Origin of the sequence: Frigoribacterium sp. PhB107 (genome assembly GCF_003751515.1) — a bacterium.
GTDB lineage: Bacteria > Actinomycetota > Actinomycetes > Actinomycetales > Microbacteriaceae > Frigoribacterium.
Window position 1 is genome coordinate 847,973 of sequence record NZ_RJKU01000002.1, and the last position, 56,533, is coordinate 904,505.

General features: G+C 71.6%; 52 protein-coding genes, 2 tRNA genes and 1 pseudogene (2 of these 55 cut by a window edge). 36 read left to right on the forward strand and 19 right to left on the reverse strand.

Annotated elements, in window-relative coordinates; genetic code table 11:
• The 4 genes in view from glp to EDF18_RS16815 are tightly spaced (each overlapping or abutting the next) and all read left to right on the forward strand, a layout consistent with a single transcriptional unit that may run on beyond the window.
• Positions 1–22, forward strand: partial view of a gephyrin-like molybdotransferase Glp gene (glp, locus tag EDF18_RS12200; protein ID WP_123548038.1) — the final stretch only. The gene continues 1,229 nt to the left of window position 1, outside the view; the window shows 22 of its 1,251 coding nt (coding positions 1,230–1,251); its start codon lies beyond the left edge, outside the window; its stop codon occupies positions 20–22.
• Entirely contained in the window at positions 15–545 is a 531-nt protein-coding gene (gene moaC / locus EDF18_RS12205) for a cyclic pyranopterin monophosphate synthase MoaC (protein WP_123548039.1), read from the forward strand. Before glp ends, moaC begins: the two co-directional genes overlap by 8 nt.
• Entirely contained in the window at positions 542–1,081 is a 540-nt protein-coding gene (locus tag EDF18_RS12210) for a molybdenum cofactor biosynthesis protein B (RefSeq protein ID WP_123548040.1), read from the forward strand. The genes moaC and EDF18_RS12210 overlap by 4 nt, the downstream gene beginning before the upstream one ends.
• Positions 1,074–1,706, forward strand: coding sequence for a molybdenum cofactor biosynthesis protein MoaE (locus tag EDF18_RS16815; protein ID WP_123548041.1), 633 nt, complete (start codon positions 1,074–1,076; stop codon positions 1,704–1,706). Before EDF18_RS12210 ends, EDF18_RS16815 begins: the two co-directional genes overlap by 8 nt.
• A 91-nt stretch (positions 1,707–1,797) precedes the next feature.
• Here the strand turns inward: EDF18_RS16815 and EDF18_RS16170 are convergent, their stop codons facing one another.
• Positions 1,798–2,499: a hypothetical protein gene (locus EDF18_RS16170; protein ID WP_148050095.1), complete on the reverse strand. Its 702-nt coding sequence runs from the start codon at positions 2,497–2,499 to the stop codon at positions 1,798–1,800.
• Positions 2,500–2,504: 5 nt separating this feature from the next.
• Complete coding sequence (locus tag EDF18_RS12220) at positions 2,505–3,581, reverse strand: DUF262 domain-containing protein (RefSeq protein WP_123548042.1); 1,077 nt, start codon at positions 3,579–3,581, stop codon at positions 2,505–2,507.
• Between the two features lie 209 nt (positions 3,582–3,790).
• Between EDF18_RS12220 and EDF18_RS12225 the strand changes: the two genes are divergently transcribed.
• On the forward strand, positions 3,791–5,605 hold the full coding sequence (locus EDF18_RS12225) for an ABC-F family ATP-binding cassette domain-containing protein (protein WP_123548043.1): 1,815 nt from the start codon (positions 3,791–3,793) through the stop codon (positions 5,603–5,605).
• Between the two features lie 182 nt (positions 5,606–5,787).
• Here the strand turns inward: EDF18_RS12225 and EDF18_RS12230 are convergent, their stop codons facing one another.
• Together EDF18_RS12230 and EDF18_RS12235 are read right to left on the reverse strand one after the other, a co-directional pair.
• Positions 5,788–6,729: a hypothetical protein gene (locus EDF18_RS12230; RefSeq protein WP_148050096.1), complete on the reverse strand. Its 942-nt coding sequence runs from the start codon at positions 6,727–6,729 to the stop codon at positions 5,788–5,790.
• Positions 6,730–6,860: 131 nt separating this feature from the next.
• Positions 6,861–7,436 carry a MarR family winged helix-turn-helix transcriptional regulator gene (locus tag EDF18_RS12235; protein ID WP_123548045.1) on the reverse strand — a complete coding sequence of 192 codons (576 nt, stop codon included), beginning with the start codon at positions 7,434–7,436 and terminating at the stop codon, positions 6,861–6,863.
• 221 nt (positions 7,437–7,657) lie between these two features.
• Between EDF18_RS12235 and EDF18_RS12240 the strand changes: the two genes are divergently transcribed.
• The 5 genes from EDF18_RS12240 to EDF18_RS12265 all read left to right on the forward strand — a co-directional run bounded on the left by EDF18_RS12240 (position 7,658) and on the right by EDF18_RS12265 (position 12,269).
• Positions 7,658–7,729: transfer RNA gene (locus tag EDF18_RS12240), tRNA-Gln, on the forward strand.
• Between the two features lie 306 nt (positions 7,730–8,035).
• Positions 8,036–8,494: a hypothetical protein gene (locus EDF18_RS12245; RefSeq protein ID WP_123548046.1), complete on the forward strand. Its 459-nt coding sequence runs from the start codon at positions 8,036–8,038 to the stop codon at positions 8,492–8,494.
• A gap of 699 nt (positions 8,495–9,193) precedes the next feature.
• On the forward strand, positions 9,194–9,688 hold the full coding sequence (locus EDF18_RS12255) for a DUF4126 family protein (protein WP_123548048.1): 495 nt from the start codon (positions 9,194–9,196) through the stop codon (positions 9,686–9,688).
• Positions 9,689–9,816: 128 nt separating this feature from the next.
• Complete coding sequence (gene glmU / locus EDF18_RS12260; RefSeq protein WP_123548049.1) at positions 9,817–11,250, forward strand: bifunctional UDP-N-acetylglucosamine diphosphorylase/glucosamine-1-phosphate N-acetyltransferase GlmU; 1,434 nt, start codon at positions 9,817–9,819, stop codon at positions 11,248–11,250.
• A gap of 41 nt (positions 11,251–11,291) precedes the next feature.
• Positions 11,292–12,269 carry a ribose-phosphate diphosphokinase gene (locus tag EDF18_RS12265; protein WP_123548050.1) on the forward strand — a complete coding sequence of 326 codons (978 nt, stop codon included), beginning with the start codon at positions 11,292–11,294 and terminating at the stop codon, positions 12,267–12,269.
• Positions 12,270–12,433: 164 nt separating this feature from the next.
• Here EDF18_RS12265 and gndA read toward each other — a convergent pair whose 3' ends face one another.
• A complete protein-coding gene (gndA, locus tag EDF18_RS12270) occupies positions 12,434–13,837 on the reverse strand; it encodes an NADP-dependent phosphogluconate dehydrogenase (RefSeq protein WP_233569167.1) in 1,404 nt (467 codons plus the stop codon).
• Positions 13,838–14,057: 220 nt separating this feature from the next.
• Between gndA and EDF18_RS12275 the strand changes: the two genes are divergently transcribed.
• The 13 genes and pseudogenes from EDF18_RS12275 to EDF18_RS12340 all read left to right on the forward strand — a co-directional run bounded on the left by EDF18_RS12275 (position 14,058) and on the right by EDF18_RS12340 (position 28,817).
• Entirely contained in the window at positions 14,058–14,579 is a 522-nt protein-coding gene (locus EDF18_RS12275; protein ID WP_233569119.1) for a gluconokinase, read from the forward strand.
• Positions 14,580–14,827: 248 nt separating this feature from the next.
• Positions 14,828–15,463, forward strand: a complete 636-nt coding sequence (locus EDF18_RS12280; RefSeq protein WP_123548052.1) for a 50S ribosomal protein L25/general stress protein Ctc — start codon at positions 14,828–14,830, stop codon at positions 15,461–15,463.
• A gap of 103 nt (positions 15,464–15,566) precedes the next feature.
• The gene (gene pth, locus EDF18_RS12285; protein WP_123548053.1) at positions 15,567–16,154 is read left to right on the forward strand and encodes an aminoacyl-tRNA hydrolase; all 588 of its coding nucleotides are present in this window, start codon (positions 15,567–15,569) and stop codon (positions 16,152–16,154) included.
• A gap of 96 nt (positions 16,155–16,250) precedes the next feature.
• Positions 16,251–19,895, forward strand: coding sequence for a transcription-repair coupling factor (mfd, locus tag EDF18_RS12290; RefSeq protein WP_123548054.1), 3,645 nt, complete (start codon positions 16,251–16,253; stop codon positions 19,893–19,895).
• Positions 19,896–19,959: 64 nt separating this feature from the next.
• Positions 19,960–20,676 (forward strand): MazG nucleotide pyrophosphohydrolase domain-containing protein, encoded by a 717-nt coding sequence (locus EDF18_RS12295; RefSeq protein ID WP_123548055.1) that lies wholly within the window; start codon positions 19,960–19,962, stop codon positions 20,674–20,676.
• Positions 20,677–21,081: 405 nt separating this feature from the next.
• On the forward strand, positions 21,082–21,660 hold the full coding sequence (locus tag EDF18_RS12305) for a TetR/AcrR family transcriptional regulator (protein ID WP_123548056.1): 579 nt from the start codon (positions 21,082–21,084) through the stop codon (positions 21,658–21,660).
• Positions 21,661–21,887: 227 nt separating this feature from the next.
• Entirely contained in the window at positions 21,888–23,132 is a 1,245-nt protein-coding gene (hisS, locus tag EDF18_RS12310) for a histidine--tRNA ligase (protein ID WP_123548057.1), read from the forward strand.
• A gap of 87 nt (positions 23,133–23,219) precedes the next feature.
• Positions 23,220–24,500, forward strand: a complete 1,281-nt coding sequence (gene eno / locus EDF18_RS12315; RefSeq protein WP_123548058.1) for a phosphopyruvate hydratase — start codon at positions 23,220–23,222, stop codon at positions 24,498–24,500.
• 132 nt (positions 24,501–24,632) lie between these two features.
• A complete protein-coding gene (locus EDF18_RS12320; protein ID WP_123548059.1) occupies positions 24,633–25,169 on the forward strand; it encodes a septum formation initiator family protein in 537 nt (178 codons plus the stop codon).
• Positions 25,166–25,666, forward strand: a pseudogene (locus EDF18_RS12325) (DUF501 domain-containing protein); the annotation flags it as partial. The gene EDF18_RS12320 and the pseudogene EDF18_RS12325, both read left to right, overlap by 4 nt.
• Before the next feature lie 119 nt (positions 25,667–25,785).
• On the forward strand, positions 25,786–27,060 hold the full coding sequence (locus tag EDF18_RS12330; RefSeq protein ID WP_123548061.1) for a S8 family serine peptidase: 1,275 nt from the start codon (positions 25,786–25,788) through the stop codon (positions 27,058–27,060).
• 40 nt (positions 27,061–27,100) lie between these two features.
• Positions 27,101–28,657, forward strand: coding sequence for an NAD(P)/FAD-dependent oxidoreductase (locus tag EDF18_RS12335; RefSeq protein WP_123548331.1), 1,557 nt, complete (start codon positions 27,101–27,103; stop codon positions 28,655–28,657).
• Positions 28,658–28,743: 86 nt separating this feature from the next.
• Positions 28,744–28,817, forward strand: a tRNA-Leu gene (locus EDF18_RS12340).
• Between the two features lie 205 nt (positions 28,818–29,022).
• On the opposite strand, the gene EDF18_RS12345 is transcribed toward EDF18_RS12340, so the two are convergent.
• Positions 29,023–31,269, reverse strand: a complete 2,247-nt coding sequence (locus EDF18_RS12345; RefSeq protein ID WP_123548062.1) for a hypothetical protein — start codon at positions 31,267–31,269, stop codon at positions 29,023–29,025.
• A 238-nt stretch (positions 31,270–31,507) separates the two neighbouring features.
• On the opposite strand from EDF18_RS12345, the gene EDF18_RS12350 reads away from it, so the two are divergent.
• Together EDF18_RS12350 and EDF18_RS12355 are read left to right on the forward strand one after the other, a co-directional pair.
• Positions 31,508–32,089 (forward strand): LemA family protein, encoded by a 582-nt coding sequence (locus EDF18_RS12350; RefSeq protein ID WP_369878333.1) that lies wholly within the window; start codon positions 31,508–31,510, stop codon positions 32,087–32,089.
• A gap of 27 nt (positions 32,090–32,116) precedes the next feature.
• On the forward strand, positions 32,117–33,025 hold the full coding sequence (locus EDF18_RS12355) for a M48 family metalloprotease (protein WP_123548063.1): 909 nt from the start codon (positions 32,117–32,119) through the stop codon (positions 33,023–33,025).
• Here the strand turns inward: EDF18_RS12355 and EDF18_RS12360 are convergent.
• The gene (locus EDF18_RS12360) at positions 33,022–34,290 is read right to left on the reverse strand and encodes a winged helix-turn-helix domain-containing protein (protein WP_123548064.1); all 1,269 of its coding nucleotides are present in this window, start codon (positions 34,288–34,290) and stop codon (positions 33,022–33,024) included. The genes EDF18_RS12355 and EDF18_RS12360 overlap by 4 nt on opposite strands.
• A gap of 116 nt (positions 34,291–34,406) precedes the next feature.
• Between EDF18_RS12360 and EDF18_RS12365 the strand changes: the two genes are divergently transcribed.
• Both EDF18_RS12365 and ilvA read left to right on the forward strand, forming a co-directional pair.
• Positions 34,407–35,585: an AI-2E family transporter gene (locus EDF18_RS12365; RefSeq protein WP_123548065.1), complete on the forward strand. Its 1,179-nt coding sequence runs from the start codon at positions 34,407–34,409 to the stop codon at positions 35,583–35,585.
• On the forward strand, positions 35,578–36,816 hold the full coding sequence (gene ilvA, locus EDF18_RS12370; RefSeq protein ID WP_123548066.1) for a threonine ammonia-lyase: 1,239 nt from the start codon (positions 35,578–35,580) through the stop codon (positions 36,814–36,816). Before EDF18_RS12365 ends, ilvA begins: the two co-directional genes overlap by 8 nt.
• Positions 36,817–36,927: 111 nt before the next feature.
• On the opposite strand, the gene greA is transcribed toward ilvA, so the two are convergent.
• Together greA and EDF18_RS12380 are read right to left on the reverse strand one after the other, a co-directional pair.
• Complete coding sequence (greA, locus tag EDF18_RS12375) at positions 36,928–37,422, reverse strand: transcription elongation factor GreA (RefSeq protein ID WP_123548067.1); 495 nt, start codon at positions 37,420–37,422, stop codon at positions 36,928–36,930.
• 136 nt (positions 37,423–37,558) lie between these two features.
• A complete protein-coding gene (locus EDF18_RS12380) occupies positions 37,559–38,038 on the reverse strand; it encodes a DUF4307 domain-containing protein (RefSeq protein ID WP_123548068.1) in 480 nt (159 codons plus the stop codon).
• A gap of 69 nt (positions 38,039–38,107) precedes the next feature.
• Between EDF18_RS12380 and mca the strand changes: the two genes are divergently transcribed.
• Together mca and EDF18_RS16500 are read left to right on the forward strand one after the other, a co-directional pair.
• A complete protein-coding gene (mca, locus tag EDF18_RS12385; RefSeq protein ID WP_192169742.1) occupies positions 38,108–39,001 on the forward strand; it encodes a mycothiol conjugate amidase Mca in 894 nt (297 codons plus the stop codon).
• On the forward strand, positions 38,998–39,354 hold the full coding sequence (locus EDF18_RS16500) for a hypothetical protein (protein WP_199732429.1): 357 nt from the start codon (positions 38,998–39,000) through the stop codon (positions 39,352–39,354). The genes mca and EDF18_RS16500 overlap by 4 nt, the downstream gene beginning before the upstream one ends.
• Here the strand turns inward: EDF18_RS16500 and EDF18_RS12395 are convergent.
• Both EDF18_RS12395 and EDF18_RS12400 read right to left on the reverse strand, forming a co-directional pair.
• On the reverse strand, positions 39,351–40,094 hold the full coding sequence (locus EDF18_RS12395) for a DUF1275 family protein (protein ID WP_233569120.1): 744 nt from the start codon (positions 40,092–40,094) through the stop codon (positions 39,351–39,353). The two genes, EDF18_RS16500 and EDF18_RS12395, sit on opposite strands and share 4 nt — an antisense overlap.
• Positions 40,095–40,225: 131 nt before the next feature.
• Positions 40,226–40,963, reverse strand: a complete 738-nt coding sequence (locus tag EDF18_RS12400; protein WP_123548069.1) for a hemolysin III family protein — start codon at positions 40,961–40,963, stop codon at positions 40,226–40,228.
• 75 nt (positions 40,964–41,038) lie between these two features.
• On the opposite strand from EDF18_RS12400, the gene EDF18_RS12405 reads away from it, so the two are divergent.
• From EDF18_RS12405 to EDF18_RS12420, 4 genes are all read left to right on the forward strand, one after another.
• Positions 41,039–41,827 carry an isoprenyl transferase gene (locus tag EDF18_RS12405; protein ID WP_233569121.1) on the forward strand — a complete coding sequence of 263 codons (789 nt, stop codon included), beginning with the start codon at positions 41,039–41,041 and terminating at the stop codon, positions 41,825–41,827.
• An 80-nt stretch (positions 41,828–41,907) separates the two neighbouring features.
• Positions 41,908–43,035, forward strand: a complete 1,128-nt coding sequence (locus EDF18_RS12410; RefSeq protein ID WP_123548071.1) for an aminotransferase class V-fold PLP-dependent enzyme — start codon at positions 41,908–41,910, stop codon at positions 43,033–43,035.
• A gap of 248 nt (positions 43,036–43,283) precedes the next feature.
• Positions 43,284–44,648, forward strand: a complete 1,365-nt coding sequence (locus EDF18_RS12415) for a PhoH family protein (protein ID WP_123548072.1) — start codon at positions 43,284–43,286, stop codon at positions 44,646–44,648.
• A 344-nt stretch (positions 44,649–44,992) separates the two neighbouring features.
• A complete protein-coding gene (locus tag EDF18_RS12420) occupies positions 44,993–45,925 on the forward strand; it encodes a prepilin peptidase (RefSeq protein ID WP_123548073.1) in 933 nt (310 codons plus the stop codon).
• Positions 45,926–46,014: 89 nt separating this feature from the next.
• Here the strand turns inward: EDF18_RS12420 and EDF18_RS12425 are convergent, their stop codons facing one another.
• The 5 genes from EDF18_RS12425 to xseA all read right to left on the reverse strand — a co-directional run bounded on the left by EDF18_RS12425 (position 46,015) and on the right by xseA (position 50,439).
• Positions 46,015–47,409, reverse strand: coding sequence for a class II fumarate hydratase (locus tag EDF18_RS12425; protein ID WP_123548074.1), 1,395 nt, complete (start codon positions 47,407–47,409; stop codon positions 46,015–46,017).
• Positions 47,410–47,474: 65 nt separating this feature from the next.
• The gene (locus EDF18_RS12430; protein ID WP_123548335.1) at positions 47,475–48,065 is read right to left on the reverse strand and encodes a carbonic anhydrase; all 591 of its coding nucleotides are present in this window, start codon (positions 48,063–48,065) and stop codon (positions 47,475–47,477) included.
• A gap of 143 nt (positions 48,066–48,208) precedes the next feature.
• Positions 48,209–48,898, reverse strand: coding sequence for a DUF4245 domain-containing protein (locus EDF18_RS12435; RefSeq protein WP_123548075.1), 690 nt, complete (start codon positions 48,896–48,898; stop codon positions 48,209–48,211).
• Positions 48,895–49,140: an exodeoxyribonuclease VII small subunit gene (locus EDF18_RS12440; protein ID WP_123548076.1), complete on the reverse strand. Its 246-nt coding sequence runs from the start codon at positions 49,138–49,140 to the stop codon at positions 48,895–48,897. Before EDF18_RS12440 ends, EDF18_RS12435 begins: the two co-directional genes overlap by 4 nt.
• A gap of 9 nt (positions 49,141–49,149) precedes the next feature.
• The gene (xseA, locus tag EDF18_RS12445; RefSeq protein WP_123548077.1) at positions 49,150–50,439 is read right to left on the reverse strand and encodes an exodeoxyribonuclease VII large subunit; all 1,290 of its coding nucleotides are present in this window, start codon (positions 50,437–50,439) and stop codon (positions 49,150–49,152) included.
• A gap of 128 nt (positions 50,440–50,567) precedes the next feature.
• On the opposite strand from xseA, the gene EDF18_RS12450 reads away from it, so the two are divergent.
• Entirely contained in the window at positions 50,568–51,644 is a 1,077-nt protein-coding gene (locus tag EDF18_RS12450) for a 4-hydroxy-3-methylbut-2-enyl diphosphate reductase (protein WP_192041097.1), read from the forward strand.
• Positions 51,641–52,306 carry a DUF6264 family protein gene (locus EDF18_RS12455; protein ID WP_123548078.1) on the forward strand — a complete coding sequence of 222 codons (666 nt, stop codon included), beginning with the start codon at positions 51,641–51,643 and terminating at the stop codon, positions 52,304–52,306. Before EDF18_RS12450 ends, EDF18_RS12455 begins: the two co-directional genes overlap by 4 nt.
• 79 nt (positions 52,307–52,385) lie before the next feature.
• On the opposite strand, the gene fbaA is transcribed toward EDF18_RS12455, so the two are convergent.
• Positions 52,386–53,414, reverse strand: a complete 1,029-nt coding sequence (fbaA, locus tag EDF18_RS12460; protein WP_123548079.1) for a class II fructose-bisphosphate aldolase — start codon at positions 53,412–53,414, stop codon at positions 52,386–52,388.
• Positions 53,415–53,571: 157 nt separating this feature from the next.
• On the opposite strand from fbaA, the gene glpX reads away from it, so the two are divergent.
• A complete protein-coding gene (gene glpX / locus EDF18_RS12465; protein ID WP_123548080.1) occupies positions 53,572–54,564 on the forward strand; it encodes a class II fructose-bisphosphatase in 993 nt (330 codons plus the stop codon).
• A gap of 6 nt (positions 54,565–54,570) precedes the next feature.
• On the opposite strand, the gene EDF18_RS12470 is transcribed toward glpX, so the two are convergent.
• Both EDF18_RS12470 and EDF18_RS12475 read right to left on the reverse strand, forming a co-directional pair.
• Entirely contained in the window at positions 54,571–55,908 is a 1,338-nt protein-coding gene (locus tag EDF18_RS12470; protein WP_123548081.1) for a DNA recombination protein RmuC, read from the reverse strand.
• Between the two features lie 63 nt (positions 55,909–55,971).
• Positions 55,972–56,533, reverse strand: partial view of an exonuclease domain-containing protein gene (locus EDF18_RS12475; protein ID WP_123548082.1) — the 3' portion only. It continues 65 nt past the right edge of the window; the window shows 562 of its 627 coding nt (coding positions 66–627); its start codon lies off the right edge, out of view — the gene reads right to left on this strand; its stop codon occupies positions 55,972–55,974.

Genomic DNA, 56,533 nt, shown 5'->3' on the forward strand with positions numbered 1-56,533 from the left:
AGTCTGGACGCTCGATGAGTGACGACGCGCACGGCGCCCCGCCCGCGTCGACCGGGCAGCAGCCGGTCGGCGACCTCACCCACGTCCGCCCTGACGGGTCGGCCCACATGGTCGACGTCACGGGCAAGGCCGAGACCAGCCGCGAGGCCGCCGCGCAGGCCGTGCTCACGACCCGCCCCGACGTGGTCGCGAGGCTCGTCGACGGCACCCTGCCGAAGGGCGAGGCGCTCGGCACCGCGCGCATCGCCGGCATCATGGCCGCCAAGCAGACACCCGCCCTCATCCCGCTCTGCCACCCCCTGCCGCTCGGCGCGATCACGGTGGACTTCGAGACCGACACCGGGGCCGAGGAGGCGTCGGTGACGGTCGTCGCCCGCGTCCGCACCCGAGGCGTCACGGGTGTCGAGATGGAGGCGCTGACCGCGGCGACCGTCGCGGCCCTCACCCTCTTCGACATGATCAAGGCCGTCGACCACCTCGCCGTCATCGGCGACGTCAAGGTGCTCGAGAAGTCGGGCGGCAAGAGCGGGGCCTGGGCGCGATGACGTCGTCGCCGGCCCCCGAGCCGTCCGCCGCGGACGCCCCCGCCGATGCGCCCGCCGACGTCGCGCGTCGCGCCGTCGTGGTCGTCGCCTCGACCCGGGCCGCCGCCGGGACGTCGCCCGACCTCACCGGCCCGGTGATCCGCGACTGGTTCGCCGCGCGCGGCTGGCTCGCCGACGAGCCCGTCGTGGTCGCCGACGGCGCCCCCGTGGGCGAGGCGCTCGCCGCGGCCCTGGCGCAGGGCGTCGACGTCGTGCTCACCACCGGCGGCACCGGCCTCACGCCCACCGACCGCACCCCCGAGCAGACCGCTCCGCTGCTCGACCGCGAGATCCCCGGCATCGCCGAGGAGCTGAGGAGGCGCGGCACGGCCGCCACCCCCACGGCCCTGCTCTCGAGGGGGCTCGCGGGCGTCGCCGGCCGCACCGTCGTCGTCAACCTGCCCGGCTCCCGCGGGGGAGTGCGCGACGGCCTCGCCGTCCTCGACCCCCTGATCGACCACCTGCTCGACCAGCTCTCCGGAGGCGCTCATGACTGACCAGGCCGATCGACCCGACGCCGAGCCAGGCGCCGAGCCCACGACCTCGCTGAGGCCCCGCACGCCGCCCGTGCCCGGCACGCCGCCCTCGCCCGCGCCGGCACCCGCCAGCGAGGCCGCCGGCGAGGAGGCGGCTGCCGACGCCCTCGTCGAGGCCGAGGGAGGCGACCCCGACGCGGTGGCGACCCCGACCGGCCCCAGCGGGCGCGTGCTGCTCGCCGAGGTGGTCGAGACGGTGCTGTCGGCAGCCGAGTGCTCCGTGATCGTCGAGAGCCGCGCCTCCGGGGCGGTCGTGACGTTCGAGGGCGTCGTCCGAGACCACGACGGCGGCCGCGAGGTGGCCGCGCTGCACTACGAGCAGCACCCGTCGGCCGGCGAGGTCATGGGCGCCGTCGCCGAGCAGATCGCGGCGGAGCACCCCGCGGTCACGATCGCGGTGCAGCACCGCGTCGGCGACCTCGAGATCGGCGACGTCGCGCTCGCCTGCGCCGTCGCCTCGCCCCACCGGGCCGAGGCCTTCGCCGCCTGCGCGGCGCTCGTCGACCTGGTCAAGGAGCGCCTGCCGATCTGGAAGCGCCAGGCGTTCACGGACGGCCCCGACGAGTGGACGGCGTCGCTGGGCTGACACGGGGCACCCTCACCGCTTGGAGTCAGCAGTCGCCGAGGCGCCTGTAACGTTGGAGGCTGCGCATCTTGGGGCTACTGCGAGTACCCGATCAAATCTTGTGTTTGTCTAGCCAGAGCACCAGGTGTTCCTGGAGTCGAGTCGCAACGGCAGTAATTCTTTCAGTAAGAATCGCCAATTCTCCGTAGGAAGAGCGAAAAGCCTCGACCCTAGGATCCGTCTCAAAATGCGCGATGGTGTTTCTTTTGCTAGCCAAGGTCTGAATTGCCTGCCGATGCAGAGGGCTTTCCCAAATAGAACCCCCGCTAATGTCCAAACACAACCCATCCCACAACGCCTCGAAGTGCTGTGTATTGACTGTTCGGCCGTCGGTGATGCCAAGATGTTGCATCTGCGAGAAGTCTATTGGCGTCTGGGGCTGATAGAAGTTATTTGCCGTTTCGATTAAAGCAGAACGCTTGGCTAAGCGAATAACGCGATCCGAACTGATGGAATCCCATGCTTGTGGAACCAAGAGGGCCATGGCCTGAGGTCGCAGGTTGTGACGCATAACGGTAACTTGATTGAGATCTTGCGGGAGGTCCGTGTCCAGGCTTCTAAAAAGATCCTCTAGCACGCCAGCTAAGAATACGTACGTGAATGCTCGTTCGGAGCGGGACTGATTGGCCTGGGCGGTCTTCTGGGGCTGTTTCGCTTTTTCCCACTCTCGGTTTCGCGCTTGCAGGTGGCGCAACTGCCAGCCGAGGCGCTCCTGGCAATCTAGGAAAACTTGCTCCACTTGCCATTTAGTCATGGCGACTAGACCAGAGGAGCCGAGCCCGAGAGCAACTCGACAGCCCGATCAATTCTTGTAGCTAGAGCGCGTGTTGTGTTGGTTCCCTTCGTGGAACTGCTCACAAGTGTCTTGTCGGCAAGCCAGCCTGCTTGCGGAGTAAAGACCGTTGTTCCGCTTTCGATAAGACGCCCAGCGCCGACCATGATGGCTTCAAACTGATTTTGCGGCGTCCATCCCACGCCAGGCCGCTTTACAGGGCCACCCACGACTCTCGCGAGTTCACTCGTCACGCTGTCAAAGAGGTCATTCTCTCTGGTTAGATCCGTATCGTTTTTGCGACTCTCCATGTAATCATTAAGAAAGTCAGTCACCGAACCCGAGAACTTGTCTTGCCAGTCCAGGTAGGCAAAGAACTTGAGAGCTAGCTCACCATGGGTTCCGTTGTCTTTATCGGATTTCTTGAGTTTGACCAAGCTTTTGAAATTCTGATTCTCAGAGATGCTTTCGAGCATGGTATTGAAGGCGCCCCGATAGAGAACGCCTCGAACCTCTTGAGGCGTCAGTGCAATAGCTCCGGCGTTCAATCTCCTGAACAGTTCAAAGCGCACTTCGTGTACGGACTGGTCATTCAGAACCTGCACACGCACGTAGCGCTTCTCAAGCAGAAACTTAATCTGTCTCGGCAGGCTTTCGAACCTTCTTCCCTCAAAAACGGACAGCTGAGGCAGGTCTCGAAGCGTCAAAGCATCATCCATGCCGAGCTTTTCTCTGCTGTTAGCGGAGCCCATGAAACGAACTATGGTGCTAACACGCTGCAGCCCATCCACGACGTCCCATGAGCCGTTGGCGTTAGTGGCCACAAAGATGGCGGGAATCGGCAATCCCATAAGAAGTGACTCGATCAACTCGCATTGGGTCTTTTCCGCCCAACGAAACTTCCTCTGATACTCGGGCCGTGCCTGCAGCTCATCCTCGTCGACCATGCGAACGAGTTCTCTGAGACTTAGATCGAAGAAGTCGGTATCGACACGCTGGCGACTCTCCTGAAGTGCAGATTGAAGGTCTGGATCCGAGACAGTTTCTTGAGGCGAGGCGTCCATTCGATCAACGTAGCTGAGTGAACGAGGGGGAGAAAGGCCGAAGCCTGCCTGTCTGCGACAAAAATTTTCTAACGTGTCAAAGAGGGCATCGCGTTCGATGACTCAATGCCGGATGGATGCCAGTTGCGATGTGAGCCTTTAGCGTTGGACGCCAGTCGCCGCCACAGCGCGCGGCCGGAGTCCTAGCCGCCGTCGCCTACGCTCGTCGGGTGGCACACCTACTAGGCGCAGAGAACCTCAAGCTCGAATTCCCGACCAAGGTCGTCCTCGACGGGGTGACGCTCGGCATCGACGAGGGCTCCCGCATCGGCGTCGTCGGCCGCAACGGCGACGGCAAGTCGACCCTGATGTCCGTGCTCGCCGGCCGCCTCGAGCCCGACGACGGCCGGGTCACGACCCGCCGCGGCCTCACGATCGGCATGCTCGACCAGCGCGATGTGCTGCCCGACGACGACACGGTCGGCCGCATGATCGTCGGCGACCGCGACGAGCACGAGTGGGCGGGCGACGCCCGCATCCGCGACGTCATCTCGGGCCTCGCGACCGACATCCCGTGGGAGGCGCGGCTCGGCGACCTCTCGGGCGGCCAGCGTCGTCGGGTGGCCCTCGCGCGCCTCCTCGTCGGCGACTGGGACGTGCTGTTCCTCGACGAGCCCACCAACCACCTCGACGTCGAGGGCGTGGCCTGGCTGGCCGAGCACCTCCGTCGCCGCTGGTCGCCCTCGTCGGGCGCGCTCGTAGTCGTGACCCACGACCGGTGGTTCCTCGACGAGGTCTCGACCGACACGTGGGAGGTGCACGACGGCATCGTCGAGCCCTTCGAGGGCGGGTACGCGGCCTACGTGCTGCAGCGCGTCGAGCGCGACCGCTCGGCCGCGGCGTCTGAGTCGAAGCGCCAGAACCTGATGCGGAAAGAGCTGGCGTGGCTCCGTCGTGGTGCGCCCGCCCGTTCGACCAAGCCCAAGTTCCGCATCGACGCGGCGAACGAGCTGATCGCCGACGAGCCGCCCGCCCGCAACGCCGTCGAGCTGTCGCAGATGGCGACGGCCCGGCTCGGCAAGGACGTGGTCGACCTCGTCGAGGTCGGCGTCTCGTTCGGCGACAAGCGGGTGCTGCACGGCGTCGAGTGGCGCATCGCCCCCGGCGAGCGCACCGGCGTGCTGGGCGTCAACGGGGCCGGCAAGTCGACGCTGCTCAAGGTCGTCACGGGCGAGGTGCAGCCGACGGAGGGGCGGGTCAAGCAGGGCAAGACGGTCAAGTTCGCGATCCTGGACCAGCAGCTCGCCGACCTGCACGAGGTGGCGAACGAGAAGGTGAACGACCTCATCGGCCGGCAGCGCACCTCCTACGTCACGGCCGGCAAGGAGATGACGCCCGGGCAGCTGCTCGAGCGCCTGGGCTTCACCAGCGCGCAGCTGCAGACGCCCATCAAAGACCTGTCGGGCGGGCAGAAGCGCCGCCTGCAGTTCCTGCTGATCCTGCTCAACGAGCCGAACGTCCTCATCCTCGACGAGCCCACGAACGACCTCGACACCGACATGCTCGCCGCCATGGAGGACCTGCTCGACGGCTGGCCCGGCACGCTGCTCGTCGTCTCGCACGACCGGTACCTGCTCGAGCGCGTCACCGACCAGCAGTACGCGGTGCTCGACGGGCAGTTCCGTCACCTGCCCGGCGGCGTCGACCAGTACCTCGCCCTGCGCAAGCAGGCCACCGACACTCAGGGCGGCGCCACCGACCGCCCGACCGCGGTGCAGGGCGCCCAGTCGTCGGTCGCCGCCGCGGCGGCCGCGTCGGGCCTCTCGGGCGCCGAGAAGCGCAACGCCGAGAAGGAGCTGGGGTCGATCGACCGCAAGCTCGCGAAGTCGGCGACCGAGCGCAGCGGCCTGCTCGAGCAGTTCGCGGGCTTCGACCAGTCCGACTTCGACGGCCTCGCGGCGCTGCAGGCGAAGCTCACCGCGCTCGACCACAAGACGGCCGAGCTCGAGGTGCGCTGGCTCGAGCTCAGCGAGCTGCTGGCGTAGGGCGCCGCGGGGTCGCCGGCCTGCGGCCCGCCGCGTTCACTGCATCGGCTTTCGTACACTGCACCGCGTCTAGACCCGGTGCAGTGTTCGAAACCCGGTGCAGTCGCGCAGAGCCCTGCGCCGCGCAGTCATGCAGCTCTGGTCGTGAGGCTCGACTCGTATTTCGCCCTACCGTCGTGATCTCAGTCCTGAGTACTCGGCGGAGAACGTTGAAGCATCTGGTCGCGGACACGGGGCATGGCACGCAGGAGGCGTCCACGGATGTACGCGCAGCCGTCCTCAAACAAGGCCAGAATTTCGGACTCGTCCAAGTCCTCGAGCATTCGCGCGAAGTGGCGTTCCGCACCCGGCGAGACGAAGGTCCTGTCGGTGTCGCTCAGGACATCGTGGAGCGCGAAGAGTGCGTCGCGGAGGAAAACATCCACCGATACGGGATGGAATGAGAAGGCGCTGACGAGCAGGGACGTCTCGACCTCTGCCCACGATCTCGAACCGTCCTCAGTCGGCGCACGCGCCAGCAGCCGCTGTGGGTCCTGCAGCAGATCGGCAAGTTCTGCGCGCTGCCTCCGCGAACGACTGGCCAGGCCGAACGCTGCTGTGAGGCCTGCTAGGCCGAGCGCCACGGGAAGCCCGGCGACGGCGGCTACGGGCGAAGCGCTCGCATAAGAGGTGACGAGGACCAGAATGGCTGAGGCTTGAACGACGCCGGCTGACACAGCGATGAGCCGTGGAAGGCGGCTACCCCGCCAATCCAAGGAGACAGCCGGCGGCATGGCTGTCACGTACCCGGCAGTGAGCGTGACTGACAGAACACTCAGGCTGAGGACCAGAAGGTTGGCTTGTTGCCCGTCGAGATTCCATGAGCTCGCAGCCACGCCGATGACGGTTAGTGCGCTAGTCGAAGCAATGGAGGTGAGGACAAAGGTGATGAACGCTCCTTTCGTAACCGCCGTCATCGCTCTGAACGTCCTCGCGAAAGTCCGCCGTCTCATGTTGGCGGTCAGAACGAGTGCAGCTCCCGCGGCGACGGCGATCAGGGCTCCCGTTATGAACCCGAACCTGTCAGTAGTGATGCTGGAAACGCATGCACCCGCCACTGCAAAGATGACGAGGAGCCCCGACATCCACACCACTGGAGCTCTGAGGGCCTCATTGACCCCAAGCCGTCCCGATGGCAGCGGCTCGAGTCGCCAGGAATCGGCCAGCCTCTCGAACGACGAGGTCGGCCCCTTCGTGGGCAAGCGATCAGCTCCCATCAGTCGCCGAGCGTCAGGCTGAGACGGCGCAGCAGGTCGCCGAGCCGCTGCTCATCGACCGGGCCGAGGTCCGCGAGGAGGCGGCGCTCGGCAGCGAGGAGGCGCTCGATCGCGACGTCGACGGCGTCGCCCCCTGCTTGGGTCAGCCGTGCCCGCACGCCACGACCGTCGTTCGGGTCGGTGCGCCGCTCGACGAGCCCGCGCGCGACGAGCCGATCGATGCGGTTGGTCATGGCGCCGCTCGAGACGAGCGTCTGCTGCAGCAGGGCCTTCGGGCTCAGCTCGTAGGGCCCGCCCGCCCGGCGGAGCGCGGAGAGGACGTCGAACTCCCACTGCTCGAGATCGCTGGCGACGAAGGCATCGCGTCGGGCGCGGTCGAGGTGCTTCGCGAGGCGGCCGACGCGCGAGAGCACGTGCAGAGGGGCGAAGTCGAGGTCGGGACGCTCGTGCGACCAGGCCGCGACGATCCGGTCGACCTCGTCGCGCGGCTCGGTCCCGCCCTGCGGCCCTCGCTCGAGCTTGCGCTCGCCGGAGTCGCGCTGGTCGCGCTCGTCGTCCTGATCGGCCTCGGGCATCTGCTCATCATGGCAGCGCACCTCCTCCCCGTCGGCCGAGGGCGGGTCAGCGTGGTCGAGGGCGGGTCCGCGTCGACCCGCCCTGGACGACGCTGACCCGCCCTCGACCTGAAGAGGCGCGGCCACGGGCGACGGCGACGGCGGCAGGGCCAGCAACGGCGGGAGCGGCAGCCACGGCCGAGGTGGCGTCTGACAGAATCGACCCTGCGCCTCGGGCGCGGTCCGCCATGGTGTAACGGCAGCACGACAGCCTTTGGAGCTGTTAGGTCCAGGTTCGAATCCTGGTGGCGGAGCCGACTTCCTCAACGATGCCGTTGCGCGACAGCTCAGTGGCCGGTTCCTGGCACGATCTGGCTTCGCCTGCGCTCACGTTCGGGCCCGGGTCGATATCGCAGCGCTGGCCCTCGCTCACCGGTTCATCACGCCAGGGTGAGGTGTGCCGGGGGCGGCGCCTTCGCCGCCACCTGACTTGGCCGGCCCGTCCCTGGTGCATCGTCGGCGATCAGGCATCGACCTGAGCCATCTCGGCAGAAATCGTTATAGGTAGCGTTTAGCTATCTATAGTAATGCGAGGACGACGAGCGACGGGACGACAGTTGATGGAAGAAGTGAAAGTGCTGGTTTCACCGGATCGGTTGACGGATTTCTACCGATGGTTCGCAGATTGGAGCGATGGACGCCTGAGCGAGAGGGGCGCTTCGGGTCCTGGGCAAGGCGAGGTCTCTCAGGACAGCGAGAAGGACGTCTTCCTCGCTGCCGTCGAGTTCTGGAAGCTCCTCCGTCCCAAGGAGCGTGAGATCTGGAACATGTGGATTGTCGCCGCCCCTCGGATGGTCGCCGCGGACGAGATCGTGAGCGAGCTGAGTCTCGCCAATGCCCGTGAGATCCCCGGCGCGTTGTCATGGTCATCGCGAAAGGGACGGAAGGTCGGGTTCGTGGCGTCGTGGCGATTCAGATCGGATCCTCAGACGGGTCGTCCCGTGTACGGGATCGAAGATGTGACCTACGCCGAAGTCCTCGGTCGAGCTCGGGACGCTGTCGAGGGCGGCCTCCGATGACGCCCCAGGGGCAGGGTCGGTTCCAGCGGCTCGAGTCGCTGGCAGAAGTCTTCCGTGTCCTGCGCATGCCTGTGGAGAACAGGCGAACGGTGGAGGCGTACACGGCCGCGATCGGCATCGACCATTACGAGCAGACCACGGGATACGTCATCGCGTCCCGACAGGACGGCGGGCCGCAGATCAGGATCGCCTACGGTTGGGCGAACGGCTTTCGAGCCCGCGAGGAGATCGAAGCCATCGTCGGTACTCAGCTCTCGACTTGGGGCAGCGATGACCGCTCTCCGTTGTGGGGTCTCTGGCACCCGAAGAATCGTGCCCGTACGAGCCCCGGATCCAGCAAGACACCCAAGAGGCGGACGAAAGATCGCAGGGCGGCCGGTCGGGATGTCGCCAAGCAGCTGGCTGTCCGCGGTTCACTCGGCTGCTACGGGCCAGGCACCCTAGGGGCACCGTGTGATGAGCCAGCGACGGGTGTCGCGAACAGCCTCGACTTGTGTCAGCGCCATCTGGTCTCCGTCCGGCTTCAGGAACGGACCGCCGCTCTCCTGGAGTGACGAAAGGCGACGATTCCGCGAGCAAAGACACTCCGGGGCGCGTCCGCCCGTCCTGGTGGCGGAGCTGACGAGCTGAGAGCCGACGGAGGCGTCCGTCCGGCGCCCGATCCGGACCGGCGGCCGCGGCTCTCGATAGCCTGCGGCCATGTCGACCACCACGCTCTCCCCGCTCGCCCGTGCCGCCCTGCTCGGCGTCCTCACCGGCTCCCGCTCGGCGACGCCCCTCGCGGCCCTGGCCCTCAGCCGCGACAGTCGCACCCTCACCGGCAGCTGGCAGGAGTGGGCGGTGGTCCGCTCGTCGATCGGCCGTGCCGTGTTCGTCGCCGCCGGCGCGGGCGAGCTCGTCGGGGACAAGCTGCCCTCGACGCCCAGCCGCATCTCGGGCGGCGCGATCTTCGGACGCGTCGCCGCCGGTGCCGTCGTCGGCTTCGCGATGGGCACCACCGACCTCCGCGCCGACCGCGGCGTGCAAGGCGCGCTGATCGGCGCCGCGGGGGCCGTCGTCGGCAGCTTCGCGGGCTACCTGGGCCGCAAGGCGCTCGTCGAGAAGACCGGGCTCCCCGACCTCGTCGTCGCCCTGCTCGAGGACGCCGTCGCGGTCGGCGGCACCGCCGCCGTCGTGCGCGCCGCCCGCAGCTGACGTCTGCCCTCCACAGGGCCCGGCCGACCCGCCCGCCGCACCGGACACGCGTGCTCGACCCGCGCCTCCTCCGGCGCCCGTGGGAGGATCGCCGATGATCGCCGCACGCCCCCACCCCTAGGAGCCCCATGCCCGAACGCAGCCTCGCCGTCGTCGTCCTCGCCGCAGGACAGGGCACGCGCATGAAGTCCTCGACGCCGAAAGTGCTGCACCGGCTGGCCGGCCTGCCGCTGATCCAGCACGTGCTCGAGACCGCCGGGGCGCTGCAGCCCGAGCACCTCGTCGCCGTCGTGCGGCACGAGCGTGACCTCGTCGTCACGAGCATCGTCGAGACGACGCCCGGCGCCGTGATCGTCGACCAGGACGACGTGCCCGGCACCGGCCGCGCCGTCGAGCAGGCCGTCGAGGCGCTGCCCGCCGACTTCGAGGGCGACGTCGTCGTCGTCAGCGCCGACGTGCCGTTCCTCGACCACGCCACCCTGGGCGCGCTCCTCGAGCAGCACCGCGAGGAGGCGGCGGCTGCGACGTTGCTGTCGGCCGTCCTCCCCGACGCCCACGGCTACGGCCGCGTGGTCCGGCGCTCGTCGGGAGACGTCGACCGCATCGTCGAGCACAAGGACGCCAGCGAGGAGGAGCGGCAGCTGCGCGAGATCAACTCCGGCACCTACGCCTTCACCGTCGCGGCCCTGCGCACGCACCTGCCCCGCGTCGGCTCGGCCAACGCGCAGAACGAGAAGTACGTGACCGACGTGGTCGGGCTGCTGACGGCGGCCGGCGAGCGCGTCTCGGCGCGCGCGGTCGACGAGACCTGGCGCCTCGAGGGCATCAACGACCGCGTCCAGCTGGCAGCCGCGGCCCGCCGCCTGAACGACCGCATCGTCGAGCACTGGCAGCGCGAGGGCGTCAGCATCGTCGACCCGCAGACCACCTGGATCGACCGCGACGTCGCGCTCAGCGCCGACGTCGAGCTGCTGCCCGGCACGCAGCTCAAGGGCGCTACCTACATCGCGGCGGGTGCCGTGGTCGGTCCCGACACGACGCTCGTCGACACCGAGGTCGGCGAAGGGGCGGTCGTGAAGCGCACCGACGCGACCCTCGCCGTGATCGGGGCCCGCGCCTCCGTGGGGCCCTTCTCGTACCTGCGTCCCGGCACCGTGCTCGGCGAGGGCGGCAAGATCGGCACGTTCGTCGAGACCAAGAACGCCGAGATCGGCGCGGGCTCGAAGGTGCCGCACCTCAGCTACATCGGCGACACCGAGGTCGGCACCGACAGCAACATCGGCGCCGGCACCATCACGGCCAACTACGACGGCGTGCACAAGCACCGCACCGAGGTCGGGTCGAACGTGCGCACCGGGTCGCACAACGTGTTCGTCGCCCCCGTTAGGATTGGCGACGGAGCGTACTCAGGCGCAGGGACGGTCGTCCGCAAGGACGTGCCGGCCGGCGCGCTGGCGTTGAGCATCGCCCCACAGCGCAATGCGAGCGGATGGGTCGAGGCGAACCGCCCCGGCTCCGCGGCGGCCGAGGCCGCCGCCCGCGCCGAACGAACGACCGACTGACCCCTGTCGGGTTGGCCCCCCGGGGCCGGAGAGCGAGTGACGTGTCCGGAATCAAGATCACCGGCGAGAACCGACTCGTTCTGGTCTCGGGGCGTGCGCACCCCGAGCTGGCGAACCAGATCGCGTCGGAGCTCGGCTCCGAGCTGATCCCGACCGACGCCCGCACCTTCGCCAACGGCGAGCTCTACGCGCGTTACGACGAGAGCGTCCGCGGCGCCGACGCGTTCGTCATCCAGTCGCACTCGGCCCCGATCAACGAGTGGCTCATGGAGCAGCTCATCATGGTCGACGCCCTCAAGCGCGCCTCGGCGAAGCGCATCACGGTCGTCGCGCCGTTCTACCCGTACGCCCGTCAGGACAAGAAGGGGCGCGGCCGCGAGCCGATCTCGGCCCGTCTCGTCGCCGACCTGTTCAAGGCCGCGGGCGCCCACCGCATCATGAGCGTCGACCTGCACGCCCCGCAGATCCAGGGCTTCTTCGACGGCCCGGTCGACCACCTCTTCGCCATGCCGGTGCTGCTCGAGCACTTCCGCACCAAGCTCGACAACAGCACCCTGACCGTGGTCTCGCCCGACATGGGCCGCGTCCGCGTCGCCGACATCTGGAGCGAGAAGCTCGACGCGCCCCTCGCCATCATCCACAAGCGCCGCGACCCGCTGGTGCCGAACCAGGTCACCGTGCACGAGATCGTCGGCGAGGTCGAGGGCCGCGTCTGCCTGCTGGTCGACGACCTGATCGACACGGGCCGCACCATCGTCAAGGCCGCCGAGGCGCTCAAGGCGGCCGGCGCCGTCGGCGTCGTCGTCGCGGCCACCCACGCGGTCTTCAGCGACCCGGCGCCCGAGATCCTCAGCAGCGACTTCATCGACTCGGTCGTCGTCACGGACACCCTGCCGCTGACCGACCACCAGAAATTCGACAAGCTCGAGATCCTGCCGATCGCCCCGCTGATCGCCCGTGCGATCCACGAGGTCTTCGACAACGGGAGCGTCACGTCGATGTTTGACGGCGCAGCGTAGCGGAGCCGTCGAACCGAAAGGCACAGCCGACGGGGCCCACGAGCACCATCGCGCCTGCGCGAACAGAACGGCCGTGACCGGGTTGATCCCGACCACGGCCGTTCTGGCTGTCGACGCCTAGACGCCTAGACGCCTAGACGCCTAGGCGCCTCGACGTCACCGCGTCAGTGCGTCGACGGCTCCGTCTCGATCTCCGAGCGGTCGCCCGACCACAGCGTGTGGAACACGCCGTCCTCGCCGACCCGCTCGTAGGTGTGCGCGCCGAAGAAGTCGCGCTGGCCCTGGATGAGGGCGGCGGGGAGGCGCTCCGACGCGAGCGAGTCGTAGTACGACAGCGCCGACGCGAACCCGGGCACGGGGATGCCCGACAGGGCCGCCTTGGCGACGATGCGGCGCCAGGCCTGCTCGCCGTCGCGGACGGCGGCGGCGAAGTAGTCGTCCTCGAGCAGCGTCGCGATGGTGCTGTCCTTCTCGTACGCCTCGACGATGCGGTTGAGGAACTGCGCGCGGATGATGCAGCCGCCGCGCCAGATCTTCGCCACGGCGCCCTTGTCGATGTCCCAGTCGTACTCGAGCGCGCCCGCGATGATCGCGTCGAAGCCCTGCGCGTAGGCCACGATCTTCGAGGCGTAGAGCGCCTTCTGCACGTCGTCCTCGAAGCCGTCGCCTGCCTCCTGCACCTCGGGCCGGCCCTGCAGGGTCGCCTGCACCGCGGCGCGCTGGTCGGGCTTCGACGAGACGGCCCGGGCGAAGACGGCCTCGGCGATGCCGCCGACGGGCACGCCCAGGCCGACGCTGTTCTGCACGGTCCAGACGCCGGTCCCCTTCGAGCCGGCTGCGTCGACGATCGAGTCGACCAGCGGTCCGCCGGTCTTGGAGTCGACCTGGCGCAGCACCTCGGCGGTGATCTCGATCAGGTACGACTCCAGCTCGCCCTTGTTCCACTCCTCGAACACGGCGGCGATGTCGGCCGGCTCGTGCCCGCCGACGCGGCGGAGCAGGTCGTACGACTCGGCGATGAGCTGCATGTCGGCGTACTCGATGCCGTTGTGGATCATCTTGACGAAGTGGCCCGCGCCGTCGGAGCCGATGTGCGTGACGCACGGCTCGCCCTCGGCGACAGCGGCGATCGACGCGAGGATCGGGCCGAGGGTCTCGTACGCCTCCTTCGAGCCGCCGGGCATGATCGACGGGCCCTTGAGGGCGCCCTCCTCGCCCCCGGAGATGCCGGCGCCGACGAAGTTCAGCCCGCGCTCCTTCAGGGCTGCCTCGCGCCTCCTCGTGTCCTGGAAGTTCGCGTTGCCGCCGTCGACGATGATGTCGCCCTCCTCGAAGAGGTCGGCGAGCTGGTCGATGACGGCGTCGGTGCCCTTGCCGGCCTGGACCATGATGATCGCGGTGCGCGGCTTCTGCAGCGACGCGGCGAAGTCCTCGATCGACTTCGAGGCGACGAAGCCGGCGTCGCCGTGCTCGTCCATCAGGGTGTCCGTGCGCCCGGGGGAGCGGTTGTAGACGGCGACGGTGTTGCCCTCGCGGCTGGCGAGGTTGCGGGCCAGGTTCGATCCCATGACGGCCAGGCCGACGACTCCGATGTTCGCCTGGGCGGTGGGGGTGGACTGTTCTCCGTGGTCGGTCACGGTGCCTCCTTGCGGTCGATGACCCCCGCACACTATTCCTCCGTCCTGCGCCCCCGACAGGCACCGTCGGTGCCCTCCGGGGCGCGGACGACACGAGGAGGCGCGTCTACGCTGGTCCGGACGCCGCCGTCCCCGACACCGAGAGGTCCCCGTGCCTGAGACCCAGCTGCCCGCCCCGATCCCGCCCGTCGTCGTGATGGGGGTGTCCGGCTCCGGCAAGTCCACCGTCGGCGAGCTCCTCGCGCGGACGGCCGGCGTCCCCTTCGTCGACGCCGACGACCTCCACCCGCAGGCCAACCGCGACAAGATGGCCGCCGGCCACGCGCTCGACGACGACGACCGTGCGCCCTGGCTCGAGATCGTCGCGCAGCGCATCCGCGACGCCGGGGAGGACGGCGTGGTCGTCGCCTGCTCGGCACTGAAGCGCCGCTACCGGGACGTGCTCCGCGGCGGCGACCCGCGCCTCCGGTTCGTGCACCTCACCGGCGTGCGCGAGCTCGTCGCCGAGCGGCAGAAGGCACGCAAGGGGCACTTCATGCCGCCCGGGCTGATGGAGTCGCAGTTCGCGACCCTCGAGCCGCTCGGCGACGACGAGCCGGGCTTCGGCGTCGACGTGTCCGCGGGTCCCGACGAGATCGTCGCGGAGGCGCTGGCTCGTCTCGACGGACGCTGACGTCCGTCGGCACGGGACGCTGACGACCCGTGACGGCGCCGGGGTTGGCGACACGCCCGGGTGGCCTGTAGCCTGGGTGTCGACTTCGGCGAGGGGTGCTCCGGCACCCGTTATCGACGCGGTAGGCAGGCACTCGGTCTCGTGACATCGTCCCCACGGCTGCGAGGTCCCTCCTCACGCGATCTGCGTTCGAGTTGACATCGACCCACACATCCCGGGCCGCCAGGCCCGCAGAAACGGAGACATCCATGGCTGACGACAACACCCTGTCCGCTCTCGTCCGCACCAGCTTCGGCAAGGGCGCGGCCCGCAAGATCCGCGCGAACGACCAGATCCCCGCGGTCATCTACGGCCACGGCACCGACCCCCAGCACGTCACGCTGCCCGGCCACGAGACGATGCTCATCACGCGTCGCTCGAACGCGCTCATCACCCTCGACATCGAGGGCGCCCAGCAGCTCGCCCTCGTCAAGGACATCCAGCGCGACCCGGTCAAGCAGGTCATCGAGCACATCGACCTCATCGTCGTCCGCCAGGGCGAGAAGGTCGAGGTCGACGTCCCCGTGCACATCGAGGGCGAGTCCGCTCCCGGCACGATCCACGTCGTCGAGCTCAACGCCATCACGCTCGAGGTCTCGGCCACCGCGATCCCGCAGTCGGTCGTCGTCTCGATCGAGGGCCTCGAGGACGGCGCGCAGGTGCACGCCTCCGACGTCGTCCTCCCCGAGGGCGCCTCGCTCGTCACCGACGCCGAGGTGCTCGTCACGAGCGTCTCCGTCCCGCAGCTCGACCTCACCACCGACGCCGTCGACGACGAGTCGGGCGAGGCCGCCGAGGCCGAGGGCGACGTGCCCTCGATCGAGGACGAAGAGCGCTCCGAGTAACGACCGGTCCGAGCACCCGCACCACCAGCACCACCGCACCACGGCGTCGTCCGCGACGCCGACCGCCTGACAGCCCCGCGTGTCTCCCGAGGAGGACCATCCCGTGGACGACTCGCAGTGGCTCGTGGTCGGGCTCGGCAACCCCGGGCCCGACTACGCCGGCACCCGGCACAACGTCGGACAGATGGTGCTCGCCGAGCTGGCGCACCGCCTGTCGACGAGCTTCAAGAACCACCGCACCAACGCGAGCGTCGCGGAGGGCCGCCCCCAGCCGGGCGGCCCCCGCTTCGTCCTCGCCGCTCCCCGCAGCTTCATGAACCTGTCGGGCGGCCCCGTCGCCGCGCTGCTGAAGTACTACGACCTCGACGTGTCGCGGCTGATCGTCGTGCACGACGAGCTCGACATCGACTTCGACTCCATCAAGCTCAAGCAGGGCGGCGGACACGGCGGCCACAACGGGCTGCGCGACATCATCGCCGCCACCGGCTCGAACGAGTTCCTGCGCGTGCGCGTCGGCATCGGTCGTCCGCCTGGCCGGCAGCCCGCCGCCGACTACGTGCTCAAGGCCTTCTCGTCGACCGAGCGCAAGGAGCTCCCGCTGCTGCTCGGCGACGCCGCCGACGCGGTCGAGATGATCGTCGCCGACGGCCTCACCGCGGCGCAGCTCAAGTTCCACACCGCGAAGGCCTGAGCCGGGCCCTGCTCGCCCGCGACCTGCTGCTCAGCCCCACCCGGGCAGGGCACCGCTGACCGGCGCACTGTCGGCTGTGCCGAGTAGCCTTGTCGGGTGATACTCGCGGGCTTGATCAAGGCGCTGTCGCGCGCCTCCACGTACTCCTCCGCCCTCGACCGGGCTGATCGCAGCACTGACTTCTCGGTGGTCGACGGCCTGCGCGTGCCGCTCCTCGCGGGGCTGCTCGCCAGGCGCGCCGGGCCCCAGGCCATGCTCGTGGTCACCGCCACCGGTCGCGAGTCCGAGGCCGTCCGCCTGTCCCTCGCCAGCTACGTGCCGGGCGCCGAGGTCATCGAGTTCCCCGCGTGGGAGACCCTGCCGCACGAGCGCCTCAGCCCGAGCGCCGAGACCGTGGGCAAGCGCATCCACGCGCTCCGTCGCCTCGCCGCCTGGTCGGCCGAGGCCGCGACTGCGGCCGCCGCCGCGGGCTCGACCGGCGACGCGGCTCCCGGCGTGCGTCCGCTCGTCGTCGTCGCGGGCGTCCGCGCGGCCCTGCAGCCCGTCTCCGACAACCTCGCCGACATCGACCCGGTCGTGCTGACCGTCGGCGACCGCGGCCACGACCTCTCCGCGATCGCCCTGCGGCTCGTCGACCTCGCGTATGCGCGCGTCGACATGGTCACCCGGCGCGGCGAGTTCGCGGTGCGCGGCGGCATCCTCGACGTGTTCCCGCCGACGGCCGAGCACCCGGTGCGCGTCGACTTCTTCGGCGACGAGGTCGATCAGCTCCGCACCTTCTCGGTGGCCGACCAGCGCAGCCTCGAGGGCGTCGTGAGCACGGTCGAGCTGCCGCCGAGCCGCGAGATGCTGCTCACCGCGCCCGTGCGCCAGCGTGCCCGCGAGATGCAGCACGAGTTCCCGGGCCTCGCCCAGATGCTCGCCAAGATCGCCGAGGGCATCCCGGTAGAGGGGATGGAGTCGCTGGCGCCGGCCCTGGTCGACCGTCTCGTCCCGCTCACCCACTACCTGCCGGCGGGCGCCTCCGTCGCCGTGCTCTCGCCCGAGCGCGTGCAGTCGCGGGCCAAGAGCCTCGCCGAGACGAACCGCGAGTTCCTGTCCGCGGCGTGGAACGCCGCGACCGCCGGGGCCGCCGCCCCGATCGACCTCGACGCCGGCGACTTCCTCGCGCTCCGCGACCTGCGCGCGGCGGCCGGCGACCGCGCGTGGTTCACGTTCAGCGGCTTCGACTCGGGCGAGGTGCTCACCGACGACGAGGCGGTCCAGGCGGCAGGCGACTACGTCCGTGTCGAGGCCGCACCCGTGCCGAGCTTCAGCGGGCACGCCGAGGGCGCGCTCGACCACGTCGTCGGCCGCGTGCAGGACGGCTGGAGCGTCGTGGTCACCGCACGGGGCACCGGGCTCGTCGAGCGTGCCCGCGACGTGCTGTCCGAGCAGGGCGTCGCCGCGCGCCTCGTCGACGCGCTGCCCGACGAGCTCGAGCAGGGCGTCGTGCACCTCGTCGCCGGGGGAGTCGAGGCCGGCTTCGAGCTGCCGTCCGCCAAGATCGCCGTCCTCGGCGAGAGCGACTTCTACGGCCGGTCGGCGAACTACGACTCCCGCCAGGTCAAGAAGCTCGCGAGCCGCCGCAAGAACGTCGTCGACCCGCTGCAGCTCAAGCCGGGCGACGTGGTGGTGCACCAGACCCACGGCATCGGCAAGTTCCTCGAGCTGACCAGTCGCGAGGTCTCCTCCGGCGGCCGCAACGCCGTCAAGAACAGCCGCGAGTACCTCGTGCTCGAGTACGCGCCCTCCAAGCGCGGCTACCCCGGCGACAAGCTCTACGTGCCCACCGACCAGCTCGACCTGCTCAGCCGCTACGTCGGCGGCGAGGCGCCCTCGCTCAGCAAGATGGGCGGCAGCGACTGGGCCTCGGCGAAGAGCAAGGCCCGCCGGGCCGTCCGCGACATCGCGGTCGAGCTCGTCAAGCTGTACTCGGCGCGGATGGCGTCGAAGGGGCACGCGTTCCCGCCCGACACCCCGTGGCAGCGCGAGCTCGAGGAGGCCTTCCCGTTCGCCGAGACGCCCGACCAGCTCACGACGATCGACGAGATCAAGGCCGACATGGAACGGCCGATCCCGATGGACCGCCTGCTCTCGGGCGACGTGGGCTACGGCAAGACCGAGGTGGCCGTGCGGGCCGCGTTCAAGGCGATCCAGGACGGCAAGCAGGTCGTGATGCTCGTGCCGACGACGCTGCTCGTCAAGCAGCACTTCGACACGTTCAGCGAGCGCTTCGCCGGGTTCCCCGTGCACCTGCGGAGCCTCAGCCGCTTCCAGTCCGCGAAGGAGAGCAAGGAGACCATCAAGGGGCTCGGCGACGGCACGGTCGACATGGTCATCGGCACCCACCGCCTCCTGAGCGAGGGCATCGCCTACAAAGACGTGGGGCTGGTGATCATCGACGAGGAACAGCGGTTCGGCGTCGAGCACAAGGACGCCCTGAAGAAGCTCAAGACCAACGTCGACATCCTCGCCATGTCCGCGACGCCCATCCCCCGGTCGCTCGAGATGGCCGTGACCGGCATCCGCGAGATGTCGACCCTCGCGACGCCTCCGGAGGACCGGCACCCGATCCTCACCTTCGTGGGGCCCGAGGGCGAACGGCAGAAGGCCGCGGCGATCCGACGAGAGCTGCTGCGCGAGGGCCAGGTCTTCTACGTGCACAACCGCGTCTCGAGCATCAACCGGGTCGCTGCCGAGATCGCCGAGCTCGTGCCGGAGGCGCGGGTCGCGGTGGCGCACGGCCAGATGGCCGAGTCCACCCTCGAGCAGGTCATGGTCGACTTCTGGGAGCGCAAGTTCGACGTGCTCGTCTCGACGACGATCATCGAGACGGGCCTCGACATCGCCAACGCGAACACCCTGATCATCGACCGTGCCGACAAGTACGGCCTCAGCCAGCTGCACCAGCTCCGCGGCCGGGTCGGTCGCGGCCGCGAGCGCGGCTACGCCTACTTCCTCTACGACCCGGACAAGCCGCTGAGCGAGACCGCGCAGGACAGGCTGGAGACGATCGCCGCCAACAACGAGCTCGGCGCCGGCATGCAGGTGGCCCTGAAGGACCTGGAGATCCGCGGGGCGGGCAATCTGCTCGGCGGTGAGCAGTCCGGCCACATCGCGGGCGTCGGCTTCGACCTCTACCTCCGGATGATCGGCGAGGCGGTCGGCGCGTTCCGCGGCGACGTGGCCGAGGGGCAGACCGAGCTGCGGCTCGAGCTGCCCGTCGACGCCCACATCCCCGACGAGTACGTCGAGAGCGAGCGCCTCCGGCTCGAGGCGTACCAGAAGCTCTCGACGGCCAGCGCTCCGACCTCGAGCGACGACCAGATCGACTCGGTGCTCGACGAGCTCACCGACCGCTACGGGACGCCGCCGGCCTCGGTGCTCGCGCTGATCGAGGTCTCCCGCCTCCGGCGAGCGGCGCAGAAGGCCGGGCTCAGCGAGGTCGTCGTCATGGGCAGCAACCTGCGCGTCGCCGGCGCCGACCTGGCGGACAGCATGCAGGTGCGCCTGCAGCGCCTCTACCCGGGGGCTCGGTGGTTCGGCCAGACGAACTCGGTCAGCGTCCCCCTGCCGGTGCGGCACGGGGAGGGGCTGGTCGACGCCGAGCTCATCCTCTGGGTCGAGCAGCTGATGACCTCGATCTACGGCGCGGACGTGCCGCGGCCCGCCGTCGACGGCGTCGCCCCCACGGCCTGACCCGACGGGCGGCCCTCTCGGCCGCCCGTCCACGACGACCCCGGCGGTCAGACGAGGAGGAGCGGTGCACGGCGACACAGGACTCGAGGCCGAGGTCAGAGAGCTCTCCGACGTGGTCGAGGCCCTGCTCGCCGACCAGGGCGGCTGCGAGTGGAACCGCGCGCAGACGCACGAGTCGCTCGTCACCTACCTGGTGGAGGAGTGCGCGGAGCTGGTCGAGGCGATCGAGGACGGCACGGTCGACGATCGTCGCGAGGAGCTCGGCGACGTGCTCTACCAAGTGGTCCTGCACGCGGCGATCGCGGCCCGCGCCTCCGACGGTGCCTTCGACCTGGCCGACGTCGTGCGCGACGTCCGGCTCAAGACCGTGCGTCGGCACCCGCACGTGTTCGGCGGAGAGGACGCGGCCGACGTGGACGACATCGTCCGCCTCTGGAGCGCCGCGAAGGCCGTCGAGAAGGCGAGCCGGTCGAGCGTCTACGACGGCGTGCCACGTGGGCTGCCGGCGCTCTCCCGCGCTCAGAAGCTGGAGGGCAGACGCGTAGCCGCCGGGGCCCCTCCGGCGGTCAGGCGAGCTGCGGGTGCCGACGCCGGGGCCGACGACGAAGCCGGTGCTGACGCGGACGCCGCCGATGCCGAGCTCGCCTGGGGGCGTGACCTGCTCGACGTCGTGGACAGGGCTGGCCGGGACGGCCTCGACGCCGAGCGGGCACTGCGCCGAGCCGTGCGGGAGCGCGAGACCCTGTTGCGGGCCGCGGAACCACGCCGCGACGACGACTGACCGGTCGGACCCGTCGCAGCGGTCGGACCCGTCGCAGCGGTCGGACCGATCGGACCCGTCGGACCCGTCGGGGAGGGGCGCCTCCCTGACCCGAACAGGGAGGCGCCCGCGCGTGGTCCGGTCGGGACGGGAGACCCACGCGCCTGGGAAGACACGGGCGTCTCGCGACGAATCGACGACAGAGCACACCATCGTCATGACGCTCGTTCCTCCTGGGGATCAGTCCAGGGCGAGCACCGTGACGATTCCCCGAATGTAGCCCCTGTCGGGTGACATGTCAATCGGGGGGGCGAGGCATCCCCGTGGTCGGGCCACCTAGGCGGGCAGATCGGGTCTGTTACTGTCCGGTACGCCTGGTCGGGCCGCGCAGGGCGGAGTCGACCGGCTCCTGGAGGAGCGCCGTCGATGCCCCGCAAGCCGGATCCCACGCGCAAGCCCGAGCTCCTCGGCCAGATCGTCGAGCACCTCCGGGGGCGGTCGCTCGCGACGGTGTCGTTCCGCACCCTCGCCGAGTCCCTCGGGGTCAGCACGTACGTCTTCGTCTACCACTTCGGCAACCGGGCAGAGCTCGTCGCCGAGATCGTCCGCGCGATCGTGGCGCGGGAGGACGACGTCCTGGCCGTCGAGGTGGAGCCGCTCGACGAGGCCGCGTTCGAGGCGCACCTGGCGCGCGCCTGGGCGGCGGCCGTCGACGATCGGGGTCGTGACCTCCGACGCCTCGAGACGGAGGCGGCCCTCCTCGAGGTCGTCGCCGGCGACGAGCAGGGTGCTGCTCGCCGGGCCCCCGAGCGCTGGCCCGCGCACCTCGCCCCGTGGCTCACCGCCCGCGGCGTCCCCGTCGCGGACGCCGAGCGGGCTGCGCAGCGGCTGGCGGCCGTGCTCTGGGCGGCGCAGCTCGACTCCGTCCTCTCGGGCGACGTCGAGCGCGCGTCCGCCGTCGCGGCGACGGCCCGTGCCGATTTCGTCGCCCTCGCACGGCGCTGACGACGGCCCTCGCGGGGCTGACGACAGCCCTCGGGGGCTGGGGATGGGATGACGGACCGGGCGGCACGCCCGGTCCGTCGCGACGCCCCACCGCAGGGAAGGCGGGCGCCAGGTCGGCGGTGCGCAACCCGATTCGCTCCGCCGACGCCTCGACAGTACATGCAATGTCACATACGGGCAAGGGGTGCCCGCCATCGTCCTCCCGTCGGCTCTGGGATGATGGTCGGATGCCGTCAAACGTGACCCCGCCGCGCGGGATGAGAGACTTCCTGCCCGCCGACAAGCGCCGCCGCGAGCGGGTCCTCTCCGTGGTCCGCGACGTCTACCGGGCGCACGGCTTCGACGAGATCGAGACTCCCGTCGTCGAGTCGAGCGAGTACCTCTTCTCGGGCCTCGGGGGCGACAACGAGAAGCAGGTCTTCGCGGTGCTCCGACGTGGTCTCGACGACGAGGCGCTGCGGGCGGCCTCGTCCGCCCTCGAGCTCGCCGACCTCGGCCTGCGCTTCGACCTCACGGTGCCGCTGGCCCGCTTCTACGCCTCGCACCGAGCCGAGCTGCCCACCGTCTTCCGCAGCGTGCAGATCGCGCCGGTCTGGCGGGCCGAGAAGCCGCAGAAGGGGCGCTACCGCCAGTTCGTCCAGTGCGACATCGACATCCTGGGCGAGGCCGGCCAGCTCGCCGAGATCGAGCTGATCTCGGCCACCACCGCCGTCCTGGCCGCCCTCGGCCTCGACGGCACCACGATCAGGGTCAACGACCGTCGCGTGCTCCTCGGGGTGCTGTCGCACTGGGGCGTTCCCGCCGAGCTGCACGACCGTGCGCTCCTCGAGATCGACAAGCTCGACAAGATCGGCGTCGAGGGCGTCGCGGCCCAGCTCGTGTCGATCGGCGTCGAGGCGCCGGGCATCGCCGACCAGCTGGCCCAGCTCGGCGACGCGACCTGGGACTCGGCGACCGCCTCCCCGCCTCCTGCGTGGCTCGACCAGGGGGCGTTCGGCGACCTGCTGGCGCTCCGGGCGGCACTGCCCGAGGCGAGGCTCGTCTTCGACCCGACACTGGTGCGGGGCATGGGCTACTACACGGGCACGATCTTCGAGGTGGCGCACCCCGACTTCTCGTACTCCCTCGGCGGGGGCGGTCGCTACGACGGCATGATCGGGCGGTTCCTCGGCACGGACGTGCCGGCCGCGGGCTTCTCGCTCGGCTTCGAGCGGATCGTCGACCTCGTCGAGCTCGACGACGCCGACGACGACGGCCTCGTCGTCCTCTACGACAAGGCGGTCGCCCCGGTCGAGCTGCTCGCCCTGCAGAAGGCGCTGGTGTCCCGCGGGGAGGCGCGGGTCCGGTTGCAGAAGCGCGCCAAGAACGTCGGGGGCCAGCTCGACGCCCTCGCGGCGGCCGGGTTCCGGCGCTTCGTCGCGGTGCGCGGGGGAGAAGCCCCGGACGACCTCGAGGTGCGGTCCCTGGGCTGACCCCGCCCTGCTCGGCGCCGGTCCGCGCGGCTAGGATCGACACGACCGCGTGCCCCGCACGCACACCGACGACTAAGGAGTTCATCCGTGGCAGAAATCGACGCAGTAGGCGCACGCGAGATCCTCGACTCGCGGGGCAACCCGACGGTCGAGGTCGAGGTCCTGCTCGACGACGGGACCGTGTCGCGCGCGGCCGTCCCCTCGGGCGCATCGACCGGGGCCTTCGAGGCCTACGAGCTGCGCGACGGCGACGAGAGCCGCTACCTCGGCAAGGGCGTCCTCAAGGCCGTCGCCGCCGTGATCGACGAGATCGGCCCCGAGGTCGAGGGCATGGACGCGACCGACCAGCGCCTCGTCGACGCCGCCATGATCGAGCTCGACGGCACCGAGAACAAGTCGCGCCTCGGCGCGAACGCCATCCTCGGCGTCTCGCTCGCCGTCGCCCGCGCCGCGGCCGACTCGGCCGACCTGCCGCTGTTCCGCTACCTCGGCGGCCCGAACGCGCACACCCTGCCCGTGCCGATGCTCAACGTCATCAACGGCGGCTCGCACGCTGACAGCAACGTCGACATCCAGGAGTTCATGATCCTGCCGATCGGCGCGACGTCGTTCGCGGACGCCCTCCGCTGGGGTGCCGAGACCTACCACGCGCTCAAGAGCGAGCTGAAGTCGAAGGGCCTGTCGACGGGCCTCGGCGACGAGGGCGGCTTCGCGCCGAACCTCGAGAGCAACCGTGCCGCGCTCGACCTGCTGGTCGAGGCGATCACCAAGGCCGGCTTCACCCCCGGCAAGGACATCGCGCTCGGCCTCGACGTCGCCTCCAGCGAGTTCTACGCCGACGGCTCGTACACGTTCGAGGGCGAGAAGCGCGACTCCGCGTTCCTCGCCGGCTACTACGCCGACCTCGTGTCGGCCTACCCGCTCGTCACCATCGAGGACCCCCTCGACGAGGACGACTGGGAGGGCTGGGCCCACCTGACGAGCGAGATCGGCTCGAAGACGCAGATCGTGGGCGACGACCTGTTCGTGACGAACCCCGAGCGCCTCGCCCGCGGCATCGCCGCCGGCGCCGCGAACTCGATCCTCGTCAAGGTCAACCAGATCGGCACGCTGACCGAGTCGCTCGACGCCGTCTCGCTCGCGCAGCGCAGCGGCTACACGACCGTGCTGTCGCACCGCTCCGGCGAGACCGAGGACACGACGATCGCCGACCTCGCCGTCGCGACCGACGCGGGCCAGATCAAGACGGGCGCCCCCGCCCGCAGCGAGCGCGTCGCGAAGTACAACCAGCTGCTCCGCATCGAGGAGGAGTTGGGCGACGCAGCAAGCTACGCCGGCTACTCGGCGTTCCCGCGCTTCTCGGCGTAGCGCCACAGAGCCGTGCCCGACGGGGCCCACGTCCTCGACGTGGTCCCCGCACCGAGGCCCGTTCCCCCTGGGGAGCGGGCCTCTCGGCGTTCCGTGACCCTGCCCCCTCGCGGGTCGTCTACCCTCGGGAGCATGCCCCGTGAGTCCCCGACCCGACGCGTGCCCGTCGCCTTCGCGTCGCGCGAGACCGCCGCGGGCGGCTGGCTCCGCAGCATCCGCTTCTCCGGCTTCAGCCTGCTGATGCTCGTCATCCTCGTGCTGTTCGTGGTCGTGCTCGCGCCGTCGCTCCGCACCCTGGTCCAGCAGCAGCAGCAGATCGCGTCCCTCCAGCAGGACGTGCGCGACCAGCGCGACGACGTCGACGACCTCCAGGGCGACGTCGCGCGGTGGAGCGACCCCGCGTACATCGAGGCCCAGGCCCGGGACCGGCTGCTCTACGTGTACCCCGGCGAGTACAGCTACCTCGTGATGGGTGCGGACGCCGACGCGTCGTCGCCGTCGCAGGCGCCCATCAGCGACACGCTCCAGACCCCGCAGGTCGACTGGGTCGCCGCGATGATGTCGTCCGTGATCGACGCCGGCCTCAGCGACGAACCCGCGACCGAGCTGGTCGCGCCCGACATCGGCGGCGCGCCCCTGCCGTCCTCCACGACAGGCGGCACGCCGTGACGACCCCTCCCTTCGAGCCCGTCAGCGAGCGCGACGTCCAGCTCGTCACCGCGATGCTCGGTCGCCCCGCCCGCGACGTGATCGGCATCCCCGCACGCTGCGTCTGCGGCAACCCGACCGTCGTCGCGACGAAGCCGCGCCTCGGCGACGGCACTCCGTTCCCGACGCTCTACTACCTGTGCCACCCGGGGGCCACCGCCGCGATCTCGACCCTCGAGGCGAACGGCGTCATGGCCGAGCTGACCGAGCTGCTCGCCGCGGACGACGACCTCAGGAGGCGCTACCACGACGCCCACGACGCCTACCTCGCCGACCGCGAGGGCATCGAGCACGTGGCCGAGATCGCGCACGTGACCGCCGGGGGCATGCCCGAGCGCGTCAAGTGCCTGCACGCCCTCGCCGGGCACGCCCTCTCGGCGGGGCCGGGCGTCAACCCGCTCGGCGACCTCGCCGTCGAGCGCTCGAGCTGGAGCCCCGACGTGTGCCGCTGTGGCGACTACCTGGGCGAGGCGGGCGACGAGGCGGCGGCGGCCGACGGGACCGCTCCGAGCGCGGCGACCGGTGCGGGCGGCGTGACCGCCGCCTCCTCCGCTCCGCCCGAGGCAGGCTGACGCAGGTGCGCCGCACCGGGGGGCGCGCGGCGACCAGGGCGCTGGCGACGAGCGTGCTCGTGGTGGCGACGGCCGCGGGTCTCACGCTCGCGCCCGCCGCGGCGGCGTCCGCCGACAGCATCCGCGACGCGCAGTACTGGCTGTCCGACTACGGGGTGCAGCAGGCGTGGCAGACGACGCGCGGCGCGGGCGTCACGGTCGCCGTGATCGACACGGGCGTCGACGGCTCCGTCCGCGAGCTGCAGGGTGCCGTCGTCGGGGGCACGGACATGTCCGGGCAGGGCTCCGCCGACGGTCAGCGCCCGGTCGGCTCCGACGACCCAGCCCACGGGACCCTCGTCGGCTCCCTGCTCGCGGGACGAGGCACGGCGACCGGCGACGGCGTGATCGGCGTCGCGCCCGAGGCCGACCTCCTGTCGATCTCGGTGGGCTTCGGCGCCGGCGCGGTCGACTCCGACCAGCAGATCGCCGACGCCGTCACCTGGGCCGTCGACCACGGCGCCGACGTGATCAACATGTCCCTGACCCGCAACACCCTCGACTGGCCCACGAGCTGGGACGAGGCGTTCCTGCACGCGCAGGAGGAGGACGTCGTCGTGGTCGCGGCGGCGGGCAACCGCGGCAGCGGCACGACCGAGGTCGGCGCGCCCGCCACGATGCCGGGCGTCCTCACCGTCGCCGGCGTCGACCGGTCGGGCGCGGCGAGCTTCGACGCCTCCAGCCAGGGCATCACCATCGGCGTCTCGGCCCCCAGCGAGAAGCTCGTCGGCGTCGGCCCGGGCGACGTGCACTACAGCTGGAGCGGCACCAGCGGCGCGACGCCCCTCGTCGCCGGCATGGTCGCCCTCGTGCGGAGCGCGCACCCCGAGCTCGGCGCGGCCGACGTGATCAACAGGGTCGTCTCGACGGCCGACCCGAGGGGCGCCTCGCAGCCCGACCCGCTCTACGGGTACGGCCTCGTCGACGCGGCCGCCGCCGTCCAGCGCACCGTCGCGCCCGTCACGGCGAACCCGATGGGCGACCTCGCCGAGTGGATCCGGGTGCACCGACGGGCCGACGCCCCCGCGCCGAGCGCCGGTGCGGTGGCCCCGGTCGAGCCCGCGCCGGTGCCGACGCCGCAGAGCGACGGCGACCATCCCCTCCGTGCGCTGCTCCCGACGGTCGAGTCGATGCGCTCGACCGGCCTGCCGCTGATCGTCTTCGCGGTCTTCGGCGCGGCGCTCGTCGCCGTCGGGGCGGGCGCGGTCCGCCAGTTCAGGCGACGACACGAGCAGGAGTAAAGTCGTCGTGCCACCCCACCACCTCGAGGAGTTCACCCCTGTGCCCAAGATCCTGATCGTCGGCGGCGGCTACGCCGGTTTCTACACAGCCTGGAAGCTCGAGAAGTGGCTGCGCGCCGGGGAGGCGGAGGTCACGATCGTCGACCCGCTGCCGTACATGACGTACCAGCCGTTCCTCCCGGAGGTGGCAGCCGGCTCCATCGAGCCGCGTCACGCGGTCGTCTCGCTGCGTCGTCACCTGAAGAACACGAACGTCGTCACGGCCAAGGTCACCAAGGTCGACCACGCCACGAAGACGGCGACGATCACGCCCGAGGTCGGCGACCCGTGGACGGTCGACTACGACCAGGTCGTCATGACCGCCGGCGCCGTGTCGCGCACGTTCCCGATCCCGGGCGTCGCCGACGAGGCGATCGGCCTCAAGACCATCGAGGAGGCGGCGGCGATCCGCGACAAGCTCCTCACCAACTTCGCGGCGGCCGCGAACCTGCCCGCCGGTGCCGCACGCGACCGTCTGCTGACCGTCACGGTCGTCGGTGGCGGCTTCGCCGGCATCGAGGTGTTCGCCGAGCTGCGCAGCTTCGCCAGCGACCTGCTCAAGAAGTACCCGCAGCTCACCATCGACGACACGCACTTCCACCTCGTCGAGGCCATGGGCCGGATCATGCCCGAGGTGTCGCTCGAGACCAGCCACTGGGTGCTCAAGAACCTCGCCGAGCGCGCCGCCACGGTGCACCTCGACACGCAGCTGAAGTCCGCCGTGGGCGGCGTCATCGAGCTCTCGACGGGCGAGTCGTTCGAGTCCGACCTGATCGTCTGGACGGCCGGCGTCATGGCCAACCCGATGGTGCGCAGCACCGACCTGCCCCTCGAGGAGAGGGGGCGGATCACCGTCAAGGCCGACCTCCGTGTCGTCGACGGCGAGACGATCGTCCCCGACGCCTGGGCCTGCGGCGACGTCGCGGCCACGCCCGACCTGACGGGCAAGGGCGTCGGCGGCTTCTGCGTGCCCAACGCGCAGCACGCCGTCCGCATGGGCAAGCACCTCGCCAAGAACATCACCGCGTCGCTGCGCGGCGAGGGCGTCGCCGACTACCGTCACGACAACCTCGGCGCGGTCGCCGGCCTCGGCGTCGGCGTGGGCGTGTTCCAGAGCGGCAAGTTCGTGCTCAAGGGCCTGCCGGCCTGGGCTGCGCACCGTGGCTACCACGGCCTCGCGATGCCCTCGTTCGAGCGCAAGTTCCGCGTCGCCACCGGCTGGTGGAACAACTTCTGGCTCGGTCGCGACATCGTCTCGCTCGACAACCGCGAGCGTCCCCGCGCCGCCTTCGAGGAGTTCGCGTCGCGCCCGAAGACCGAGGTCGCCGCCCCGGCCGCCCCTGCGACGCCCGAGCTCGGCAAGGTCGCCGGCGAGCCCGGCCCGGCCTACGCCAACCCGGCCGACGAGAAGGGCGCGCCCGCCGAGGGCGAAGCCGAGAAGCCGGTCCGCAAGGCTCCCGCCCGCAAGCCGGCGGCCAAGAAGCCGGCCGCGAAGGCCGACGCCGACGCTGCGGTGCCTGCCGACGCCGGGCGCGGCTCGCTGTCGACCAGCGACTGACTCGACCAGCACTCACGACGCCCGCCCGCTGATCCCAGCGCGGCGGGCGTCGTCGTGTCGTCACCTGGATCGTAGGCTGGGGGCACGCCCTCGTAGCCCAACGGTCAGAGGCAGGCGACTTAAAATCGCTTCAGTCAGGGTTCGAATCCCTGCGGGGGCACTCCGCTCCGCTCCGGCCCCCGCCGGGATCCGAACCCTGACGCGGCCCGACGACGCTGCCGCGTCGTCCCCGTGCGGGGGCACTCCAGCTCCTCCTCCCCTTCCCCTCGGCGTGAGCCGTCACGAATGCCTGCGACGCGCCACTGAGGCAGCACGTCCTGACGGTTCGCGTCCGCGCCTCGGGCGGGGGAGGGAAGGAAGAGCGGCTAGAGCGCGCGGCGGGCCGGCTCCACGTAGGTCGCCCACAGCCAGGCCGCGACCGCGAGCAGGGCCGCGACGAGGCTCGCCAGCAGCAGCGCCGGCAGCGGGAACGACGAGGAGGGGGCGCCCACGAACACGGCGGCCGCGACGGACACCCCCACCACGGCCAGGACCGTGTAGACGCCCGGCGACCACGCCCACACGTGCCGTCCCGGCATCGAGCCGAGCGGCAGCAGCTGGACGACCAGGGAGCCGAGGCCGGCGAGGCAGACCGTGGCGAGGGCCTCCCGGCCGAGCTGCGGCCAGGCGCCCGGTGCGTCGACGAGGCCGTGCAGCACCCAGGCCGCAGCGGGGACGACGACGGTCGCAGCGAGCTGGACCGCCGCGGCGATGCCGCGGTCGCGCCGACCCGGGCTCCGTCCCGCGCCGACGGCGTGGCCGCCGCTGTGACGCACGGCGCCCAGGGTCCCGACGAGCAGCACGCCGAGCACGAGCGCGGGATCGAGGGAGAAGACCCGGGTGGCTCCGCAGGCGACCACCGCGGCCAGCAGCAGGCCGGGCGACATCCGGACACGGACGGCGAGGCCGAGGCGTCGGGCGACGAGCACCGCGGGGAGGACGACCACGAGGCCGTTCAGCACGACGAGCCCCAGCACGATCCCCGCGAGGAGACGCGCGTACTGCACCTGTCCGTCGACGCCCGCGGCCACGGCGATGGCGGCGGCGCCTCCTGCCAGGGCGAGGCCGGCGGCGACGCGGGGGTCGATGGTGCCCCGGTTGAACGAGGTGGGCAGCTCGGACGACCGGTTGCGACCGGTCAGACGGGCTGCGCGGGGGCGGAGCCGGCCGCGGGCTGCGGCCGCCGCGAGCCGGGAAGGCCCCGCGACGAGGACGAGGAACAGCAGCGCCACCGCTGCGCCCAGCGGCCAGACCGGGCCGCCGAGCGTCTGGGCGAGCGTGGGCAAGCCGGCGCCGAACGTCGTCGCGGTCGCCCAGGTGCCGGTCTGCGTTCCCTGGCCGACGCCGGGGGGCGTGCCGGCGCCTCCTTCACCGCCGGGTCCGGTCGGAGGAGGCGTGGTCGTCGATCCTCCGTCGGACGGTCCGGGGGGAGCGGTCGAGGGCGGCACCGCACCGGGGGAGGGCGTCGCCGTCGCACCGGGTCGCGGCGTCGCCGTGGCTCCCGGCGCGGCCGGGGCGGCGGCCGCAGCGCCCACCGTGACCCGCACGGCCGCGCTCGGCGGCCCGAAGTTCCCGGCCGGGTCGACGAGGGCGGCCTGGACCAGCCGGTCGCCGTCGGCGAGCTCGCTGCCCCCGGCGGTGCACGACCAGGTCCCTCCGCCCGAGACGGTGGCCTGACAGACCGGCGTGCTGTCGACGTAGACGGTCGCGAGGGCCCCGGCCTCGCCCGTGCCGGAGACGGCGAGGGGCAGGGCGGCGACGCGCTGGCCGGACGTCGGGCTCGTCACGACCGGCACCGCGGGGGCGTCGCGGTCGACGGTGACGCTCGACGGCCGCGAGGAGGCGGAGACGGGGACGGCGGGCACGGCGGAGGACGACTGCACGGCACGCACGTCGTGGCGGCCGGAGGGGAAGCTCGCCGCGGGCAGCACGGCGAGCCAGCCGCCGTCGGCCGAGGCGGTCGCCGTGGCGGTGGCCCCCGAGCCCGAGGTCACGGTGACCACGGCGCCGGGGAAGGCGGTGCCGCCGAGCTTGGCGCCGACGAGCAGACCCGAGCCGACCGTCGGTGCGGCGAGGACCGAGAAGGAGGCGGAGGTCGCGGGATCGACGTCGGTGTGGTCCAGGTCGGTGACGACGACGGTCCAGCCCGCGCCGCTCGGGACGGTCGCCGTGCAGGTCCAGGAGCCATCCGAGGTCGTCGCCACGGACGCACACAGGTCGCGGTAGGTGCCGTTGCTCGTGAGCGCGACCTTGACCCGGGCCCCGGGGGTCGCGTCGCCGGAGGCCGTGACGGAGCCCGTCGGGCTGTCGGCCACCGGCCCGACCGTCGGGGCGACGGGCGTCGGGCCGGGCGTCGGGGTCGGCGACCCGAGCTGGGGCGACGGCGTCTGCGTGGGGGCCCCCGCCGCCTCCACGGGACCGGCCGGCCCGCCCGTCACGGCGAGCCCGGCCAGCACGGTCCCCAGGACGAGCAGCCACGCGAGCCGAGCCCGACGGGTGCGTCGGCGCACGCCGACAGCGCGTCCGGCGACGGAGGCGGGACGCGGCGAGGGAGAGGTCGTGGTGTCGAGCACTGCTCCCCATTCAGCACGGTGCGTGAGCACCTGTCAATCGGTCGCGCGGACCAGTTCGCGACGACGGTCCGGCATCCGACAGGTGATGTCGAGAGTTACCCCCGAAGACGCCCTGTCCACGGGGAGCCCCCATCCGGCGCATTTATAGTGGCCCACGCATCGACGTGACCCTCGACCGGCATCCCGAGGACGACCGCGACGCGTCCACCCGAGCCGTATCCCCAAGGAGTCACCACCCATGCAACCGGCCCTCATCGCCACCCTGGTCGCCATCGGGATCATCGTCCTGCTCGTCGTGATCGCCGGCATCTACCTCTGGTCGACCTACAACAGCCTGGTCACGCTCAAGGTCCGCGTCGATGAGGCGTGGAGCGACATCACCATCCAGCTGAAGCGCAGGGCCGACCTGATCCCGAACATCATCGAGTCGGTCAAGGGCTACGCGTCGCACGAGGCCAAGGTGTTCCAGAACGTCACGGAGGCGCGGGCCGAGACCCTGGGGGCGCAGACGCCCGCAGAGGCGTCCGCCGCCGAGGGGCACATGCAGACGGCGCTGAAGAGCATCTTCGCCGTGTCGGAGGCCTACCCGCAGCTCCAGGCGAGCCAGAACTTCCTGCAGCTGCAGTCCGAGCTCGTCGACACCGAGGACAAGATCCAGGCCGCACGTCGCTTCTACAACGGCGGCGTCCGCGAGTTCAACACCAAGACGCGCACGTTCCCGAACACGCTCTTCGTGAAGCGCCTCGGCTTCACCGAGCGCGACTTCTTCGAGGTGGCCGAGCCCTCTGCCATCGCCGAGCCGCCGCGCGTCCAGTTCTAGCGACGCGCCTCCGCCAGGGCTCCTGCCATGTACTCGGCCATCGCGCGGAACAAGCGCAACACGGTCTTCATCGTCCTGATCTTCCTGCTCATCGTGGGCGCGCTGGGCTTCGCCGCCTCTGCCCTCTGGAACAGCCCCTCCATCGGGTTCGTCGTCCTCGTCGGCGCCGCGGTCTACGCGCTGATCCAGTACTTCGCGGCCGGTCGCCAGGCGCTCTCGATGAGCGGCGCGCAGGAGGTCGACGCGACGACGGCACCGCGCCTCTGGCGCACGGTCGAGAACCTGTCGATCACCATGGGCATGCCGATGCCGAAGGTGTACGTCGTCGTCGACCCTGCCCCCAACGCCTTCGCGACCGGGCGTGACCCCGAGCACGCGGTCGTCGCGGCGACGACGGGCCTGCTCGCCCTGATGGACGACGCCGAGCTGCAGGGCGTCATGGCGCACGAGATGGGCCACGTGAAGAACTACGACATCCGCGTCTCGACCATGGTCTTCGGCCTGGTCGTGGCCGTCGGGTTCCTGGCCGACGTCCTGATGCGCATGTCGTTCCTCAGCGCGCTCACCGGGGGCCGGAACAACAACAACGGGAACGGGGGCGGCGGCGGCTCGAACCCCGTGTTCCTCGTGCTCGGGCTCGTCGCGATGATCATCGCTCCCCTCGCCGCCGCGGGCGTCCAGGCGGCGGTGTCCCGTCAGCGCGAGTACCTCGCCGACGCGACCGGGGCGCTCACGACCCGCCACCCCGAGGGGCTGGCCAGCGCGCTCGAGAAGCTCGGCGCCTACGGTCGCCCCATGCAGCAGCAGAGCACCTCGATGTCGCACCTGTGGATCAGCGACCCGATGAAGCCGGGCGTCATGGACCGCCTGTTCAGCACGCACCCTCCGCTCGCCGACCGGGTGGCGCGACTGCGCGAGAACGCGACGCGCTTCTAGTCGGGGACGGGACCCGCGCCGGAGCCCGAGGTCACGCCGGAGCCCGAGGCCTGGACGGCGGGCCCGAGCTCGTCGGCGAGGTCGCCTCGAGGGACGACCTCGACCCCGTCGAGCCCTTGCCAGGCGGCGGCCCGGCCGAGCAGCGCCGCGAGGCGCTCGACGTCGACGGGCAGGTCACGCTCGTGCCACGACGCCTGCACGCGCAGGACGCCCGCCTGCCGGTCGCTCTTGAGGTCGACGCGGGCGACGAGCTGGTCGTCCTGCAGCACGGGCAGCACGTAGTAGCCGTGCACCCGCTTCGCCTGGGGCGTGTAGATCTCGATGCGGTAGCGGAACCCGAAGAGGCGCTCGGCCCGGGGGCGGTGCCACACGACGGGGTCGAACGGCGACAGCAGGGCGTCGGCGTCGAGCCGGCGGGGCAGCCGTGCTTCGGCGTGCAGCCACGCCGGGGACGTCCACCCGTCGACCGTCACCGGCCGGACGACGTCGGCGTCGTGCAGCTCGCGGAGGGCCGGCACCACGTCGACCGCCTTCAGCCGCCAGTAGTCGGCGAGGTCGGAGGCGGTCGCGACGCCGGAGGCGCGGGCTGCGCGGGCGACCAGCTGACGGTGCGCGTCGGCCCGGTCGACCTCGACGCCGAGGACCGCGTCGGGCAGGACCTGGTCGGGCAGCGCGTAGACGCGCTCGAAGCGGCGACGGCCGGCGCTCACGAGCGAGCCCACGCGGAAGAGCGCCTCGAGTCCGCGCTTGACGTCGCCCCAGCCCCACCACGGGCCGGTGCGGGTCGGCGACGGGAACAGGTCGGCGTCGTGCTCGACCAGGCTCGCGGGCAGCGGGCCCTTCTCGCGGATCTCGTCGAGCAGCCAGCGGGCCATCTCCGGCTTCGTCGAGAGCCAGGAGCCCTCGTCGGCCCGCCAGCGGCCGTCGTAGTGGCGCATCCGCCACCGCATGAGCGGCCAGGTCGCGACCGGCAGGATCGCCGCCTCGTGCGCCCAGTACTCGACGAACCGGCCGCGAGGCGCGAACACCAGCCGGTCGAGCGCGTCGCGGTCGTACTGGCCCAGCCGGGCGAAGACGGGGAGGTGGTGGCTGCGCTCGAAGACGTTCACCGAGTCGATCTGCAGCAGACCGAGCCGGTCGACGAGACCGGTGAGCTGGCGGGTGCCCACGGTCGTCGAACCCGGGGCCGCCGTCGGCCGGCCGAGGCCCTGCGCCGCCAGGGCGACACGGCGGGCGAGGGCAGGGGAGAGGCGGTCACGGGGCACGGTGCGAGGCTAGCCGTGACCTCCGACGTCGGGCCGGTCCGCGCCTCCTCGATGCATGCCGAGCGGGGCATGGACGACGGGGCGGATCACCACCGGGCCCGCCCTACACTGAGCGCATGATGCGCCGCAGCAGGCTCCCGCGGGGAGCGGCCGAGAAGGTGACCCACCCGAGCGCCCCTCCAGGGGGGGCGCCCGACCCGTCGGTGCCGCGCGGCATGGTGATCGCCGGCGCGTGGTCCTGGCGTGTCCTGCTCGTGGTGGCGGTCGTCGCCGTCTTCGTCTGGCTGGTGATCCAGCTCCGCATCATCGTCATCCCGTTCCTGGTCGCCCTGCTCGTCTCGGCCCTGCTCGTCCCTTTCTCGGGGTGGCTGCAGCGGCACCGTTGGCCGAAGTGGGTCGCGGTCGTCGTGAGCCTCGTCGGCTTCCTGGTCGTCGTCGCGGGGCTCTTCACCCTCGTCGTGCTCCAGATCGTGGACGGCTGGCCGATGCTGCGCGACCGGTCCGTCGCCTCCTACGGCGAGCTCAAGGACTTCCTGCTCGCGTCGCCCCTCCACCTCACCGAGGGGCAGCTGAACGGCTACGTGAGCGACGCGGTCGCCGCGCTGCAGCAGGACAGCCAGCCCCTGCTGCGGGGCGCGCTGTCGATCGGCTCGACGGCGGGCCACGTCGGCGCGGGGCTCGTGCTGATGCTCTTCACGACGATCTTCCTGCTCGTCGGCGGCGGCGAGATCTGGCGCTGGGTGGTCAGGCTGTTCCCGCGTGCCGCGCGCGAGGCCGTCGACGGCGCGGGCCGGGCCGGCTGGCTGACGCTGACGAACTTCGTCAAGGTGCAGATCTTCGTGGCCTTCGTCGACGCCGTCGGCATCGGGCTCGGCGCCCTGCTGCTCGGCTTGCCTCTCGTCGCGCCCATCGCGATCGCCGTGTTCCTCGGGTCGTTCGTGCCCGTCGTCGGCGCCGTCGCCACCGGGGCGATCGCGGTCGTGATCGCGCTCGTCTACAACGGCTGGGTCGTCGCGCTGCTGATGCTCGCGGTCGTGATCCTCGTCCAGCAGATCGAGGGGCACCTCCTGCAGCCCTTCGTCATGGGCAGCGCCGTCAAGGTGCACCCCCTCGCCGTCGTCTTCGCCGTGGCGGCCGGCGCCCTCCTCGCCGGCATCCCCGGAGCGCTCTTCGCGGTGCCCGTCATCGCCGTCCTCAACGTCATGATCGGCTACGTCGCGAGGGGCTCGTGGCGCACGACCCCCCGGCCGACGTCCGCCGACGTCACCTCGCCCGGAAAGGCCACGGATGTCTGACCTCACGATCGCCGGTCCCACCCTGCTCGAGATCGAGGAGGCGCGCGAGCGCGTGTCGCGCGTCGCCCGCGTCACGCCGATGGAGAGCTCGCGGTTCCTCGCCGAGCTGCTCGGGTCGCCGGTGCACCTCAAGTGCGAGAACCTGCAGCGCACCGGCTCGTACAAGATCCGGGGCGCCTACAACCGCCTGACGCAGCTGACCGACGAGGAGAAGTCGCGGGGCGTCGTCGCGGCGTCGGCCGGCAACCACGCCCAGGGCGTCGCCTTCGCCGCCCGCGAGCTGGGCATCGCCGCGACGATCTTCATGCCCGTCGGGGTCGCCCTGCCCAAGCTGCAGGCGACGAGAGAGTACGGCGCCGACGTCGTGCTCAGCGGCCACGACGTCGAGCAGGCGCTGCGCGCGGCCGCCGAGTTCGCCGCGAGCACCGGCGCGGCCCTCATCCCGCCGTTCGACCACCCCGACGTCGTCGCGGGCCAGGGCACCCTCGGCCTCGAGATCCTCGAGCAGGTGCCGGACGTGGACACGATCATCGTGCCCATCGGCGGCGGCGGCCTGATCGCCGGCGTGGCGAGCGCGGTGGCGCAGCAGACCGCGCGGACCGGGCGCTCGGTCCGCGTCATCGGCGTGCAGGCGGCCAACGCCGCCCCCTACGCCGTGTCGATGGCGAGCGGCGTCCGCACCGACATCACGGCCCTGCCGACCATCGCCGACGGCATCGCGGTCGCCCGTCCCGGCGTGCTCAACTTCGAGATCGTGCGCCAGACCGTCGACCAGGTCGTCACGGTCGGCGACGACGACACGGCCCGGGCGATGCTGGTGCTGCTCGAGCGGGCCAAGCTCGTCGTCGAGGCGGCCGGCGCCGTGGGCGTCGCCGCGGTGATGACCGAGCAGGTGCGCGACCTCGGCACGACCGTCATCGTCCTCAGCGGGGGCAACATCGACCCGCTCATGATGGAGAGGGTCATCAGCCGCGGGCTCGCCGCCGCCGAGCGCTACCTCAAGCTGCGCGTCGGGCTGCCCGACCGGCCCGGGCAGCTGACCCGGGTCTCGCAGATCCTGTCCGACGCCAACGCGAACGTCGTCGAGGTGCTGCACACGCGCCACCAGCGAGGCCTGCAGATCAGCGAGGTCGAGCTCGAGCTCAGCGTCGAGACGCGGGGACCGGACCACGTCGAGGACGTCCTGCGCCGCCTCCGCGAGGCCGGCTTCACGCCGAACGTCGACTTCTAGGCGGCCGCACGCCGCCCCGGGGCACGACGGAGGCCCCTGCTCGGCCGAGCAGGGGCCTCCGTCGTGGTCGGCCCCGAGGTCAGGGACCGTGTCGCTCGGGGACGGCGTCGATCAGGGGACGTACGTCTCGACCGCGGTGACCGCGACCATGATCTCCTTGCCGTTCGGAGCGGTGTAGCTGGTCGTCGTGCCGACCTTGACCCCGTTGATGGCCTGGCCGAGCGGGCTCGTCTCGCTGTAGACCGAGAGGTCGCTGCCGGGCGCGATGATCTCGCGGTTGCCGAGCAGGAACGTGCTGGGGTCGCCGGCGATCGTCGCGGTCACGACGGTGCCGGGGCCGACGATGCCGTCGGCGGCGGTGGACTCGCCGACCGTCGCGTGCTTGAGCAGGTTGATGAGGGTGCGGATGCGTGCCTCGATCTTGCCCTGCTCGTCCTTCGCGGCGTGGTAGCCGCCGTTCTCCTTGAGGTCGCCCTCCTCGCGGGCTGCCTCGATGCGGCCCACGATCTCGGCTCGGCCCTCGCCGCTCAGCGTCTCGAGCTCGGCCTGGAGGCGGTCGCGGGCGTCGGGCGTCAGCCAGGTGGTGGCGTCGTTGTCTTGGCTCATGGTGTCTCCGTCCGTGCGGCGGCCTGCTCGTGCGGCGGCCCTGTCCGCGGGAGCGGGAGCCGCGCGCCCGGTCAGGGCACGCCCACCGAAAAAAGGAGACCGGCCGAGTGGCCGGTCTCGTGGGTGTCCGCGCAGTCTACGGAAGCCAGCACTCGTAGATCAAGCCTGTCACGGCGCGTTCGCTGGTCGCGAGGGAGGTCGTGTAGGTCGTGGAGTACGTGCTCGAGGCCGGCAGGTGCACGACCTTCCAGCCCACGATGCTGAACTTCTGGTTCTGTGCCTGGACGGCGCAGCTGACCTCGGCGCCCGGCGGCGTGCTGATCGTGTACTGCACGTCGACCGCTCGGTCGTCGAGCACGGTGTAGCCCACGTCGGTGCTCTCGAGCTTCGCGCCGTCGCCGTCGAAGGCGGCGAAGACGACCCACGCGGCGAAGACCACGACGAAGGAGGCGGCGACCGCGACCGCGATCCAGCGCCCGCGACGACGGGTGCCGCTGCTGCGCCCGTAGCGGGCGTCGAGCCTGGCCGTCTCGCCGTCGGGTCGGCCGTCGGAGGCGCCGCCGACGGGCTGCTCGGGCGCAGCGGCCGGCGATGGTGCGGGGGGCTTGGACGCCACGGGAACTCCGTCCGATTATCCTTGTCCCGAGGGTAGCAACGTCTGCCCTGCACGAATTGTGAGGAACCCGTGACCCTGCGCCTCTTGGCCGTCCACGCCCATCCCGACGACGAGTCCAGCAAGGGCTCGGCGACCTACGCCTACTACCGCAGCCTCGGCGCCGAGGTGCTCGTGGTCAGCTGCACCGGGGGCGAGCAGGGCTCGATCCTCAACGAGCAGCTCGAGGCGCGGGCGCACGCCGAACGCGACATCGCGGGCCTGCGGGTGCACGAGATGCGAGCTGCCCAGGAGGCGATGGGCATCGACCACGTCTGGCTCGGCTACGCCGACTCCGGGCTGCCCGCCGAGGGCGAGCCCGTCGCGGTCAACTCGTTCGCGACCATCCCGCTCGAGATCAGCGCCGAGCCCCTCGTCGCGGTGATCCGCCGGTTCCGGCCCCAGGTGCTCGTGACGTACGACGAGATCGGCGGCTACCCGCACCCGGACCACATCCGCACCCACGAGATCTCGATGGAGGCGTTCCGGGCCGCCTCCGACGCCTCGCGCTACCCGGCCGCGGGCGAGCCCTGGCAGATCGACAAGGTCTACTACGACCGCATGTTCAGCGCCGGCCGCGTCGGTGCGATGATCACGCACCTGAAGGCCGAGGACCCCGAGTCGCCGCTGATCGAGCGCCTCACCGAGATGCTCGAGCGCTTCAGCGACCGGCCCGACCTCGCCACGACGCACGTGCCGGTGTCGGAGTTCTTCCCCGTCCGCGACGCGGCCCTGCGCGCGCACGCCAGCCAGGTGCCGCTCGACAGCGCCTTCTTCTTCTGGCCGCACGACCTCCAGGTCGCCGCCTGGCCCACCGAGGACTTCCAGCTGGTCGAGTCCCGCGTCGACTCGCCCGTGCCCGAGACCGACCTCTTCGCCGGCGTCGCCGACCCGGACACCGGCCTCGTGGGGGTGCAGGCCCGATGAGCGCCGCAGGTGACCTCGTGCTGACGGCGGCCGTGCGCCTCCTCGCGCAGCCGTCGACCCCCGACGCGACGCTGCCGCCGTCGACGGTGCCCGACGTCGACGTCACGCCCGGCGTGTGGGGCTTCGTCGCCATCGCGTTCGTCGCGATCGCGACGGTGCTGATCATCGTCGACATGACCAGGCGCGTGCGCCGCACCCGGTACCGCGGCGAGGTCCGCGAGCAGATCGAGGCCGAGCGCGCCGAGGCGGACGCCGCGGCGGCGGGGCTCGACGACGAGCCGCGTCCGCAGCTCGGCGACGGACCGCGTGGCGGTCTCGACGACGACGGCCGCGATCGTCCCGGGCGTCCCTAGGCGGCTGCGCCTGCCGTGGTGCCGGACGCGGCAGTCGCGGCGGCCTCGCGGGCCTCGAGCTCGTGACGGCGCTCGCGCAGCAGGTGGCCGGCCAGCGCGACGAGCAGCGTCAGCCCGCCCGCGACGCCCATGCCGACGCCGATGTGCACCTGCAGCAGCAGAGCCCCGATGCCCGCACCGGCCAGGATCAGCAGGACGGCGAGCACGCGGCGCGGGAAGTTCTTGCCCGTGCCGCCCGCGAGCTTCGACTCGGACGCCAGCCCGACGATCGTCGAGGTGACGACCACGGTCGTGACGTCGGCCACGGCGATCTTGCGGGCGGCCGCGGCCTGGAGGCCCATCGCGGCGCCGAGCAGGCCGGTGATCGTGAACGCCCACGGGGTGTTCTCCTCGGGCACGACGGCGAAGGTCGAGATGCCGAGCCCGAGCAGCACGCCGCCCGTCACGCCGAACGAGACGGTGCTGCGGCCCGACCAGCCGGCCCGGCCGCCGCGCAGCACCCGGCCGCCGATCGCGGCACCGAGCAGGAAGGCGGCGAGGGCGACGATCGGCCCGACGATCGGCAGGCCGTCGGCCTGCGCGATCGCCATCCCGAGGATCACGACGTTGCCGGTCATGTTGGCCGTGAAGACGCGGTCGAGGCCGAGGTAGCCGACGGCGTCGATGATGCCCGTCGTGAACGTGAGGGTCAGCATCATCACGAGGTGCATGCGGGCCTGGTTGCGGCGGAATCGCTTCACGGGTGTCCTCCGGGGCGTCGCGCCGGAGGTGACCGGGCGGGGCGGGGCGGGCGATCGCGGCGTCGTCGGCGCGGTGGTCTGCCGTCGATCGTATCGACGCGACGGGACCGGCGGGAGCGACGCGGCGGCGCCTAGCGGAACGTCGGGGCGTTCAGCGCCAGGACCAGGATGCCCGTCCAGTGGCAGAGGTAGGCGAGCACGGTGCAGGCGTGGAACAGCTCGTGGAAGCCGAACCGGCCGGGTGCCGGGTTCGGGCGCTTCAGCGCGTAGAAGACGGCGCCGACGATGTAGAGCAGCCCGCCGACGAGCACGAGGACCGTCATCGGCATGGACGCGGCGAACAGGTCGGGCAGGAACCCGAGCGCGCCGACCCCCATGAGGATGTAGAGCGGCACGTAGAGCCAGCGAGGCGCGTGGATGAAGAACACGCGGAACGCGATGCCGAAGGCCGCCGCCGTCCAGACGAGCGTCAGCAGCAGGGCCGACTTGCCGGGCGGCAGGGCGATCGCCGCGATGGGCGTGTACGTGCCGGCGATCAGCAGGAAGATGTTCGAGTGGTCCAGCCGCTTGAGGAACATCTTCGCCCGCGGGCTCCACGGGAACCGGTGGTACGTCGCCGAGATGCCGAAGAGCAGCAGCGAGGTCGTCATGAACACCGCGCAGGCCCAGGTCGCGGCGGCGCCGTCGGCGAGAGCGACCAGCACGATGCCCGTCGCGATCGCGACCGGGAACGTCCCCGCGTGGATCCAGCCGCGCCAGGTGGGCTTGCGCTCGATCGACGAGTAGGCGAGGGCGTCGTCGAGCAGCGGGATGTTCGGCAGCTCCGCACCGCCGTCGTCGGCGACCGGAGAGGGCGAGGAGGTGCTCATGGGGGCGAGCGTAGGGGAGGCGGCCCGGCGACCGCTGGGACCGCTGTGACCGCGCGGGTGGGTTAACCTGGGCACGTGAAGAGTCCCGGACGGCCTCCCGTGGCCGGCGGCCTGCTGTACGGCCTGTACCAGCGCCGTCTGCGCCGCGAGCTCGACGGGGCCGAGCTGCCCCACCACGTCGCCATGATCGTCGACGGCAACCGCCGCTGGGCCAAGGCCCGCATGCTCGAGACCGCCGCGCACGGGCACCGCGCCGGCGCCGCGAAGATCAGCGAGTTCCTCACCTGGTGCGACGACCTCGGCATCCGCGTCGTCACCCTCTACCTGCTGTCGGCCGACAACCTCGGCAACCGGGCCTCCGACGAGCTGACCGAGCTGTTCGGCATCATCGGCGACGTCGCCGACGAGCTCTCGCACCAGCGCGACTGGAAGGTGCAGCACGTCGGCGCGACCGACGACCTGCCCGCCGGGCTCTGCGCCTCGCTCACCGCCGCCGAGGAGCGCACGCGCGACCACGCCGGCCTGCACGTCAACCTCGCCGTCGGGTACGGCGGCCGGCGCGAGATCGCGGACGCCATGCGCAGCATCGTCCGGGCCCACGACGCGGCGGGCGGCACGCTCGACGCGCTCGCCGAGGTCCTCACGCCCGAGCTGATCGCCGAGCACCTCTACACCGGCGGCCAGCCCGACCCCGACCTCGTCATCCGCACGTCGGGCGAGCAGCGGCTCAGCGACTTCATGCTGTGGCAGAGCGCCCACAGCGAGTTCTACTTCGTCGAGGCGCTCTACCCCGACCTCCGCGAGGTCGACTTCCTCCGTGCCGTCCGCGACTTCGCGCTGCGGCACCGCCGCTTCGGCAGCTGACCCCGGCGGCCGTCGGCCGCTCGGTCCCTCGACGCCCGGGGCCGGGTACGGTGGAGGACCCTGATCCGAGGAGCACCACCGTGACCACCATCGACGACTTCGCCGCCGGCTTCGCCGACGAGGCGGGCTGGTTCGACTTCGCCTCCTTCGGCCCGATGGGCACGGGCGTCGTGCAGGAGGCGCGGGCCCTGACCGAGCTCCAGTCGCGCTCCCGGCACGGCTCGGTCGTCGCCCTCGACGAGCAGGCAGGGCGCGCCCGGCGGGCCGTGGCCGCGCTCACCGGGTTCCCGACCGACCACGTCGTGTTCCAGCCGAGCACGAGCCAGGGCATGCTGCACACGCTGTTCGGACTGACGGGGGCCCTCGCGCTGTCGCCGCGGGAGTACCCGACCACCCCGCTCACCGCGACCCGCGCCTCCTCGGCCCTGCGCGTGCTCGACACCGTCTGGCTCGACGTGCCGGACGACGCGGTGACGCCCGCGGTGCTCCGCGAGCACCTGACGCCGTCGGTGACCGCCGTCGCCGTCAGCGTCGTCGACTACCGCACGGGCTACCTCGCCGACCTCGAGGGCATCCGCCAGGTGATCGGCGACCGGCTGCTGATCGTCGACGGCATCCAGGGCTTCGGCGTCGTCGACGCGCCCTGGGCCGTCGCGGACGTGCTCGTCACCGGCGGGCAGAAGTGGCTGCGCGCAGGTTGGGGAACCGGCTTCATGGCGCTCAGCGACCGCGCGCTGACCGATCTCACGCCCGTGTTCAGCGGCGTGCACGGCTCGGAGATCACGCTCGGCGGCTCGTACGAGCGCGGCGCCGAGCCGGCCCCGGGCGCCGCCGCGTTCCAGCTCTCCCGCCCCGACCCCATCGCGGAGGCGCGGCTCGCGACCTCGCTGGAGGAGATCGCGGCCGTCGGCATCCGTCCCGTCGCCGGGGCCGTCGCCGAGCGGGCGACCCGGCTCATCGACCTCGCCGACGAGTTCGCCGTGCCGGTGGCCTCGTCGCGCGTCGAGTCGGAGCGGGCCGGCATCGTCGTGCTCGAGCCGGAGCCGCAGCACCTGACGGCGCTGACCGCCTCGCTGCTGAACCACGGGGTCAGCGCGACCGTGCGGAGCACGAGCGTGCGCCTCAGCACGCACGTGTCGAACGGCGACGACTCGTTCGGGCTGCTGCGCGAGGCGCTGATGTCGTACGGGAGCGCGATCTCGTACTGAGGATCGGACTCGGCCTGACCCGGGCCATGACCCTCGACCCTCGACCCTCGACCAGCACCTGAGGGTCGTTCACCTGATCGTCACACGACACGGCGTGCCGTGCTGGACCCGTGTCGGCGGCACGACGTAGGTTCGGCTCATCGGGCAAGTAGCCCGGTCGAGACGGCCACGAAAGTTCGCCTCGCGACTGCTCCGCGGCCGTCCTGCCGAAGGTACCGAGTGCCTCGTCGCTCGGAGATGGAGTCGTCGTGACCGTCAACACCCGGGCCGACCAGCAGAGCACCTCAGCAGACCGTCGTGCCGGCACGCCGCGCACCGCGGTCGACCAGCGCACCTACGTCCTCGACACGTCCGTCCTGCTGAGCGATCCGCAGGCGATCTTCCGGTTCGCCGAGCACGACGTGGTCCTGCCCGTCGTCGTCGTCAGCGAGCTCGAGGGCAAGCGCCACGATCCTGAGCTGGGCTACTTCGCACGACAGGCACTGCGCCTCCTCGACGGTCTGCGCGTGGCGCACGACCGCCTCGACTTCCCGGTCGAGGTCGGTTCGGGCGGCTCGTTCCGGGTCGAGCTCAACCACTCGAACATGTCGGTGCTGCCGTCGGGCCTCCAGCTCGGCGACAACGACTCGCGCATCCTCGCGGTGGCGTCGAACCTCGCGAACGACGGGCTGGCGGTGACGGTCGTCTCGAAAGACCTGCCGCTGCGCGTCAAGGCTGCCTCCATCGGACTCGCAGCGGAGGAGTACCGCGCCGAGCAGGTCGTCGACAGCGGCTACACCGGCCTGAGCGAGCTCGACGTCTCGAGCGACCAGATGGCGTCGTTCTGGGAGAAGGAGACGATCAGCTCCCGAGCCCTCGCCGACGTCCCCGTGAACACCGGGCTCGTCGTGCACTCCGACCGTGGATCGGCCCTCGGCCGCGTCACCGCACGGGGCGAGGCCCGGCTGGTGCGCGGCGACCGCGACGTGTTCGGACTGCACGGCCGCTCGGCGGAGCAGCGGCTCGCCATCGACCTGCTGCTCGACCCCGAGGTCGGCATCGTCTCGCTCGGCGGCAGCGCAGGCACGGGCAAGTCGGCGCTCGCCCTCTGCGCGGGTCTCGAGGCGGTGCTCGAGAAGCAGCAGCACAAGAAGATCATGGTGTTCCGGCCGCTCTACGCGGTCGGCGGGCAAGATCTGGGCTTCCTGCCCGGCGACGCCGCCGAGAAGATGAACCCCTGGGGGCAGGCGGTCTTCGACACCCTGGGCGCCATCGTGTCGCAGAACGTGCTCGACGAGGTGGTCGAGCGCGGTCTGCTCGAGGTCCTGCCGCTGACGCACATCCGCGGCCGGTCGCTGCACGACGCGTTCGTGATCGTCGACGAGGCGCAGTCCCTCGAGCGCAACGTGCTGCTCACGGTGCTCAGCCGCATCGGGCAGAACAGCCGGGTCGTCCTCACCCACGACGTGGCCCAGCGCGACAACCTGCGGGTCGGGCGCCACGACGGCGTCGCGTCGGTGATCGAGACGCTCAAGGGGCACCCGCTGTTCGGGCACGTGACCCTGACACGCTCGGAGCGCTCGGCCATCGCGGCGCTCGTGACCGAGCTGCTCGAGTCGAACGAGCTCGCCTAGGGCTCGCCGCGTCCGGCCGCGTCCGGGCTGGCCGCGCTCGGCCGCGTCCGGGCGCGGGCGCCCGCGCCCGGACGCGCCCGGCGGACGAGTTACCCCGGAAGGTCCCCTCGGCATCGCTGAGGCGACATCCCGGGCAACCCATCGCCGGTCCGACGCCTGCTCTGACGATGTGACGCTCGCGGGGCATGCGACGACGGGTCACCCCTCGTGCGCGTCACAGCGATCGCGATCGCGACGGCGACCGACGTCGGGTCCCTCCTGCACGGGTGCGGACCGGGCGAGATCGCTCACAGGGGCGGCCCACCCCGACGAGGCGGTGCCGACGGGGGCGTCATGGTCGGTGCATGACGACGACGGAACACGGGCGCGACCGAGCCGAGCGCAGCGGGGACGAGCGCAGCGGGGATGAGCCCGGCCCGGACGAGCCCGGCCTGGACGAGCGCGGCCGGGACGGACTCGGCGCGGACGGACTCGGCGCGGATGCGCACCGCTGCGACGAACGTGGCCGAGACGGCGACGACCGAGCCCGGGACGGCGACGACCGGGCCCGGGACGGCGACGACCGGGCCCGGGACGGCGACGACAGCGCCTGGGACGGCGACGACCGGGCCCGGGACGGCGACGACCGAGTCCGGGACGGCGACGATCGCGGCCCGGACGGAGACGTCCGCGCCCGGGAGGGTGACGACCGCGGGGGAGGACAGCCCGTGTCGCGCTCGTCCTGGAGCCGCAGGCCGACATGGATCGACGTGGTCGCGGGTCTCGCGCTGGTGGGCCTCGTGGCCGTGCTGGACCTGTCCTCGCCCGCGACGGTCGCGGCGTCGGCGCTCGCCGTCGTGACCGGTGCCCTCGTCCGGGTCGACATCGCGCAGCGGCGGCTCCCGAACGTGCTGGTCCTCGTGGTGCTGGTCGGCACAGCTGCGGGCGTGGCGGTCGCCGTGGGGACCGGTGACGGGGTCCCGGCGGCGTGGGCGTGCTCCCTCGGCCTGGTCGTGCTCGTCGCGTGCGTCCCGCTCGTGCACGGCGGGGGGCTCGGTGCCGGCGACGCCAAGCTCGCGAGCGTCGGCGTCGTAGCGGCGTCGTTGGCATCGCCGTCGGCGCCGCTCGCCTGGCTCCTGGCGGTGGCGCTGCTCGGGGGAGTGCACGGGATCACGGCTGTCGTCGTCCGACGACGTGGCACGTCACCGGCCGGGGTCACCATCCCGCTCGGGCCGGTGCTGCTCGCCGGCTGGTGGCTCGCGGTCGTCGCAGCGTCGACGGTCCTCGACGCGTCGTAGCCCGCACGACGCCGCGACGCCCCGTCCGCGGTGGATGCGGACGGGGCGTCGTCGGGGTCGGCGGCGGCCGACGGTGCGGGAAGCGCCGCTCAGCCGGGGCGGGTCATGCTCAGGACGTCGAGTGCCGAGTCGAGCTGCTCCTCGGTGACCTCTCCGCGCTCGACGAAGCCGAGATCGACGACGGCCTCGCGCACGGTGATCTTCTGTGCGACGGCGTGCTTCGCGACCTTCGCCGCCGCCTCGTAGCCGATCACGCGGTTCAGCGGCGTGACGATGGACGGCGACGACTCGGCCATGGCGCGGGCGCGCTCGACATCGGCCTCGAGGCCGTCGACGGTCTTGTCGGCGAGCACCCGGGTCGCGTTCGAGAGGAGGCGGATCGACTCGAGCAGCGCGGTGCCCATCACCGGGATGGCGACGTTGAGCTCGAACGAGCCGGAGGCTCCCGCCCAGGCGATCGTGGCGTCGTTGCCGATCACCCGTGCCGAGACCATCAGCACGGCCTCGGGCACGACGGGGTTGACCTTGCCGGGCATGATGGACGACCCGGGCTGCAGGTCGGGGACGTGCAGCTCGCCGAGGCCGGCGTTCGGGCCCGAGCCCATCCAGCGGATGTCGTTGTTGATCTTCGTCAGGCTGACCGCGAGCACGCGGAGCGCGCCCGACGCCTCGACGAGACCGTCGCGGGCTCCCTGCGCCTCGAAGTGGTCGAGCGCCTCGGTCACGGGCAGGCCGCTGTCGTCGGCGAGCACGGAGATGACCTCCTGCGGGAAGCCGACGGGCGTGTTGATGCCCGTTCCCGTCGCGGTGCCTCCGAGCGGCACCTCGGCCACGCGGGGGAGGGTCGCCTGGACCCGCTCGACACCGAGACGGATCTGTCGGGCGTAGCCGCCGAACTCCTGGCCGAGGGTCACCGGGGTCGCGTCCATGAGGTGGGTGCGGCCCGCCTTGACGACGCCGGCCCACTCGGCGGCCTTGCGCTCGAGCGACTCGGCGAGGTGCTCGAGGGCCGGCACGAGGTCGTGGAGCAGGGCTCCGGTCACGGCGACGTGCACGGAGGTCGGGAACACGTCGTTCGAGGACTGCGACGCATTGACGTGGTCGTTGGGGTGCACGTCGACGCCGTCGACGGTGCCGGCCAGGCTGGCCAGCACCTCGTTCATGTTCATGTTCGACGAGGTCCCGCTGCCGGTCTGGTAGACGTCAACGGGGAACTGGTCGTGGTGCTGGCCGCCGATGATCGTGTCGGCCGCGGCGACGATCGCGTCGGCCACGCCCGCGGGGACGATGCCCCGTCGGCCGTTCACGACGGCGGCCGCCCGCTTGATGCGCGCCAGGGCCACGATCTGGGCGGCCTCGAGGCCGGCTCCCGAGATGGGGAAGTTCTCGACGGCCCGCTGGGTCTGTGCCCGCCACAGGGCCGACGCGGGGACCCGCACCTCGCCCATCGTGTCGTGCTCGATGCGGTACTCGGTAGTGGTCACGACGTCATCGTCCTTCCTTCGGCCCTCGTGGGGCGGTGTCACGGGGGCCGGTCGCCCCCGCGGCGTCAGAGTCGACCGATGATGATCGACGGGTCGACGCGGCCGTCGGCGAGCGCGTAGTTCGCCCCGACCACGGTCAACCTACCCTCGGCCACGGCGGCCGAGATGAGCGCGCTCCGGCCCACCAGGGCCTCGACGGAGGCCTGGATGTGCAGCGCCCCGACCGCGCGCGGGTCGAGCACGGCACCCGGTTCGAGGGCGATCGTCGCCCGTCGGACGCTGGGCACGATCATGTCGACGAGGTCGCCGAGGAACCGCGACCCGGGAGGCGCGTCGCTCGTGAGCGAGTCGATCGCGGTGGCGACCGCGCCGCAGCTGTCGTGGCCGAGCACGACGATGAGCGGCACGCCGAGCACCGAGACCGCGTACTCGAGCGAGGCGATGACGGTGTCGCCGACGACCTGGCCGGCGTTCCGGACGACGAAGAGGTCGCCGAGGCCGACGTCGAAGATGATCTCGGCGGCGAGCCGGGAGTCGGCGCAGCCGAACAGGGCCGCCACGGGCTCCTGCCCGCCGGCCAGCAGGGCGCGCCGGCCGCTGTCCTGGTGGGGGTGCTGAGGCGCCCCGGTCACGAAGCGCTCGTTGCCGGCCTTCATGCGCTCCCACGCGCGGCCCGGGGTCAGCGGGTCGGCAGGAGGCGACGGCACCGCCAGGTCGGCGACGGGCACAGCGGTCGTGCCGGGGACGCCGCCCTCGGACGCGGTGCCGGTTCCGGTGTCGGTGTCGGTATGAGGGTCGGTCACGACGGGTCTCCTGTCTGGTCGGCCAGCTGCTCGGCCAGCGCGGTCGCGAGCTGCTCGAACTGCACGTCGTCGGCCGTGCCGTGCAGCACGTACGAGCTGCGGTCGACCGTGGTCGTCATCGAGTAGGCGTAGTTGCCCGGGCTCTCGCCGTCCCGGCGGTCGTAGACCTGCCAGTCGAGGCCGGCGATCGTCGTCGCGCCCGTGGCCGGTCGCGCCTGCACCGCGTTGGCGACCCAGGTCGCGTTGGCGTCGACGCCCTGCTCGAGCGCGATGAACTGCTCGGTCGGCGTGATGAGCCCGACGTACCAGGTGGCGACGCCGTCGGCGGTGCCCGTCGAGATGTCGGCGCGGTTCGAGGTCCAGCCGTCGGGCAGGACGGGGGCGGCGAGCGCCACGTCGACGTTGCTCTCGGCGCTCTGCGCCACCGACCGGTAGTCGATCTCCTGGCGGTTGACCGTCCCGCCCGGGCGGACGACGACCAGCACCAGGAACAGCACGACAGCGAGCGACGCCACGATCGACAGAGTCAGGTTGACGGCCGTCTGGTTGGCGTAGTGCTTGCGGGTGTTCTCCGCCTTGCGGCGCGCTGTCTCGTCCGGCGTCTCGGGCCGGCCGAGCTCGGCGACGATGCGCGGCTGCTTCTGGCGGGGGCCGCGGCCGTTCTCGCGGGGGCCGGGGTCGGTCATTCGGCGGGAACCTGTCGACGAGCGGCCTCGAGGCGCTCGCGCGCGCCGAGCAGCCACTCTTCGCAACGGCGGGCGAGGGCCTCGCCCCGCTCCCACAGGGCGAGGGACCGCTCGAGAGTCGACGCCCCCTGCTCGAGCTCGGACACGACCGTCACGAGCTCGTCTCGTGCCTCTTCGTAGCTGAGCGACGCCACGTCGGCCGGGGCGGACGCGGAGGGTGCGGGGGAGGAGGACTGTGCCACGGGCCGATCCTAACGAGAGGTGCTGGCAGGGGAGGCGGCGTCGCTCGACGACGAGGAGGACGCGGAGGAGGCGGGACCTGGGGAGGAGGCGCCGGTGCTGACGGCCTGCAGCGCGCCTCCTTCGACGGTGAGGACGAGCGGCGTGGACTCGGGGGCGTCGGCCGGGTCGCGGAGCACCCCGCCGCCCGGCAGCTGCACGATCGAGTAGCCGCGCCGCAGGGTGCCCTGGGGCGACAGCGCGCGCAGCTGGGCGGTCAGCTCGGAGACCCGGGTGTGCGCCCGCTCGACGGCTCGGGCCACGAGTTCTTCGCCGCGGGCGACGGCGCGCACGACCTCGTCGGCGCGCACGTCGACGAGCGTCTGCGGCGAGGCCAGGACGGGGCGGCTGCGCACCTGCTCGAGCCGGTCGATCTCGGTCGAGACGATCTGGTTCAGCCGCACCCCGATGCGCGACCGGGCCTGCTGCACCCGCGAGAGCTCTTCGTTGACGTCGGGCACCACGCGCTTCGCGGCGTCGGTCGGGGTCGAGGCCCGCAGATCGGCGACGTCGTCGAGCAGGGGGCGGTCGGCCTCGTGCCCGATGGCGCTGACGACGGGCGTGGTGCACGCGGCCACCGCACGAACGAGAGACTCGTCGCTGAAGCCGAGCAGGTTCTGGAAGTCGCCCCCGCCCCGGGCCACGATGATGACGTCGACCTCGGGGTCGGCGTCGAGCTGCTGCACGGCGGCGGTGACCTCGCCCACCGAGCGGTCGCCCTGCACCGCCGCGTGCACGACGCGGAACGTGACCGACGGCCACCGCAGCTGTGCATTGCGCAGCACGTCTTTCTCGGCGTCGCTGTCGCGGCCCGTCACGAGGCCGATGCACTGCGGCAGGAACGGCGGGCGCTTCTTGCGGTCGGGGGAGAAGAGGCCCTCGGCGGCGAGCTGGGCCCGCAGGCGCTCGAGGCGCTCGAGCAGGTCGCCCAGCCCGACGTGCCGCATCTCGAAGACCTGCATGGTGAGCGAGCCGCCCTTGACCCAGTAGTTCGGCTTGACCGCCGCGATCACGCGGTCGCCCTGCTTCAGGTCGGCGGGGACCCTCGACCGGACGCTCGACCAGATCGAGAACGAGACCGTGACGTCCTGCTCGAGGTCGCGCAGCTTGCCGTAGACGTTGCCGCCCGAGACGTTCCACTGGGTGATCTGCCCCTCGACCCAGGCCGTGCCGAGCCGGTCGATCCAGTCGCGCACCTTGCCCGCGAGCAGGCCGACCGGCCAGGGCGCATCGGCGGTGGGCGGCGGGGTGACGATCGTCATGCAGGCGTGTCCTCTGGTCGGAGCGGACGGGGGAGCGGTCAGGGCGGGAGGCGTGGCAGGGACGAGGGCGGGGCACGGAGGGCAGGGCCTCCCAGAACGCGACCAGTCGTCACGCCTATCATCGACGGGTGGCACACATCACGAACGGCGCCATCGCCGTCGACCTCCCGACCCCGCGCGTCCCTGCGCTGCGCAACAGGCTACGGGACACCCCCGTCAACGGGACGAAGCGGGTGCTGCTCGCTGCTCCCCGCGGCTACTGCGCCGGCGTCGACCGGGCGGTCATAGCCGTCGAGAAGGCCCTCGAGCACTACGGCTCGCCCGTCTACGTCCGCAAGCAGATCGTCCACAACGTCCACGTCGTCTCGACGCTCGAGCGTCAGGGCGCGATCTTCGTCGACGAGGTCGAGGAGGTCCCCGAGGGCTCGCACGTCGTCTTCAGCGCCCACGGTGTCTCGCCGGCCGTCGTGCAGGGCGCCGCCGACCGCGGCCTCCAGGCGATCGACGCGACGTGCCCCCTCGTCACGAAGGTGCACCGCGAGGCCGTCCGCTTCGGGTCGCAGGGCCGCCACATCATCCTCATCGGCCACGCCGGCCACGAAGAGGTCGAGGGGACGATGGGCCACGCCGCCGACCGCACCACCCTCGTGCAGAACCCGGCCGAGGTCGACGACCTCGTCATCGACGACCCCGACAACCTCGTCTGGCTGTCGCAGACGACGCTGAGCGTCGACGAGACGATGGAGACGGTCCGCCGGCTCCGCGAGCGCTTCCCCACGATCCAGAACCCCCCGAGCGACGACATCTGCTACGCCACGCAGAACCGTCAGGTCGCCATCAAGAAGGTCGCGGTCGACTCCGACCTCGTCATCGTCGTGGGCTCGGCGAACAGCTCGAACAGCGTGCGCCTCGTCGAGGTCGCCCTCGAGCACGGCGCCAAGGCCGCCTACCGCGTCGACTACTCGAGCGAGATCAAGCAGGAGTGGCTCGACGGCGTCGAGACCGTCGGCGTCACGTCCGGCGCCTCCGTGCCCGAGGTCCTCGTGAAGGAGGTCCTCGACGACCTGGCCGACGCCGGCTACGGCGACGTGTCCGAGGTCGTCACGGCCGAGGAGGATCTGATGTTCTCCCTCCCCAAGGAGCTCCGCAAGGACGCCCAGGGCCAGACGGACACCCGCGCGCTCGGCGGACGCACCGCCCGATGAGCGACGACCGCGACCAGCACGACGGCCGCGACGGCGACGCGTCGGCAGGACGCGATCCGCGCCCTCGTCCCCGGTACGGCGAGTACGCGCCCGAGGGCTGGGTCAGTCCCGTCCCGCCCGCCGAGGCCGCGCCTCCTGCGGGCCAGGGCGAGGCGCCGCCGGTCGGGCAGCAGCCCGGGCAGCAGCCCACGTCGTGGTCGCAGCGGGGCCAGGGGGAGGGCGAAGGAGGTGCGCAGCCGTACCCGGGACCACCTGCGACGCCAGCCGCGCTGAGCACCGGACGCCGTGTCGACCGTGTCGCCACGTTCGTCCTGCTCGGCCTCGCGGGCTACAACGTCATCTCGAACCTCGTCCTCGTGTCGAGCTTCTCGCGGTCCGCGCTCGCGACGCTCGCCGCCGCGGGGTACCCGGTCGACGACTTCTCGCGTCGGGCCGAGCTGCAGCAGGCGGGCGGGGCGATCGCCATCGTGTCGCTCGTCGTCTTCGTGCCGATGCTCGTGTGGACCGTCCGGCGCCTCCGGGCGGGCACGATCACCTTCTGGGTGCCCCTCACGGCCGGGATCGTCGTGACGATCGTGCAGATGCTGATCGTGCTGCCCGTGTTCCTGGGCGACCCGGCGTTCGTCCAGTCCGTCCTCGACATGTCGGGCACCGCCTCCTAGGCCCTCTGCCCGTCGTCGTGGCGAGAGGCCCCGCAGCTCGTCGCTGCGGGGCCTCTCGCGTCGGACCAGGAGGTTCGGACTAGCTGCCCGACTGGCCGAACGAGCCGAGCTGCTTGGTCGCCTCGACCACGCGGGCGGCCATCGCCGACTCGGCGACCTTGCCCCAGGCGCGGGGGTCGTACTGCTTCTTGTTGCCGACCTCGCCGTCGGCCTTGATGAAGCCGTCGTAGTTCTTCAGCACCGTGTCGGCGATCGAGCGGCTGAAGGCGTACTGCGTGTCGGTGTCGAGGTTCATCTTCACGACGCCGTTCGAGACGGCCTCGCGGATCTCGGCGTCGGACGAGCCCGACCCGCCGTGGAACACGAGCTCGAGGGGCTTCTCGGCCGTGCCGAAGCGCTCCTGGATGCCCTGCTGGATCTCGCCGAGCAGCTCCGGGCGGAGCTTGACGTTGCCGGGCTTGTAGACGCCGTGGACGTTGCCGAAGGTGAGGGCGGCGATGTAGCGGCCGTTGTCGCCGAGGCCGAGCGTCTCGACGGCGCGGGTCACGTCGCCGACGGTCGTGTAGAGCGCCTCGTTGGAGCCCTCGTGCTGGATGCCGTCCTCTTCGCCGCCGACGACGCCGATCTCGACCTCGAGGATGGCGTTGATCGCGGCGGTGCGCTTGAGCATCTGTTGCGCGATCTCGAGGTTCTCGTCCAGGGGGATGGCCGAGCCGTCCCACATGTGCGACTGGAAGAGCGGGTTGCGACCGGCCTTGACCTCGTCCTCGCTGGCGGCGATGAGGGGCAGGACGAAGCCGTCGAGGGCGTCCTTGGGGCAGTGGTCGGTGTGCAGCGCGACGGTGATCGGGTAGTTCTTGGCGACCTCGGTCGCGAACTTCGCGAAGGCGATCGCGCCCGCGGCACGGTTCTTGACCGTCTGGCCGGCGAAGTAGTCGGCGCCGCCCGTCGTGACCTGGATGATGCCGTCGCTGCCGGCCTCGGTGAGGCCCTGGAGCACGGCGTTGATCGTCTGCGAGGACGACACGTTGACCGCGGGGTAGGCGAACCCCTTGTTCTTCGCCTTGTCCAGCATCTCGGCGTACTGCTCGGGGGTTGCGACGGGCATCGGATCTCCTTCGATGATGGCGTGTGGGGTGCTCCTCCACCCTAGTCAGGGGCCCCCGGAGCGGACCGGGCAGCGACGGGCGTGGAGGGGCTGTGGACGGGCGTGCACGTCTGTGCAACGACCGTCGGGGAGGCGCCTCCCGGGTAGGCTCCGGAGCATGGCTGACTCCGGAACCCTCTACTCGCACCCCGACCGCAACCTGGGCATGGAGCTGGTGAGGGCGACCGAGGCCGCCGCGATCCGCAGCGCCCCGTTCATCGGCAAGGGCGACAAGAACGCCGCCGACGGCGCGGCGGTCGACGCGATGCGCAAGTTCCTCGGCACGGTCGCCTTCGACGGCGTCGTCGTGATCGGCGAGGGCGAGAAGGACGAGGCGCCGATGCTCTTCAACGGCGAGCACGTGGGCAACGGCTTCGGTCCCGCCTGCGACATCGCCGTCGACCCGATCGACGGCACGAGCCTCACCGCCGCGGGCCGCATGAACGCCCTCTCGGTGATCGCGGTCAGCGACCGCGGCAGCATGTTCGACCCCAGCGCCGTCTTCTACATGGACAAGATCGTCACCGGCCCCGAGGGCATCGGCGTGATCGACCTCGACAAGCCGGTCGGCGACAACATCCGCGCCCTCGCCGACGCCAAGGGGCTCGCCGTCGAGGACATCCAGGTGGCCGTGCTCGACCGTCCGCGCCACGCCGACCTGATCCAGCAGATCCACGCCGCCGGCGCGGGCACCCGCCTGCTGCTCGACGGCGACGTCGCCGGCGGCATCAACGCGGCCCGCCCCGACTCGCGCATCGACATGTGCGTCGGCATCGGCGGCACTCCCGAGGGCATCATCACGGCCTGCGCCGTCAAGGCGCTCGGCGGCCTCATCCTCACCCGGCTCGCCCCGAAGGACGACGCGGAGCGCCAGAAGGCGATCGATGCCGGCCACGACCTCGACCGCGTTCTCGACCAGGACGACCTCGTCAAGGGCGACAACGCCTACTTCGTCGCCACCGGCGTCACCGACGGCGCGCTCGTCGCGGGCGTCAAGCGCAAGCAGGGCATGATCCGCACCTCGAGCATCGTGCTGCGCTCGCACTCCGGCACGATCCGTCGCGTCGAGGCCGACCACCTCGTCTCGAAGTGGTACGGCGAGACCGCGTAGCTCGCGCTAGCTAGCCCGGTCGGTCCAGCTCGCCTGGCTCGCCTGGCTCGCCTCACGCTCGTCGGGCGCCGACCTCGACGCCTCGACCTCGCGGTCGGCGTCGAGGGCGGTCGTCAGCTCTGCTGCGGTGAGGCCTCGGGGCAGCTCTTCCACGACCGTCGGCGAGGTGAGCGTCTTCGTCTCGTCGAGCATGCTCAGGCGACGTGCCGACGGCAGCACCGTGCGCTCGAGCGAGCCGACGAAGCGGTTGTAGTCGTTCACCGAGCCGCGCAGCGACCGGCCCAGCTTGTCGACGTGGCCGGCCATGGTCGCGAGCCGGCCGTAGAGCTCGCGGCTGAGGTCGAAGAGGACCTTCGCCTCGTTCGTGACCACGTCTTGCTGCCAGCTGAAGGCGACGGTCTTGAGCACCGACCAGAGCGTGACCGGGGAGGCGAGGGCGACGCGCTTCTGGAACGCGTAGTCCATCAGCGAGGGGTCGGCCTCGAGAGCGCTCGACACGAGCGACTCGCTGGGGATGAACGCGATGACGAGCTCGGGCGACGACTCGAGCCCGGCCCAGTAGGTCTTGGCCGAGAGGGCGTCGACGTGGGCCCGCAGCGCCTTGACGTGCTGCCGCACGAGCACGTCGCGACGGGCTGCCTCTTCTCCGACGGCCGTGGCCGGGATGGCGCTCGCCTCGAGGAAGGCCGCGAACGGCACCTTGGCGTCGACGGCGATGTTCTTGCCGCCGGGCAGGTGGACCACCATGTCGGGGCGGCCGGCGCCCGCGTCGCTCGAGATGCTGCTCTGCAGGTCGAAGTCGACCCGCTCGACGAGCCCCGCGGCCTGGACGACGTTGCGCAGCTGCGTCTCGCCCCAGACCCCGCGGGTGCTGTTCGAGCGGAGGGCCGACGCCAGTGACTCGGCCGTGCTGCGCAGCCGTTCTTCTGAGGCGACGGCGCTGCGCAGCTGCTCGCTGAGCGTCCCGTACTGGTGCGCGCGCTGTTCCTCCAGCTCGGCGACCTTGGCCTGGACCGCCGCTAGGCTCTGCGCCACCGGGCTGAGGGCCGTCATGACCTGGCCCTCGGAGCGGACCCGCTCGGCCTCGGCGATGCGGGAGTCGCGCAGCCTGTCCTGGAACTCGCGCAGCCGCTCCTCCTGGCCGGCGGCCTCGCGCCGGTGCTGCTCGTCGAGGTCGATCAGCCGCTCGCGGTAGCCCTCGACGGTCGCGCGGGCCGCGGCGGCGTCGGCGGAGAGCCGGGCCGTGGCCTCGGCTGCCCGGGACCGGGACAGCAGCATGCCGAGGGCCGTGCCGACCCCGAGCGCGATGACGACGAGGGCCACGAGGAGGAGCGGTGAGGTCATGCAGGGAGTGTCGCAGCCGCCGCCGACACCGGCCGAGAGCGTGCGCCGCGCGTGCCGCGCCCGCTAGCGGAAGACGACGCGGCGGCGCGGGGCCGGGGCTCCCGCGTCGGCGGGGGGCGCGGCGGGCGTGAGCCGCTTCATGCCGACGCGTGCCGTCTCGGCGAGCTGCCGCAGGTCGTCCGCCCCGTGGAACTGAGCCGCGTGGACGACGATCGCCGCGCAGGCCTCGGCGTCGGCGAGGGCGTCGTGGTGCGAGAAGCCGGTGAACCCCGCGGCGGCCGCGGCGAGCGGCAGACGATACGAGTCGAGGGCATAGGTCTTGCGGGCGACCTGGAGGCTGCATAGGTACGCCCACGACGGGGGAGTGACCCCGGTCGCGGCGCACGCGCCCTTGATGACGCCCATGTCGAAACCTGCGTTGTGGGCGACGAAGACGTCGATGCCGGCGAAGTCGGCGATGAGGTCGAACTGCTCGTGCCACTCGAAGGCGTCGACGACGTCGTCGGCCCGGATGCCGTGGATGCGGGTGTTCCACTCGAGGAACGTGTCGTGCCCCGCCGGGGGCTTGATCAGCCAGCCGACCTTGTCGACGACGACGCCGTCACGGACCTTGACGAGGCCGACG

What these genes read in the sequence shown, in the direction of transcription:
- EDF18_RS12420 (WP_123548073.1), top strand. Translation starts at nt 44,993, where the DNA reads ATGACGACGACGGAACACGGGCGCGACCGAGCCGAGCGCAGCGGGGAC.
- EDF18_RS12255 (WP_123548048.1), top strand. Translation starts at nt 9,194, where the DNA reads ATGTCGACCACCACGCTCTCCCCGCTCGCCCGTGCCGCCCTGCTCGGC.
- EDF18_RS16170 (WP_148050095.1), bottom strand. Translation starts at nt 2,499, where the DNA reads ATGACTAAATGGCAAGTGGAGCAAGTTTTCCTAGATTGCCAGGAGCGC.
- EDF18_RS12230 (WP_148050096.1), bottom strand. Translation starts at nt 6,729, where the DNA reads ATGTCGGGGCTCCTCGTCATCTTTGCAGTGGCGGGTGCATGCGTTTCC.
- hisS (WP_123548057.1), top strand. Translation starts at nt 21,888, where the DNA reads ATGCCGTCAAACGTGACCCCGCCGCGCGGGATGAGAGACTTCCTGCCC.
- EDF18_RS12350 (WP_369878333.1), top strand. Translation starts at nt 31,508, where the DNA reads ATGCAACCGGCCCTCATCGCCACCCTGGTCGCCATCGGGATCATCGTC.
- EDF18_RS16500 (WP_199732429.1), top strand. Translation starts at nt 38,998, where the DNA reads ATGAGCGCCGCAGGTGACCTCGTGCTGACGGCGGCCGTGCGCCTCCTC.
- EDF18_RS12355 (WP_123548063.1), top strand. Translation starts at nt 32,117, where the DNA reads ATGTACTCGGCCATCGCGCGGAACAAGCGCAACACGGTCTTCATCGTC.
- EDF18_RS12280 (WP_123548052.1), top strand. Translation starts at nt 14,828, where the DNA reads ATGGCTGACGACAACACCCTGTCCGCTCTCGTCCGCACCAGCTTCGGC.
- EDF18_RS12305 (WP_123548056.1), top strand. Translation starts at nt 21,082, where the DNA reads ATGCCCCGCAAGCCGGATCCCACGCGCAAGCCCGAGCTCCTCGGCCAG.
- EDF18_RS12430 (WP_123548335.1), bottom strand. Translation starts at nt 48,065, where the DNA reads ATGAAGGCCGGCAACGAGCGCTTCGTGACCGGGGCGCCTCAGCACCCC.
- moaC (WP_123548039.1), top strand. Translation starts at nt 15, where the DNA reads ATGAGTGACGACGCGCACGGCGCCCCGCCCGCGTCGACCGGGCAGCAG.
- EDF18_RS12400 (WP_123548069.1), bottom strand. Translation starts at nt 40,963, where the DNA reads ATGAGCACCTCCTCGCCCTCTCCGGTCGCCGACGACGGCGGTGCGGAG.
- EDF18_RS12435 (WP_123548075.1), bottom strand. Translation starts at nt 48,898, where the DNA reads ATGACCGACCCCGGCCCCCGCGAGAACGGCCGCGGCCCCCGCCAGAAG.
- ilvA (WP_123548066.1), top strand. Translation starts at nt 35,578, where the DNA reads ATGTCTGACCTCACGATCGCCGGTCCCACCCTGCTCGAGATCGAGGAG.
- gndA (WP_233569167.1), bottom strand. Translation starts at nt 13,837, where the DNA reads ATGGGATCGAACCTGGCCCGCAACCTCGCCAGCCGCGAGGGCAACACC.
- EDF18_RS12245 (WP_123548046.1), top strand. Translation starts at nt 8,036, where the DNA reads ATGGAAGAAGTGAAAGTGCTGGTTTCACCGGATCGGTTGACGGATTTC.
- EDF18_RS12220 (WP_123548042.1), bottom strand. Translation starts at nt 3,581, where the DNA reads ATGGACGCCTCGCCTCAAGAAACTGTCTCGGATCCAGACCTTCAATCT.
- glmU (WP_123548049.1), top strand. Translation starts at nt 9,817, where the DNA reads ATGCCCGAACGCAGCCTCGCCGTCGTCGTCCTCGCCGCAGGACAGGGC.
- glpX (WP_123548080.1), top strand. Translation starts at nt 53,572, where the DNA reads ATGGCTGACTCCGGAACCCTCTACTCGCACCCCGACCGCAACCTGGGC.
- EDF18_RS12470 (WP_123548081.1), bottom strand. Translation starts at nt 55,908, where the DNA reads ATGACCTCACCGCTCCTCCTCGTGGCCCTCGTCGTCATCGCGCTCGGG.
- EDF18_RS12455 (WP_123548078.1), top strand. Translation starts at nt 51,641, where the DNA reads ATGAGCGACGACCGCGACCAGCACGACGGCCGCGACGGCGACGCGTCG.
- EDF18_RS12365 (WP_123548065.1), top strand. Translation starts at nt 34,407, where the DNA reads ATGATGCGCCGCAGCAGGCTCCCGCGGGGAGCGGCCGAGAAGGTGACC.
- EDF18_RS16815 (WP_123548041.1), top strand. Translation starts at nt 1,074, where the DNA reads ATGACTGACCAGGCCGATCGACCCGACGCCGAGCCAGGCGCCGAGCCC.
- EDF18_RS12235 (WP_123548045.1), bottom strand. Translation starts at nt 7,436, where the DNA reads ATGCCCGAGGCCGATCAGGACGACGAGCGCGACCAGCGCGACTCCGGC.
- EDF18_RS12320 (WP_123548059.1), top strand. Translation starts at nt 24,633, where the DNA reads ATGCCCCGTGAGTCCCCGACCCGACGCGTGCCCGTCGCCTTCGCGTCG.
- fbaA (WP_123548079.1), bottom strand. Translation starts at nt 53,414, where the DNA reads ATGCCCGTCGCAACCCCCGAGCAGTACGCCGAGATGCTGGACAAGGCG.
- xseA (WP_123548077.1), bottom strand. Translation starts at nt 50,439, where the DNA reads ATGACGATCGTCACCCCGCCGCCCACCGCCGATGCGCCCTGGCCGGTC.
- EDF18_RS12210 (WP_123548040.1), top strand. Translation starts at nt 542, where the DNA reads ATGACGTCGTCGCCGGCCCCCGAGCCGTCCGCCGCGGACGCCCCCGCC.
- greA (WP_123548067.1), bottom strand. Translation starts at nt 37,422, where the DNA reads ATGAGCCAAGACAACGACGCCACCACCTGGCTGACGCCCGACGCCCGC.